This is a genomic window from Bacillus cereus group sp. BfR-BA-01408 (assembly GCF_022663305.1).
Taxonomy (GTDB): domain Bacteria; phylum Bacillota; class Bacilli; order Bacillales; family Bacillaceae_G; genus Bacillus_A; species Bacillus_A pacificus.
In genome coordinates, this window is the sequence record NZ_JAKUFF010000024.1 from 1 (window position 1) to 55,674 (window position 55,674).

The window sequence follows — 55,674 nt, forward strand, 5'->3', positions numbered from 1 at the left end:
ATAGTTTGGATGGCTTGTACCTTCGCTTACGTATTCTACGTAAACTACTTTGTCGTTGCTATCTACTACGAATACTGCACGAGCAAGTAAACGAAGCTCTTTCATTACTAAGCCGTAAGCTTCACCGAATGAAAGGTCGCGGTGGTCAGAAAGTGTAACAACATTTTCTAAACCGTTTGCTGCACACCAGCGTTTTTGAGCAAATGGTAAGTCAACGCTAATTGTTAATACTTTCGCGTTTTCAATACCTGCTGCATCTTGGTTAAAACGACGTGTTTGTGCATCACACACACCTGTGTCGATTGAAGGTACAACACTAATTAATTTCACTTCACCTTTGTATGTTTCTAAACTTACTGGAGATAAGTCATTTGCTAACACTTGGAAGTTTGGCGCTTGATCGCCAACTTTAACTTCTGTTCCAACTAAAGTCATTGGGTTACCTTTAAAAGTTACGTTTGCCACTTGAAAATCCTCCCTTATTTAAACAAAATATGTACAATGTAAATGATAGTTTGTCCCTATCGATAATGCAAATAAAATCGCTTTATTTACAAAAAAATTAAAGAAGCTAATCCATTGATTAGCTTCTTTATTCGTTAAATTTGAAATTCCGGATCGTCTTCTTTTCGTTTATCCATCATTTCTTTCACTTTATCAACAGCTTGTGGCGCTAATTCAATTATTTTATCGATGACGTGTGTTTGCTTATCTAAATGTAACACTTTTACGCCTTCTCCATTTATAACGAGAAAAGCAACAGGATTAATAGAAACTCCTCCACCACTTCCCCCGCCAAATGGATGACGGCCTGAATGTTCTATTTTACCAAATTCACTTCCACCTGCAGCAAATCCGAAGCTAACTTTTGAAACGGTAAGAATTACACTTCCATCTGCCGCTTTAATTGGATCGCCTACAATTGTATTTACATCAGTCATTTGTTTTAAATGCTGCATTGCAGTTGTCATTAAACCTTGAATTGGATGGTCCATTCTATATCCCCCCTTATGCTTGAACAGAGTTTTCAGTCGTACCAGATCTTTGTTTTCTCATAAACGCGATTAATTTAATACCTGTTTTTATAGCACGGAATATACGAAAGGATGCTGTTAATTCACATCTTGACGCAAACCCTTTCCCTTGAAAAACAGGAGTAATTTCAAATTCTGGTACGTCGACAATATGCATATATTGTCCTACAACTCCAGCAGCCATTCCTTTTGTCCCCCATGCATATCCGGTAACAATTCCAGTACTAGCTGCATCACCTGCACCAATTTGCGTGTGCCATCTCCAACCATTGATTTTCACTCGTTTGAGAAAATCTTTAACGATAGTATGAACTTCTTGAAGCTTTTTTATCAGTTCCCCGATGCTATCAAGTTGTGCCATAATTTTATTATCGAGCCCGCCATCCTCTTCAGCTTTTTCGATTTTTTGCCCTGTTTTCTTCTGTTGCTTCTCAATTCTTTCCAACACATCAAATGTATAGCGAATCATCCATATTTTCACTTGAAACAAACATTGCTTTTCCATTTCTGAATATAAAAATGTCACTTTAAGCTTTATTTTCGACAATAGTATAAGCAAAATAAAAAGGAGAAGAATTATTATTCCAATTACGAACCACTTCATACGTATCCTCCTTTCACTCCGTACCCATTATCGACAACTTTATTCATCATTAAACAGAGTTTCATAAGATTGAATATAAAAATTTTTCTAAAAATAAAAAGGTATTTTGACAATTTATATCGAAATATATTATTTGAACATATCATCAGGGAACGGACTCTAATGATATGTAGCACGAAGCATAGAAAATTTAACTGCAGTGGAGGGATACATAATGGCAGATCGTCGCAATTTATTTTTCTTTTATGGTGATGACAAAGCAAAGCTCGTTGAAAAAATGAAACCAATCTATCGTATTTTAGAAGAGAATGGATTTACCATATTAGATCATCCAAAAAATGCAAACGCTATCGTCAGTGTTGGAGATGATGCAACTTTCTTACAAGCCGTTCGTAAAACTGGTTTTAGGGAAGATTGTTTATACGCAGGGATTTCTACGAAAGATGAAATTTCATTCTACTGCGATTTCCATATTGATCACGTTGATATAGCCCTTCAAGAAATTACAAAAAATGAAATTGAAGTGCGAAAATATCCAACAATTGAGGTAGATGTGGATGGCAGCACATCCTTCCATTGTTTAAATGAGTTCTCATTACGTTCTAGCATTATTAAAACGTTCGTTGTAGACGTTCACGTTGATAATTTATATTTCGAAACATTTAGAGGTGACGGTTTAGTTGTTTCTACCCCAACAGGAAGTACAGCTTATAATAAATCGTTACGTGGTGCAGTTGTTGACCCGCTTATCCCTTGCTTCCAAGTAAGTGAATTAGCATCTTTAAATAACAACACATACCGCACGCTCGGTTCACCGTTCATTTTAAATCACGAACGTACATTAACTTTAAAACTAAGACCAGACGGTAACGATTATCCTGTTATCGGTATGGATAATGAAGCGCTTAGCATTAAACAAGTAGAAAAAGCTGTTGTACGCTTAAGCGATAAACAAATTAAAACAGTTAAATTGAAAAACAACTCTTTCTGGGAAAAAGTACAGAGAACGTTTTTATAGTATTAAAATAACCGTAGAATTATGGGCGCCCATAATTCTACGGTTATTTATTTACCTCGATTGGCGCGAACAACAACTTCTCGCTATCCGGCCGTTATTCTTGTCAGTTTTTGTCGGTAAGTCGATATATTTCGAGTTACCGTCGATATATTCCGATAATCGCTCATATATTTTTACGCATCTTTTCTATAGACGACTTTGCCATCTATTACGGTCATCTCTGCTTGTACTTCTTTTATTTCTTCTGCCTCTATTTCAAAAATATTGCGGTCTAATATCGTAAAGTCCGCTTCATATCCTTTTGTAATTTGCCCTCGCTTCTCTTCTTTTCCAATTGCATAGGCACTTCCTGTTGTAAATAAAGAGACAGCCTCATATGCCGTTAACCTTTCCTCTGGCATATAGCACACACCGTCAATAAAACTTCTGCGTGTAACAGCGCTATATATGCCTAGAAACGGATTCACTTGCTCAATTGGAGCATCCGAGCCCCCGTTACAGTGTAATCCCGCTTCCAGTAACGTCTTCCAAGCGTACGCATAACGAAGACGATGCTCGCCTAGTTTTTCAATGACTGATGGAAAATCCGATGAAACAAAGACTGGTTGTATATCAATAATGGCTTGTAAGTTTTTCATTCTCTCAATCAACTCTTCACGAGCTAGCTGACAATGAATAATGCGGTCACGTAATCCTTCTGCTGGCGGATACAATTCAAGCGCATCAATGACATATTCAAGCGATAAGTCACCGATAGTATGAATCGCAACTGGCATATGTAAATCTCGTGCTTTCTTCACTAATTCCGCAAGTTCTTCACGTGAGAAAATCGCAACCCCATTCGTTTCCTTCGCATCTTCATACGGTTCACTTAATAATGCTGTTCTTCCGCCAAAAGAACCGTCAGAAAAAATTTTCATTGCCCCAAATTCAATATAATGCTCATTTTCATATTCCTTTCGTTCCTGTGCTACTTCATGGTGAACGAGTAAATGTGCTTTAAATGGCATTTCCTTTATGACATGAGAAAACGCATTGTGCGTTTTTCTAAAACCACCGTAATAATTCAAATCTTCCGTATGCCCACCAACGAGACCATATTGCCAGCAATCTTTAATCGCTGTTTGCAAAGCGCTTTGTAAATAAGCTTCATCAATTTCAGGCTGCACATGTTTAATTAACTCTTGTCCTTGTTCATATAAAAGCCCTGTTAACATATTTGATGAATCACGGCCAATTTTCCCGCCTTTTGGATCTTCTGCCTTTTCTGTTATATTTGCTTCTTGCAGTATGTATGAATTCACCCATGTAACGTGACGGCAAACTCTCTTTAATAAAATGGGATGTTCTTTCGAAATTTCATCTAAATCACGCGCGTGAACATCTTTCGTATCTGTAAAGTTATTCTCATTCCAACCTTCTCCAATAATCCAAGAACCTTTTGGTGCTTCTTCTACGCGCTTCCGAACGAGAGTCAGCACTTCGCTATACGATGTACAATTTGATAAATCTAGACGAAGTAATCTCTCCCCGTGACCAATAAGATGCATATGGCTATCAACGAGGCCTGGAATCATCGTTTTGTCTTCTAAATCGTACAATGTAACCGCAGCATATCGGTTTTCTAACTCTTCTTTACTTCCAACATCAACGATCATACCGTTTTCAACGTAAATAGCGTCCACTTTTTCATTTTCTTCTCTCATTGTGTAAATGGTGCCACCATACCAAATTTCCCCCATATATTTCATCTCCTTTATTTTTTATTGTATAAAAAAAAGCACCATTTCAAAACATGGTGCTTTTCTAAACATTACTTTTGTTCAGTAGTAGACGTTGTAATTTGCCATTCAATATTAAATTTATCTTTTACTTGTCCGTATGCTGGGCTCCAGAACGTTTCTTGAAGTGGCATAATAACTTCGCCACCCTCTTGTAACTTATTGAATACTTCTTTCGCTTTTTCCGCGTTACTAATTTGAATTGCAATTGTTACTTGAGATCCAATTGCATGCCCTTTACCTGGGAATGTATCAGAAATCATAAGATCCGTATTACCAACTTTTAAAGTAGCGTGTAAAACGCGCTCTTTTGCTTCAGCTGGAACCGGGTATTCTGGATTTTCAGGCATATCACCAAACGTTTGCATGACTTCTACTTTTGCATCTAACGCCTCTTTATAAAACTGTACAGCTTCTTGCCCACTACCATCTAAAACTAAGTACGGATTAATACCTAAAATCATACGGACACCTCATTTTTTAATTTATAAAATCGAACTTACGTTCGTTTTTATAATATCATTGTTTGCCATTTCGTTCAACTATTTCCTTCACTGTTTTCAAATTTATTTTGATGGAATCTCCATCTCTTGTTTTCTAAGCTCAATACGGCGGATTTTTCCAGAAATCGTTTTTGGTAGTTCATCTACAAATTCAATTTTACGAGGGTATTTATATGGTGCAGTAAGTTCTTTGACGTGTTGTTGGAGTATTGGAATTAATGTTTCTTCGTTCTTTTCTATATTCTCTCTTAATACGATAAATGCCTTCACGACACTTCCGCGAATTTCATCAGGGCTTGCGACAACTGCACATTCTCTTACGTAAGGATGTTTTACAAGTGCATCTTCTACTTCAAACGGCCCGATTGTATAACCAGAGCTAATAATAATATCATCACCGCGCCCTTCAAACCAGAAATAGCCGTCTTCATCTTTCTTCGCTTTATCACCAGTAATATAATAATCACCGCGGAATTGCATCGCTGTGCGCTCATCGTCTTTGTAATATTGTTTAAAGAGGGCTGGCGTTTCAATGTGAACTGCAATATCACCAACCTCGCCTACTTTAACCGGAACACCTTCCTCATTTACGATATCAACGTGGTTGCCTGGCGTTGGTTTTCCCATTGATCCTGGTCTAATATCCATCCCTTTCATTACACCAACAAGCAATGTATTTTCCGTTTGCCCATAGCCGTCTCTTACTGTAATATGAAAGTGCTTTTGGAACGTTTCAATGACTTCTCTATTTAACGGCTCACCTGCGGATACAGCGCTATGTAACGCTTCTAAATTGTACTCGCTTAAATTTTCTACCTTTGCCATTAATCTATACTCAGTCGGCGTACAACAAAGCACATTCACCTTATTATCGTCTAATAAATTTAAATACGTTTTCGGTTCAAACTTACCGTGGTATACAAATCCTGTTGCCCCTGAGCCTAGAGTTGCTAAAAACGGGCTCCAAATCCACTTTTGCCAGCCTGGACTAGCCGTCGCCCATACAACATCATTCTCTTCAATTCCGAGCCAATTTGGAGCGCTCGTACGTAAATGAGCGTATGCCCACGCATGCGTATGCACAACACCTTTTGGATTTCCTGTCGTTCCTGACGTGTAAGATAAAAAGACCATATCTTCTTTATCTGTCTTCGCCATTTCTAACATATCACTCTCTTTTTCTAACGCTGTTTTTAAGTTAATCCATCCATCTACTGACTGCTCGCTCAGAACGAATTTTTGAAGAGAATCCATCGCTTCTATATCATCAAACTGTCCAATATAGGGCTCATAACTTACGATTGCTTTTACTTCCCCGTGTCCAATGCGGTATTCGATATCCTTTTTACGTAACATTTCTGAACTCGGAATTACGACAAATCCTGCTTTAATCGCAGCGATATACGTCATGTACGCTTCAATTAAACGAGGCATCATAATGAGGAGCTTGTCCCCTTTTTGCAGACCACTCTTTATAAAAGCGTTTCCAATTTTATTTGCACCTTTCATTAACTCAGCGTATGTAACTTCTCGTCGATTCCCTTTATCATCTTGCCAAATTAAAGCAAGCTTCTCTTTATCACCTGTATATTTCTCTATTTCAGAAACTAAATTATAAGACGGCGGTGCCAACAATTCTTCTCTCTTCATAAACATCCTCCTTTTTCTTTATGCCTCCCTTATATAATAAAGAATTTTCTGTAAATTTTGAACCCTCTTCTTTTGACAAATTTTTCAGTTCTGTCGAATTGGTAAATGAAATTATATCGAGAGTTTTTCAAATACATCGACTTACCGACAAATGGCGACACAACATAAAAAAGAAAGAGCGGGAGAACCCGCTCTTTCTAAGCCATCTTATATGAGATTATTTTTGGAAACCGCCTAATTGTTGCTCAGCTAGTGAAACTAGACGTTTAGTGATTTCACCACCAACAGAACCGTTAGCGCGAGCTGTTGCATCAGCTCCAAGTTGAACACCAAACTCTTGAGCGATTTCGTATTTCATTTGGTCTAATGCTGATTCAGCACCAGGAACCGCTAATTTATTTGTGCTACGTGACATGTTATATCACCTCCTTGTGAGTATAGAGTGTGATAAATAACATGACTTCATACACGGTTTATATATGGTAATTTATGGTTTTAGAAAAGTTCTTCGAATTTTTCTTCTTCCGTCACTACTTCTACCGTTTGCAATACCACTGTTTCTTTGTTTGCTACAGCTTCATCGATTAATGGTGTGAAATCGTATTTCGCTTCAAAACGATTCGCTTTTTCACGCTTCGGCTTCGTCGCTGGGCTTGCTGGTGTAAATACTGTACAGCAATCTTCGTACGGACGAATTGAAATATCATATGTGCCGATTTCTTCAGCGATTTTAATAATCTCTAATTTATCCATCGTAATAAGCGGACGAATAACTGGATAGTTCGTTACTTCGTTAATCGTATGCATACTATCTAATGTTTGACTTGCTACTTGTCCAAGACTTTCACCAGTCGTGATTGCTAGCGCGTTACGCTCCTCTGCGATACGCTCTGTAATACGCATCATCATACGGCGCATAACTGTCATTGAATAGCTAGATGGGATTTCTTTATTAATCGTTTTTTGCACTTCTGTAAATGGAACAAGGTGAAGTGTTACACGTTTACAGTATTTCGTTAACTCTTGTGCTAAATCGATTACTTTCTGTTTCGCGCGCTCACTTGTGAAAGGTGGGCTATGGAAGTGAACTGCTTCCACAGATACGCCGCGTTTCATCGTTAAGTACGCTGCTACCGGGCTATCGATACCACCAGAAAGAAGTACCATTACTTTTCCGCCAACGCCAACTGGTAAACCGCCAGCTCCCATACGCTCATCGCACATAATATAGCTATAACCACTGCGAATTTCTACACGTACATTTACATCTGGATTATGAACATCTACAGTAATATCTTCTGTATTTTCTAGAATGTGTCCACCAATCTCAGGTAATAATTCCATTGTTCTCATTGGGAAATGCTTATAAGAACGGTGTACAGTAATTTTAAATGTTTTCACATCGCCTTTTACTTGTAAGAAAGCTGCTAATGCACCTTTTTTAATATCTTCTAATTCTGATGGTACTTTCATCGCTAAGTTAAACTTATGAATACCAAATACATCTTTTAATCTTTCAGATACCGCTTCATGATCTTCGCCATTTAATTGGATATACATACGGTCATGTGTTGCATCGATTTTAATATTTGGGAATTTTTTCAGTTTAAACTTCACGTTATCTTTTAATGTGCTTACAAATTTAGAACGGTTCTTACCTTTAGTCGTCATCTCTCCATAACGAACTAAAATATATTCATATGTCATCATATTCCTTTACCTCATCACTTCATATAATTTTGGCATCGTCTCTTTCACAATACCTTCAAATTGCTTTACTTCTTCCATCGTGTTTTCTGGCGCCAAACTAATGCGAATAGCACTTGCAGCAGCGGCATGCGGTACTCCCATTGACACTAACACTCTGCTCACTTCATTTGCTTTTGAAGAACAAGCAGATTTCGTTGATACATATACACCGTGCTCTTCTAAAGCATGAACGACCACTTCTGGTTTTAAACCTACAAATGATACATTTAAAATGTGCGGTGCTGCATATGCAAGCGACGTATTAATCGTTACATCTTCCATTTCTTTAAAGAAACGAACAAGCTCTGCTTGTAAACTTTGCAAATGAGCTACCTTTTCTTTCACTTGTTCCATTGTCATGCGAAGTGCTTTCACCATCGCTACAATGCCAGGTAAATTTTCTGTACCAGAGCGATACTTCAGCTCTTGTTGACCACCTGATAAAATTGGATCTAACCTTACGCCATCACGTACATAAAGAAGACCCGTTCCTTTTACACTGTGGAATTTATGTCCAGATATTGAGCAAAGATCAATATGAGAAGCGTATAAATTAAGCGGTACTTTTCCTATCCCTTGTACATGGTCCACATGGAATCTTATTTTCGGATAATTCGATAATAACGTTCCAATTTCAGCAACGGGCTGAATTGCTCCAGTCTCGTTGTTCACGTGAATAATTGACACAAGAATCGTATCTTCACGAAGCGCTCGTTTTACATCCTCTACCGATACAACACCATGCTCATTAACCGGTAAATATGTTACATCAAAACCGAGATCTTCTAATTGTTTATATGCTTCAAACACAGACGCGTGTTCAATATTTGTTGTAATGATATGTTTACCGCGCGAACGATTCCTCATCGCTATTCCTTTAATCGCAAGGTTATTTCCTTCCGTTCCACCTGATGTGAAAATAATTTCAGAAGGTTTAACGTGAAGAAGCTGCGCTGCAATTGTTCTTGATTGTGTTAATAGACGCTCTGCCTCTCCTCCAAGCGAATGAATAGAAGAAGGATTCCCAAAATATTTCCCCGCAACCGTTACGTACGATTGAAGAGCTTCTGGATATGGCTTTGTCGTCGCACTATTATCAAAATAGATCATCGTTCTTCCCCTTTCAGCGCTGTCACATCATATAATCATATCACAAATACGTGTCATTACGCTAAGACTACTCAAAGGTTCCGTTATATTTTAAAACGAATAACCTTACTGTATTCCGCTCTTCATTATAGCAACATCGCCTGCAAAATTACACAAAAAAACAAACCCTTATGAAAGGGTTTGTTCATTGTCTACATATTCAGCTATTTTTTGAACAACGCCAGGCTCAAGTTGCTCTAGTACAGAAGCCGCTTGTTCTAAAGCTGCATCGTATTGATATTCACGGAATAATTTCTCCGCATAATTTAAGCTCTCTGCAAGGTTTTCATCATGACTGCGGTAACGATTACCGTATTGAATTAATTTTTCAACTAAATACGCTTGTCCAATTAACTCTTCTGTCATTTCAGCAACACCATTAACAGTTGTGTAAGCTTCTTCTAAACTGCTATTTACAGCATTCATATTTAACGGCTTCACTTCTAATTGCTCATATACAGCTTGCATTGCCATTTGTCCTCTTTTTAAATCTTCCATAATGCTCTCTGGAAGACCTGGCAAATTCGACTTTTGCATAAAGCGTTTCGTTTCGAAAATAGTATTTCGCATTTCTTGTAACTTCTCACGTGCTTCAAATTCTTCTTTGCGCATCGTTTGCAGCATTTCTTTATATTCTGCATGAAGTACTTTTAATGTTTCACATTGCTCATAAATCTCTTCTAGTTCCTCACGAATAATAGAGAAGGCAATATCTTGTTCCGCAACGCGTAATTGCAGCATTTCAAAACGTTTCATTAAAATGTGCATTTGCTTTTCAATTACTTTTTGAGACTCAATGTCCTTATCTTGCAACTGATAGCTTTGTTTCACAAGCTGTGTTTCTGCTTTTGTTTCAATCGTTTCAGTGCGAATTTCTTCTAAGTCTTCATAAACAGAAAGTGTTTTTTGCTCCACATAATGTCTCGCATGTACTTCTTGTTCTAGTTGATCATAGAAGCTATCTAAACTCGTTTTTAAGTTTTCTACTTTTTCAGCCGCTTCCGTTATGTGAAGCTCCTGTATATCCATTAAACATATTTGTAGTTGTTTCTTCATATCGCGAACTTCTTTAGGGATTTCCAAATACTCTAATACATAACCTTGTCTTACCATGTCATTATGTCCGTGTAATAAATCTTCCAGCTGAACTGGTAACGTCGCTTGACACTCTACCAATAAATCTGGAATTTGGTGAATAATGATTTCTAAATCTGCTAAACCTTCTTCCAAACTAATAACAATTTCTCTCGCTTTTAAATAGTCACCATTATTTGTTGCTTCTTCAAAGGTTTTAAATTTCTCAGATTCAGCGTCTAGCATCTCTTCGATTTTCTGCTCTGCTGCTCCATACATATGTCTATGAGCAAGAACACTCTTCTTCATACTACGATATGTATCACGTAACCCTTCGATTTCCGAGCTATTTTTTTCATGGCTTTCTAACAATTGCTGTAATTCATTTAAAATGTCTGTAATACGATTATCAGCGTCATCTAAACCACTTATGGATTCATTCATCGCATGCTTTGCTTTTCGGAAGGAGAATTGCGAGGCGAATTTTCGCGCTTGCGCTAAATCTTTGTCAGCTTTCGGAATGGTTGTTGATACAATTTCATCCCATTCTTCACGCCATTTACCAAACAGTTCTTCTGTTTGACCCGTCATATTTAAATCTTTCACCCGTTTCAGTTCATCTGCCACAGGTTTATCTTTTATCTCTTGTTTCCACTGCTCAAGTGCTTCAATATCTTTATATGAACGATTTCTTATCACAAGCTCTATCATGAGCAGCACTAGAATAGAGCTTACTACAATGATAACGATCGTCAGGATAGAATCCATGCAAAAAAGCCTCCTAGTTATATCTCTTTTTTTGTCCGTTCCGTTTATGAAATGGAAGGCATTATGTATAAAAAGGGAATTCCCCTATATTTAACAACTAACAATGTACTAATCATACCATGTAATGGTTTGTTTTTGACCTAGTTTTTTTTAAAATTTCATGTTTCTTTCAATGCAATTGTAATCTTTCTCAATATTCTGTTTGGATTACCTCTCATCATCAAATGAATGAACTAAATACCCTTCTTCCATATGAGATGCGAAATATATTTTACGTACAAGTGGCGGTTCAATAGAAATCGCATGCACATTTCCTTGTCTTACCGCTTGCTCTACTAATATTTCTGGAAGTAACGTAATACCAAGTCCAGCACTGACCATCGCAAGCATCGGTTCTGCATAAGAAGTTTCAAATGCAATAATCGGTTTCGCACCTATCCCTTGAAACAGATTCGTAATCATTTTTCTAACATCACAGATTTCTGGGTATACGATTAACTTTTCATTTTGCAAATCTTCCATTCGAATTACTGTTTTCTCTTTATAAAGATGATCACTTGAAACGACACACACAATTTTTTCTTCTCGTATTTCTTTTATACACGTAGCACCTTCTACTACTGAATCGATGAACATCGCTTCAATCTTCCGTTCTTTAAAAAGTCCTATCAGTACTTTCGTATGCTCAATTTTCCATTCTATTTCGAACCCGTCACCTAATGTATCTTTACATTTTGATATGTAATGTGCTGCTAAACTTGGCAATATTCCTATTGAAATGTTCCTCTTCTCTTGAAATTTCTTCATTTCGGCTTTCACTTCATGTATGTGTTCCAAAATCGGTAACATTCTTTTTATAAATAACTCTCCAGCCTCTGTTAACTCCACTCCTTGCGCGGAACGCTTCAGTAAAGTAACTTCTAAATCGGCCTCTAACCTTTGAATTTGTTTACTAAGCGCCGGCTGAGAAATATGTAAAATTTTACTCGCCTTTGATAAACTTCGCGTATTTTTCACTTCAATAAACGATCGTACTGCCTCTAAATCCATCGTACACACCTCTAACAAAAAGTTATAACTGTCATAAAAAATCGATATTTCCTTCTATAAACAATTACTCTTTATACTTATTTCATCAACTTACTATAACGAAATGTAAAGGGGAAAGATACTCTTGAACAAAAAACAAATGCTACTCGGATCCCTCCTATGCTTACTTGCCGTAACGGCTTGGGGATTTATGTTTCCTGTCATGGCAAACGCCTTACAGTTTATCGATCCGTTCTTCTTCACAACGATTCGCTATGGATCAGCAGCTATTATTTTTCTTATTCTGTTATTACTTACCGAAGGGACAAAGTCACTCCGCTTAGAAAAGAAAACACTTTCGTTACTTTTTTACGGAACAGTCGGTTTCGCAGGATATGGTTTTCTCGTTTTCTACGGACAACAACTTGCCGGACCGTCTGGAGCCATCCATGCCGCGATGATTCAGTCTCTTATGCCACTCATCGCTTTATTATTGCAGTGGATAACTAAAAACAAACGCCCACAAAACTACACTTTCCTTTGTATGTTCGTTGCACTTATCGGTGTTATGCTTGTCATTTCAAAAGGAAATATTCACTTATTATTTGGAGCTGCCAGTCACCTCTCAACAAATATACTTATGCTGTGCGGCGTTACTTGCTGGGTCATTTATACAAACGGTGGTGCTAGTTTTCAATCTTGGTCACCACTTAGGTATACGACGTTAACTTGTTTATTTGGCTCAATTTCACTCATCACTATCGTCACTTTTTTAACTTATACAAACGTTGTCACTGTACCTTCACTATCTACAATTATGAACGTTCGTTTTGAACTCTTATATATGTCTATTATTGCAGGCGTTATCGCAGTATTTTGCTGGAACGCAGGAAATCGCTATATTTCATCTATTAACGGCATATTATTTATGAATTTAGTTCCTGTGCTTGCACTTATCGGTTCCATCTTTCAAGGTTATACAGTCGACAAAATTGAAATTGCCGGAGCTTCATTAACAATTATCGCGCTATTATGCAACAATTTATGGCAAAGAAAAGAAAGCACAGAAATCCCCACCTCCGTTCGTTAGGTGGGGATTTCTCACATATGAACAGCTCTTGGCCATTCCTGATACATATTCGTTATACATAATGTTTGTTCCATCCATTGTTCAATTTCTTTCGTGTACATTTCTAAGAAAAAGGTCTCAGATGGAAAAGAATGCAGCACTTCTGATATATATTGCGGATATAAAAACGGCATATTCATCATGCCTTTTAATTGCGTCATAAACATTGTAAAAGATACCTTCTTAAACTCTTGTTTCATTTGTCCTTGTCTAATTACTTGCTCTATATAATATCTTTCTTTAGAAAAATAAACGGTCATCACTTCGCGAATTAATGTCGTATCAAGCGACAGCTCTCGGTAAAAGAAACGTGTCAGCTCCCTATTATCAAATTGATATCGTAAAATCCCGCGCACCATTTGCACCATTACATCTTTAGCCGACAAATACTCCCTCTGTTCAAAGGATGTTTCAATCACATGAATATACCCTTCTAAAAAATTAGTAATAAGCTGCTCTAATAGGCCCTGCTTTCCAGCAAAATAATATGAAATATTCGCTACATTCACATCCGCTCGCTTTGCAATGTCTCGCACCGACGTTCCATCATACCCTTTCGTGTTAAACAACGATATTGCCGCATCGATTACTTTTTGTTTCGTCTGTTTCATGCGCTCACTTCCTCTCACTGAACAGCTATAGTGTAAATTTCTTGACTTTTAAGACAAATTCCTTTAATTTTCTATCGACAAAGTCATGTGAAATACATCGTATTTTGCTAATATTTTACACATCTCGATAAAAAAGGAGCTGTTTCCATGTTTACTAAAGAAAGTTATGCAGGATCTCGCGTGCAGCAATATGAGACAGTAATAAAACAACTGGATGCATTATTAACTGGCGAATCAAACGTAGTCGCAAACTTATCAAATGCGTCCGCATTATTAAACCAATTTTTAGATCGCGTTAATTGGGTTGGCTTTTACGTAACAGAAGGAAATCAGCTTGTTCTTGGACCATTCCAAGGAATGCCTGCTTGCGTGCGCATTCCATTTGGACGAGGCGTTTGCGGCGTTGCAGCTGAAACAAAAACAACGCAGCTTGTAGCAGACGTCCACCAATTCCCAGGGCATATCGCTTGCGACAGTGCTTCAAATTCAGAAATTGTCGTACCGATTATTAAGGATGAGAATGTCATTGGTGTACTTGATATTGATAGTCCTGAAAAAAATCGTTTCGACGAAGTAGATCAGCGCTATTTAGAAAAGTTTGTGGAAACACTCCTAAAACATATGTAACAAAAAAGAGCCAGTTATCGATTAAGTACATGACGTACAAAACCGATAGCTGGCTCTTTTTTTATTGATTACTAACAGTAGATATTTTCTTTAACGCTTGCTCTAAATCAGAAGCGATATCCTCCCACGATTCTAAACCGACAGATAAACGTATTAAATTATCATAAATGCCCATTTCTTGTCTTAACTCAGCTGGAATCGCAGCGTGCGTCATCGTTGCCGGATGCTGAATTAACGTTTCTGTATCTCCTAAACTTACCGCAATTGTAATAAAGTGAAGCTCATTAATAAACGCCTGCGTCTCTTCTTTCCCGCCTTTAATTGAAAAAGATATAACGCCGCCCCCACGTTTCATTTGGCGAGATGCTAACTCCCCTTCTGGATACCAAACACCTTCTACCGCATCATGATTTTTTAGGAACGATACAATTTTTTCCGCATTATCACAATGGCGGTCCATTCTTACCGCTAGTGTCTTTAATCCGCGTAACAATAACCACGCGTCAAACGGTGCCATAATACCGCCCATATCTTTTCGCATCGGGCGGATTTTTTCAGCTAACGCTCTCGTTTTACAAATTGTTACACCCGCCACAACATCACCGTGACCACCAATATATTTTGTCGCACTATGAACAACGGCGTCACAGCCAAGTTCAAGCGGTCTTTGTAAATAAGGTGAACAAAACGTATTATCAACAATGACAAGTAATCCATTTCGCTTCGCAACTCGAATCACTTGTTTTAAATCAATTAATTTCATTGTCGGATTAATCGGTGTTTCAACGAAAACAAGCTTCGTATTTGGACAGATTTTATTTTCAATATCAGTCTCTGTCTCCATATCACAAAACGAATGCGTAATCATAAATTTCTCTTCTAACACTTCTAAAAATCCATACGTGCACCCATATAATCCGTTTGAACAAATAATATGATCTCCAGCTTTTAGAAAGCCAATTAACGTTGCTGAAATAGCTGCCATACCGGATCCGAAAGCAAGTGCTTCTTCTCCTCCTTCTAACACCGCCATACGTTCTTCAAACAACTTTACAGTTGGATTTCCAAGTCTTGAGTAAATATAAGATGGATCCACTCCCGCAAAGCTCGCCTCACCTTGCTGCGCAGTCTCAAATGTAAATGTAGATGTTTGAAATAAAGGCGGTGTTAAACTTCCTTTATGTTCCTCTGATGTATACCCGTGATGAATTAACGCTGTCTCCATATGCTTCTTTTTCATAAAAACATCCCCTTTTATGTTTTTATTGCCGCATATTCACCAACAAAAATTTGATGAACGTTTTTACTACATTTTATGTAAGCGTTTTATTTGTGTTTCTATCTCTTCTTTTATATCGTTTTAAATTCCTTCTTGTTCATTTCCAAAATTTATATGCATAAAACAAAAACGTACTCGCTTGACGAAACTCTGGGTAAAAGATATAATAGCGTTTGTGTAAAATAAAAAGGCAGCCTTGTAATGTGAGTTTATCGTTTGTATTTTGTTCCTCTACGGAGGTGTATCTCGTAACTCCCTGCTGCTGGAGCGAAGGTACATGAAAACAAAATGCCCGTAAATATCGATTACGTCTGTTTTTATTTTACGTAAATAAAAACATTTTTAAAGGAGGAGTCAACTATGGCTCGTTATACAGGTCCAGCTTGGAAACTGTCTCGTCGTCTTGGAATCTCTCTAAGCGGCACAGGAAAAGAATTAGAAAAACGCCCTTACGCACCAGGTCCTCACGGTCCTAACCAACGTAAGAAACTTTCAGAATACGGTTTACAATTACAAGAGAAACAAAAACTTCGTCACATGTACGGCATGACTGAGCGTCAATTCCGTCGCACATTTGACCAAGCAGGTAAAATGCCTGGTAAGCACGGCGAAAACTTCATGATCCTTCTTGAAGCTCGTCTTGACAACTTAGTTTACCGTATGGGCTTAGCTCGCACTCGTCGTGCAGCTCGCCAATTAGTAAACCACGGTCACATCATGGTTGATGGCGCTCGCGTAGATATCCCATCTTACCGTGTAAAACCTGGTCAAACTATCAGCGTTCGCGAAAAATCTAACAACCTTGTTGTTGTTAAAGAAGCGATCGAAGTTAACAACTTCGTACCAGAATACTTAACTTTCGATGCTGACAAATTAGAAGCTACTTACACTCGTCACGCTGAGCGTGCTGAGTTACCAGCTGAAATCAACGAAGCATTAATCGTAGAGTTCTACTCTCGTTAATGACAAAAAGCCAATCCTGTGGATTGGCTTTTTTCGTTTATATATAAGGGATCTTAGGGATAAACTAAGCTTAGGCAAACGCTACTTTCCCTGTACATTTTACATACAAATCTCCAATGAGTCATAAAAAAGCCACGCTATTTAAACGTGACTTTTTATAACTACTAACCGATTTTATCTTTAAGTTTAACTTGGATCATTGAGCCGCAAAACCTTATATAAATCCTCAGAAATAATAATATTATTAAAAATATCTTGTTCCGAATTTTTATTATAAAAATTCCCAGCAACTAAACACATTTTACGACAAAAGTCGATTACTCCTATTCGAATTCTTATATTACAATTATCTTCATTGTTTTCCCAAGACTTGCTATTAATTTTCAAATTCCTCTCATTCATGTAATATATCAACACTTACAATGATCATTATGTCCAATAAAAGATGTTCAAAGTATAGTTACTTAATTCAAAACTCTTATCATTACATACAGCTCCTTTTGCATACTCCTTACTTCTCATATAAAATTCAAACATATTTTTAGAAAGGAAGATTTTTTTTAACTAAAAATAATGTATTAATATAAACAGATTTATAATTTTATGTTTCTTTGCTATAATTCTCTTAGATAGGAGGTGAATAATATGAATAATCCTACATATCCTGTTAAAGTTTATGTACACGCATTGATTGGGCTCTCTTTACCTGCTTTGACCGTTTTTGGGTTTACAGTTCCAACATTCCGCGGAATTTTCTTTCTCTTTGCCGCAATATTACTTTCATATTATGGAATTACTATACGATTTATAATGGCTAAACTGAATTCAACACCAATGATCCCATTTTATCGTTTATTAGCTTTTACGCTGTCACTATTATTTTTTTCCGCTTTTATGGTGATAATATCTCAACAAAAGACTTCTTTTGTATACTTTTTAGCATTAAAGTATATGAAAGAACTATCTTATTTAACAATCTTATATACAGTTTCTATATTCCTATTTTTTTTATTCGAGTTAATATTTCATCTTTATAAACATATTAAAAAACCACAGCGTATTAAGAATAAATTTGAACTATTTGGATTCGGTATACATCTTTTTATAGCTCTCTTTACTACATTAATATTACCTGATATAATTTTCGGGATAATTTATAGTTTTATATTCGGTTTTTATGATAATAAATTATTTGAAACAAGCATTTGGGAATTTTCATACTTTAGTTTCCTCATCCATTTTGCATTACCTATAAATTCAGAGAGCATCCAAAACTACGTGAAATTACTTAATGAACACACATTAGCTAGAGTAATTCAAGTAATTCACATTAATACATGCAAATTTCTTGATTTAACATTTTTAGCTATTTTAATTCAGAACTTTTTAGGATTTATAAGCATGTTCAATATTGAAAATAAAAACAATAAAAATTCATAGATTATTTTCTCAAAAAAAGCATCCATATTGGATGCTTTAACTATATCCCTATTATTCATAATACAAAATAGTACCTTAAACAGTTGCTCTTTTATCAACAGTTTAAGGTACTGACAAGCCACATTTCTTTAGCGTAACTAAATATAAAATTTATCATCTTTTTTAAACATGTTCTGTTGATTTAATTTGTAGCCAATCCGTAATAATTTTTCGTACCCTTAACAATATTTTTCCCTGATTTTGAACAAACTCACATACTGATATATCAATATTTTCTTCAACTAATCCAAATAGAAAAGATATCTCCTTACGAATCATCTTTAAATCATTTTCCCTTATGCCATAGTGGAAAATATTATTTCGTAAGCTAGATGTATATAGTTTATTTATTGAATCAATTATAATAGTGATTTCTTCTTTTCTTTCAACTGCGCCATAATATCTTGAACTTTGTTCATCTGTTCTCATTAATTTCCCCAACGCTTGTACACTTGAATAACAACAGATAGACACTATCCTTTTATAAAGATTTGTTTCTTTGGATAATACTTGTGGTAAAATAGCCAGAACATAATTTATGCCACATAAAATATTAAACAAAATAATATTAATATCATTGTCTACATCATTTCCAAATAACTTCATCCTATCTTCCAAAGAAAATCTATAGTCTTCATCCTTTATATTTATTTCTACCATCGGAATATTTGTTGGAATTGTAAATCCATTCTCTCTCAAATACGTGCAAATAATTTGAGTCATTATTTCACCAAAACCTTTGAGTTCTTCACCATTATCTAATTCTTGAATCAAATTATTTACTATCGTATGTGCCCTAAAGGTATTACTTACATATACATTTTCAAATTTATAGCACCCAAAATTATCTTGTCCAAATACATTGATAAACATATTTTGAAAACTGTTATAATCCTTAGTTAAATAATCATCAAATAATGAAATTGATTCAGATACAGATTCAACTGTTTTATTGACCTTATTTATGACTTTTGTTTCAGCCCTAACCTTCATAATTTTACGAATTTCTTCTGAATGCCACCTTACTTGTTGATCCTCATCAAAGGAATCCAATACTCCAGAAATAATAATGCCTATATACGGAAGGAATTCAAATATTAAACTACCATTATTACCTAACTTTTGGATAGTAATTATAGAATCCATGCAATCTGAAAGTAACAGTCTTTGAGATGCCTCACTATGTTCCATACAAATCCTCCTGTTTATAACGGTTTATTTTTATCAATTTATCAGTTCACATTAATTATACTTGTTTCTTCTATAAACCCTCTATTAAATAGCTCACTTACTAAATTTGAATCCTATGCATACAAAAAAGCTACCGAAGACACCAAAACAGTTACTTCGAGTAGCTTTTATTTATATATATTAAAATTATTTATTTTCCTCTTTCTGAACATATACATAAGCATCTTTCTGCTCTTTATGTACATCCACCTTCGAATTCTCTGCAAGCTGACCCGCATTTAGCAAAGAAAAAATAATGAGCGCTTCTAGTGACATTTCGTTTTACCACTCCTTTCTAGTTGTTATACATTTATCATACCGCTTACATGTGATTTCCGTATGAACTCGAAAAGGAGATTACAACAAAATGGTTACAAGTATATGAATGCACGCTATAATAACCATAAAATAGGAGGTTGATTCATTGTGACGATAAACCAAATGGTTCAGTTAGGCAGTGCATGTATGTTGTTTATTACTTCCGCGCTTATTAATTGGTATCAAGGAAGTAATTTAATAGATGATCCTGATGAATGGAAATATAGCGCTAAGTTTACGAATTACTTCAAAGGCACCGTTTCTAATTACGAAGATATTTATCAAATCGATTTCTTTATATACGCAGCAAAATTTTATCCAACAGCATTTATCGTTATGCTCATTAGCTTACTGTATATGCTCGTATCAATTCTTTATATTCTATTTAAAAGAAAAGATCCGGCGATTTAAATCCATACATAAAAAACCCCGAATCATAAAGTGAAACTTTAATCAGTGGGGGTTTTCTTCATCCCCCACTGATTATTAGTTGAACCAATCGGGCTTTTATGGGCAGTTGATCCCCCACCTAACTTCTTTGCTTTCGCTGCATTTTGAGGTGGGGGTCTTACTGCCCATTAAAGCGGGATAAACTTTTCAGCCTATAATTCGGGGTATTATTTGTTTACATTCGTTTCAGATTAGTAACGAATTAAGAAATATTTCTTTTTACCGCGGCGAATGATTGTGAATTTACCTTCGATGCGGTCTTTTTCTGTTACAACGTAGTCTAATGCTTGTGTGCGCTCACCGTTTACGTAGATTGCACCGTTCGTTACATCTTCACGTGCTTGACGTTTTGATGGAGAGATTTTGCTTTCTACAAGTAAGTCGATTAATACTGTATCTTCTGCAGTACGTTCTACAGATGGTACGTCTTTGAATCCTTGCTCGATTTCGCTTGCAGTTAGTTCTGCTACAGAACCGCTGAATAATGCAGCTGAAATTTTAATCGCTTGCTCTAATGCTTCTTCGCCGTGAACAAGTTTTGTCATTTCCGCACCTAATGCTTTTTGTGCTGCACGTTTTTCTGGTGCTTCAGCTACTTGTTTCTCAAGCTCAAGAATTTCTTCATGAGATAAGAATGTAAAGTATTTTAAGTATTTAACAACATCACGGTCATCTGTGTTAATCCAGAATTGGTAGAACTCGTAAGGAGTTGTTTTCTCTGGGTCTAACCAAATTGCGCCGCCTTCTGTTTTACCAAACTTCGTACCGTCAGATTTCGTAACAAGTGGAATTGTTAGACCGAATGCTTTTGCATCTTCTTCTGATTTACGAATTAATTCAAGACCAGCTGTAATGTTACCCCATTGATCACTACCACCGATTTGTAGGCGGCAATTATGGTGTTGGTATAAGTTTAAGAAGTCGTATGATTGTAAAATCATATAACTAAACTCAGTAAATGAAATACCAGTCTCTAAACGAGATGCTACTGTATCTTTTGCTAACATATAGTTTAAACCGAAGTTTTTACCGATATCGCGTAAGAATGAAATGACATCTAAGTTACCAAGCCAATCATAGTTATTAGCCATTGTTGCTGGGTTGTCCACGTTTTCGAACTCTAAGAAGTTTGAAAGTTGGTTTTTAATGCTTTCTGTGTAGTAAGCAACTGTATCTTTCGTATTTAATGTACGCTCTGCTTTTTTACCACTTGGGTCACCGATCATACCAGTACCACCGCCAACAAGTGCGATTGGTTGGTGACCAGCTAATTGGAAACGACGTAACATTAATACTGGTAACATATGACCGATGTGTAAGCTATCCGCTGTCGGGTCGAAACCACAGTATAATTTAACGCTTTCTTTTTCTAATAATTGCTCAAGGCCCTCAGCGTCTGTTTGCTGATTAATTAGACCGCGAAATTCAAGATCTTGTAAAATACCCATATCCTACATACTCTCCTTTAAGTTCATTACTGGCGTGAAGGTTAAAAACATAAAAAAATCGCCCCTTCAAATAAGGGACGATTTTGATTATCGCGTTACCACCCTAGTTGCAGACAAAAAAAAGCCTACCACCTTATTTACATAACGGCTTAGCACCGTCTCTTCCCTTTTGAATACAATTCAATCGAAAAAAGATGCTCTAGGGGCGTAATTCGCGATCATCTATGTGCTGATTTTCACCGGCCATCAGCTCTCTAAAACAGGGAAATGATCACTACTTCTCCCTTTCCACGCTCAATTATTCATATACTTTTCTTTATATCATTATTTACTAGCATGTGTCAAATTGAAGAAAATACTATATACAAACTACCTTGAAGATTTTTCCCCTCCATAAAACTCTTGCATCTCCTTTTCGGAAACCTTTGTCAGTTTTAATTTATGCGATTTCTTTCCCTCTTCACTCATGTACAACGTTGTATCATCCAATAATTCCAATTTCACTCTTCCATTCCAAGGGTATGACATATTACATATTACTTGATTATCATTATAATCTACTACACTCCCTTTAACTCTTTCTGTTTTCCCTCTCTTTTCATAAAACACTATTTCAATATTTTTATCGTCTATTTCTTGAATCTGAAGGTAAGCCCCTTTACCGCCAGCATACCAATACCCTTTCATCTTATTAAAAGAAGAAGAATGAGTTAAAAAAATATAAATAGTGCTTGCAACGATTATTAAGGCTATTGCACTTACAACTACGAATCGTTTATGGGCTAGAAAACTAGTTTTTTTCTTATTCTCTACATTCCATTCATTGTTCGTTTCTAATATCTCCTCTGAACATTGTTGTTTCTCTAAATTCATACCACAATCCCCACAAAAATTATCATGCTGTCGCACCTGACTTCCACAATTGGAACACTGTCTCATAATTTATCTTCCTCTCAATAATGTATTAATTATATATTTGCATATTAGCACATCATTATTGAATTTGGAATTAATTTCATAATATGTCTAAATATAAAAAGCACATAGCTTTCACTATGCACTTCATTTCTCCTACCCTATTTAAAATCCTATAATTAATATCATAATTATAGAAATAACCGGAAGCCCAACTAATAACGAGACATGAAACACAACTGATAAATCATTCCCAATCGTCGCCTCTACAGGATCTTTCGCTGGAGAACCAAGAAATCCGATTAATCGATCGAAGCGACTTACCGTTTTTGGAAAGTCTGGTATTTCTACATGATCACTATCTAAATGTTGCTTTAACTTATATTCACTCTTAAAGGGATTTTCGCTCAATTTCGTCCACCTCCAGCAATTGTTTCAATTTCTTTATTCCATTATGAAGTCTCGATTTCACCGTTCCAATCGGAATGTTTAATATTTCTGCAATTTCTTTTTGCTGCATATCATGATAATAAGAAAGGATTAGGACCGCTCTTTGCTCTTCTGGAACTTTCAAAATTGCTTCTCTTACTGTCAGCCGATCTTCGTGAGAAAATTCTTTTTCCGGAATCGGCACTAAAAATGGCAAAAGCGTACGCCACTTTTTTCTCCTATTTAATTTATTAATCATAAGACGATAACCGATTTGAAATAAATACGTTTTTATTTTACCTTTTTCAGGTTCATACATATGTTTTTTACGCTCTAGCGTCAAAAACGTATCTTGCACAAGATCGATACTTAATTGTTCATCTCGGTTAAATCGATATAAAAATGTGTATAGCGCTGGTTTGATTAAAATATATAGTCTTTCTCCCGCTTGTTTATCTCCACTTTGATACGCAAGCATGAGCTCCTCCTCAATCCCAATCTGCGCCATGATTTTTGATCTCCTTTATTCCTTTTAACGTTAATGAAATACGGGAAATTAAATATGCAATCGCAATAAAAATCCACAATTGTGATTGATTTGTAAAAAATTGCACATATGGGTTTTGAATCGTAAATCCCATTGCAACTAAAGTATTTAACGCTTGCACACATATGCATGCATACAACGCAAGGCAGACAGAAATCGTATCAAATACATTCCAGCGAAAATACACTTTTGTTTTTGTAAAATCAATTTTATATCCATTTTTCCGTACTATATGTTTTCTATCAAATGGAATAAGAATTGAAAACATAACAATCATCATAACGCCAGCTGTAAGCATTGATACTCTATATCCAATTGGTATCGGTAAGAAAAGACCACAAGAAAATACAACTATAATTCCAATTAAAGCAAAAGCAAGAAGTAATTTATTAGACATACAAAAAGCCTCCCTCATCTATTCTTTCATAAATGTATACAGACGAGGAAGACACTTCGTTCAAATATTATTTTATTTTTTTAACTATAATCTTTTATGTAAACCAATCCTTTTTATATAATACATAATGGTTTTCTAAAAACATTTTATTGTATTTAGGGAATAAGCACTCCACTTGTTTCTCTAATTTAAAGCCTATTTGTTCCATAGACCTGCATGAATTGATATTATTATCCCATGCCTGCGCATGAACCTCATCTACGTCTAAAGTTAAAAATATGTAATTATATATTAAGTTTCTTGCTTCTCGATTGACACCTGTACGCCAAAATTTACGTGCAACCCGCTGAGCCTCTGCCCTCACAATTAACTTTTTATTTTCATCCACCGTTGGCACAGAGATCCAATATGTCCCTACCATTTCCTTTGAGTGTTTCATTATAATTGACCAAGCTATAATATCTCTCAAATTTTTATAAGTATGTAACAGCTCTCTCATTTCATTACTATCTTTCGGGATCGTATTCGCTGTCCAACGATGCATATCAGGATCTTTCATTACCTCATACCACTGTTTGTAATCTTTTTCTGGTTCCACAGAACGTAAGCATACTATGTTTCCTTCTAAAACAGGTATCTTCATCTACATTCCCCCTTTATTATTTACAAAAAGAAAGGTCTGAACGTTGTTTCGTTCAGACCTTTCTCTCTTAATCTTCCATCGTTGATAAGTCACCTGTTGGTAAGTTTAACTCCCACGCTTTTAATACGCGGCGCATAATTTTACCACTTCTCGTTTTCGGTAATTTGTCTCTAAATTCAATTTGTCTTGGCGCTGCATGAGCTGCTAGACCTTTCTTTACAAATTGACGAATTTCTTCTTTTAATTCTTCTGATGGTTCGTACCCTGCTCGAAGCGCGATAAATGCTTTAATGATTTCGCCGCGCACCGGATCAGGAATACCAATTACACCAGCTTCTGCAACAGCAGCATGCTCGATTAATTTGCTTTCTACTTCAAATGGTCCAACGCGCTCACCTGACGTCATAATTACATCGTCAATACGTCCTTGGAACCAGAAGTATCCGTCCTCGTCCATGTAGGCAGAGTCACCTGATACGTACCAATCACCCGGCATGAAGTAAGACTCATATTTTTGCTTGTTATTCCAAATTCCACGCATCATAGCTGGCCAGCCTTTGCCAATTGCTAAGTTACCCATTGTGTATGGAGGCACTTCATTTCCTTCATTATCAACAATCGCTGCTTTCACACCTGGAATTGGTTTACCCATTGAACCTGGACGGATTTCCATACAAGGGTAGTTACAAATAACTTGTCCACCTGTTTCTGTCATCCACCACGTATCATGAATACGAAGTCCAAATGCGTTCATACCCCAGCGAATTACTTCTGGATTTAACGGTTCACCAACGCTTAACACGTGGCGCACTTGTGATAAATCATATTTTTTAATTGCATCTTGTCCAGCACCCATTAACATACGGAAAGCTGTTGGTGCGCTATACCAAACTGTTACACCGTAATCTTGCAGTGCTTCATACCAAGCTTCTGGACTAAATCGTCCGCCTAAAATAACATTTGATGCTCCGACTAACCACGGTGCGAAAATACCGTAAGCTGTTCCAGTTACCCAGCCAGGATCAGCTGTGCACCAATATACATCGTCTTCTTTTAAATCTAATACCCATTTCGCCGTTTGATAGTGTTGAACCATTGCGTTTTGTGCATGAAGCACACCTTTTGGCTTACCAGTAGAACCAGACGTGTAATGTAGAATTAAACCGTCTTCACGGCCTAACCATTCGATATGTAATTCTTTTGAAGCTTGTTCGAATAAAGGATTGAACGCTACCGTTTTACCGCCTTCTTCTACATGATCTCCAACAAGGAAGACTGTTTTTAAAGCTGGTAAATCATTTAATGGTACACGCTCTAACAATTCAGGCGTTGTAATTAACACCTTCGCTTCGCTATCTTCTAAACGATCGCGAACTGCGCCTTCCATAAACGCTTCAAATAACGGACCAACAATTGCCCCTAATTTCACTGCACCTAAAAGTGCAAAATATAACTCTGGGGAACGCGGCATAAAAATAAAAACGCGATCGCCTTTTTCTACATCGCCATAATTTTTCAGGACATTTCCTGCTTTATTAGAAAAATCCTTCATTTCCTTAAATGTATACTTCTCTTTTCGCGATCCATCTTGATAATAAAGGGCTACTTTATTCTTTCGATCGGATTTCGCATGCTTATCAATTGCTTCATACGCCATATTTACTCGGCCTGTTTCATTCCAAGTAAAATTTTTATTAACCTCTTCCCAGTTAAAATTCGCGTATGCCTCATCATAATTCGGCAAATTATTTTCTCCTTTAATGACAGGAAGCGTTTCTACTTTCATACTTTACATCCCCCTCCTATGTATTCTATTATCTATTATAATAACATTATTTAAAATTTTCAGTATATTTGTTGATTTTTAGACAAATTTTTAATGACAAATTTCGATTCACATCGCATATATTATAAAGTACGATATGAATAGATTCACAAACCCTCAAGGTGGTGAGCAATACATTGATTCATAAAAAAATATATAATGCCAGAAACTTAAAAACAGCGAAAGGCACTTTAATTATTGAAGGGCCTGTCTCTACACATAACTTAGAAATGTATGAATTTCATCCAGACTTAATTGCGTTTCGTCCTGCCGAGCAGCAATATAAAGCAATTGTCGAAATTTCTAAATTACCAGAAGCTCGTCTCATTATCGCTAGACATGACCAAACGATTGTTGGATATGTTACATACTTGTATCCTGATCCACTTGAACGATGGTCAGAAGGAAAAATGGAAAACTTAATTGAACTCGGGGCAATTGAAGTTGTCCCAGCCTTCCGTGGTTGCGCTGTCGGAAAAAACTTATTAGAAGTTTCAATGATGGACGATTATATGGAAGATTACATTATATTGACGACTGAATATTATTGGCACTGGGATTTGAAACAAACAGGCTTAAATGTTTGGGAGTACCGCAAAGTAATGGAAAAGATGATGAATGCGGGCGGGTTACAATGGATGGCTACAGATGATCCTGAAATTTGCTCGCATCCCGCTAACTGTTTAATGGTCCGCATCGGCAAACGCGTTGATACGGATTCTATTCAAGCATTTGATCGTCTACGTTTTCACAATCGTTTTATGTATTAATAAAGGGGGCAACTGGAATGATTGTAGAAGAAATTATGAATCAAGATGTAGTGACACTACATCCAAACGATACAATCGAAACAGCAATCCGAACGATACGCACGAAAGGCATTCGGCACATTCCAATTGTCGATCAAAATAATCACGTCGTAGGCATTATTTCTGATCGGGATGTAAGAGATGCAAGTCCGTCTATTTTAGATGAACAAGTTTCACTCGATATGCTGAAGCAACCGCTTGAACTCATTATGAAACATCCTGTTATGACTTGCCATCCTCTCGATTTCGTTGAGGAAATTGCTACTTTATTTTTTGAAAATAAAATTGGCTGTCTTCCTGTTACAAAGGCTGGAAAGTTAGTTGGAATTATTTCTGAATCTACTGTGCTGCACACGTTAGTGAAATTAACAGGAGCACATCAACCAAGTTCACAAATTGAAATTCAAGTAAAAAACGAACCTGGCATTCTCGGAAAAGTCGTTGCTATTTTTAGTGAGTTACAAATCAATATCGTGAGCGTTCTCGTCTACCCAGCAAAAGATGAGAATGATAAAGTACTCGTTTTCCGCATTCAAACGATGAATCCGCTAAAAGTGATTGATGCACTTGAGGCAGAAGGCTACCGTGTATTATGGCCGAACATTATGGGGATGCAAGCATGAGTAGCGCGTTTATTTATTCGGAGGACTTTCGGGGCTATTCGTTTAGCCCTGATCATCCTTTTAACCAACTGCGCGTCACACTTACGTATGATTTATTACAAAAGGGTGGTTTTATCTCTCCTTCCCAAATCATCCCACCACGGATGGCTACAGATGAAGAGATCGCCTACGTTCATACAGAGGAGTACATAAATGCGGTAAAACGTGCTGGAGAAGGTAAATTAGAAAAATCAATCGCGATGACATATGGACTCGGAACAGAAGATACACCGATGTTTCCAAATATGCACGAAGCAAGCGCATTACTCGTTGGCGGTACGTTAACTGCTGTCGATGCTGTTCTTTCCGGGAAAGTAAAACACGCGCTTAATTTAGGCGGCGGCTTACATCACGGCTTCCGCGGCAAAGCATCTGGCTTTTGTATTTATAACGATAGTTCCATCGCAATGAAATATATTCAGAAGAAATACGGTTTACGCGTCTTATATATTGATACAGATGCTCATCACGGTGATGGTGTACAGTGGTCCTTTTATGACGATCCTAACGTATGCACCATTTCACTACATGAAACTGGGCGCTATTTATTCCCTGGAACTGGCGCTGTAAATGAACGCGGACAAGGTAATGGCTATAGTTATTCTTTTAACGTTCCACTCGATGCTTTTACAGAAGACGAATCTTTTTTAGATTCATATCGAACTGTCGTAAAAGAAGTTGCAGCCTACTTTAAACCGGATATTATTTTAACGCAAAACGGTGCTGACGCACATTATTACGACCCACTTACACACCTTTGTGCAACGATGAATATTTACCGTGAAATACCGAAGCTCGCTCGCGAAATCGCTAACGAATATTGCGAAGGTCGCTGGATCGCTGTCGGCGGCGGTGGCTATGATCACTGGCGCGTCGTCCCAAGAGCTTGGGCACTCATTTGGCTCGAAATGAACAACATCCAAAACATCTCAGGTTATCTTCCTCCAGAATGGATTGACGCTTGGAAAGGACAAGCAGAAACAGAACTTCCCCTCACATGGGAAGATCCAGACAACATGTATAAACCTATCCCCCGCAAACCAGAAATTGAAGAAAAGAATGCATTAACTGTAGCGAAATCTCTTGAAATTATTCGGAATAATATGAAAAAATCTTTGTACTAAATGAAAAGGAGGCTCGTTTTTGAATAGCCTCCTTTTACTTATTGTCGGTTTCTGTCGGTAAGTCGATATATTTTGATAATCGCTGATATATTTTATTTCATAATTAAGTGGCCCAACTTTTATGAAAAAAGGTCGTGATATTATGTGGAAGCAAAAAATGATTCACACGAAACGTGGCACATTCGAGCTTTTTACAAAAGGAAATGGCGAACCCCTTTGCATTACACATCACTATTCACAATTTAATGAAACGGGTGATTACTTTGCGAATGTTTTCACTTCTACGCATCGTGTATTCCTCATTAATTTACGAGACGCTGGTAACTCTGTAAAAGCCAATTCAAAAAAAGAATTAAGTATGATTGAAACGATTCACGATTTAGAAGCTATACGAGAAGCTTTACAACTTCCAACATGGCATTTCGCTGGCCACTCAACAGGGGGTATGCTTGGACTTCTATATGCGATTACGTATCCAAATTCTTTACAATCATTAGTCATCGTTGGAGCCGCAGCAAGTAACTATACCAAAACACCATTTTGCATTTATCACCCAGCACACCCAAAGTTTCATTATATGCAAAAACTCATCGAAAACTTAAAAAGCCCTCACCTTACAAGTGAAGAACGAAAAGAACTATCTACTGAGAGAACAAAATTATCACTGCATAAACCCGAAAACTACAACTCTTATTTTTGTAAACCAATCGAAAAAACTATGTCCGCTAGCCGGATGAACGTTTTCGCCAATGAATATCCATCATTTGATTTAAGAGATCATTTACCTTCCATCCAAACAAAGACCCTTATTATATGCGGAATACATGATATACAGTGCCCGATTCAATATTCTATCGAAATGCATAAGGGTATACGTAATTCTATCTTTGTGACATTTGAGGCGAGTAACCATTATCCCTTTTTGGAAGAAGCTGCTCAGTTTACTTCTACTACTCGAACATTTTATAAATCGTTACACTAGTACCGTTATTATTAAGGAAAGCTCACAGTCTCTATAAAACTATGAGCTTTTTTCAAAAGAAGTATTTCAACTAGTAACAATTAAAAGAAGAACACACAAACTCACTAAACCTAAATCAATAAATACTGCCTTCTTATCTCCTTCTTTTAAACTTATTATAAAACTAGAAACTATTTTAATTGCAAAAAAGACCATCATAAATAGCCAACCGAAATGATCATTCGTATAATCTTCATCATAAAACATTTGTATTGCACCGATAATTAATAAAATAAGTACGATATTCGTTCCAATCTTTAAAGCTTTGTTTAATTTATTATTCTTTAATATATCCCCCAAAATGTAGCACGCCCTCTCAAACTATCTTGTGTGTTGGCACAGATGTTTTATCCCCCTTTACATTTTAACATAAATTACCTTATATATACTTTTACTTACAAATTCAGATGTGCACGACAATAATGATGTTCCTTTCATCGCAATATACTCATCACTTTGAAGAGATAGAGCAGATTTTGTTAGAAGTGAATAAGTAAGTAAAAAATCCGAAGCACTCATCACTTCGGATTTTTTAACAACCCTATTTATCCATAACAACAGGAAGCTGGAATGAAACAATCGTTCCTTTTCCAAGTTCACTTTTTATTTCTAATCCAGTTCCGTATAACTGTTTTAATCGTGCATCCGTATTCAATAAACCTATTCCCTGTTTTTGATTCGGTTTTTTCACTAATATTTCTTTTATTTTTTCATCTGACATGCCTATCCCATCATCCGCAATCGAAATGTTTATAAATCCACTCACACTCTCTATTTTTATATGAATGCTTCCACCCTTTGCTTTTTTTAATATACCATGACGCACAGCATTCTCTACTAATGTTTGAATAGAAAACGGTGGTACTACACATTCTATTCCATCTTCGACTTCCAGCACGCTCTGTATTCTCTTTCCAAATCGCTCTCTTTCAATATAAAGATACGATTGAAGTAAATCTAATTCATGCTGTATAGGTACGGTTTCCGCTAACACTTCTTCACCAAAACTGGCTCTTAAATACGTTCCAAACTCAACAATTAATTTCTCCATCCTAACAATATCAATTTCACCTAATGCAGCAATCGTATTTAGTGTATTAAAAAGAAAATGCGGCTGAATTTGCGCCTGAAGCCAAGCACCTTCCATTCTTATTCGCTCATGAATTGATTGCTTTAACTCTGTTAATGCATTAATTCTCACTTTTAATTCCAGTGCATCTATAGGCTTTACAATGTAATCATTCGCCCCAGCAAGAAATCCTGTATAAATATCTTCTGGCTGCGACCTAGCCGTTAACAGTACAATAGGCAACTCTGCAATAGAGTATTGGGTACGAATCATTTTTGTTAATTCATAACCTGACATTTTCGGCATCATCACATCTACTAATATCATATCCCACTCCATATTTAACCGCTCCAAAACCTCTCTTCCGGTTGTTACCGTTTCAAGTTCATATTCATCTTGTGGTAATATACTCTTTAATACTTTTAAATTTATAGGATCATCATCAACAGCAAGAATTCTCTTTCTATTACCGACTCGATTATCCTTCATTTCAACTTGTTTTAATTCCACTACTTTTTCAATTGTTTCTTTTGACACAATTAGCATCTCTTCTCTTTCAGCAAGTGGTAATGTGAATGTAAAAGTAGAGCCTTTATGTAAAACGGATGTAACAGTAAGTGTTCCCCCGTGCATTTCCACTAATTGTTTACAAATACTTAGCCCAAGTCCAAATCCTCCACTTTCACCATATGAATCACTACCTTGTTCATATGGAAGGAAGATTCGCTTTTGCGCTTCTTTATCAATTCCAATACCAGTATCTGTAACCTGAATAGCCGCGTAATTTTTTCGTTTTTCAACATCAATTGTAATAGCCCCTTCATCCGTAAATTTAACTGCATTATGAAGTAGGTTAAATAAAATTTGAATAAGACGATTTTGGTCAGCTAATACAAATGGAAACCGTTCAGGGATATTCGCGATAATTTGTAATTTCTTTTCTTCTCCAATAAACTTTTGCATATCAATCACCATTGTAATAATTGGTTGCAAATCAACCGGTCTCTTATGAATCGGTATCCCTTTCTGCTCCATTCTTGTAACATCTATTAAATCGTTCAACAAATACGACATACGCCTTCCTATTGTCATTAATAGTTTTAGATGTTGTTTACTTTCACCATTTATCGCTTTCTCTTCATCCATTACACTTTGTGCAATATTCATCATCCCATGTAACGGATTTCTAAGTTCGTGCGCTGTATTTGCTAAAAATTGATCTTTCTTATGATGCTCTTCTTTTAATTTTCCAGCCAGTTCACTATTCTCATCACTCGTGCGAAAGAATCGGATAAACCAAAAAGTCGAAAATGATACCATTGCTAAAAAAATATCAAATGGATAAAAATCCGCATCAAATATCCTCGCAAACCCTATGCTATACATGAACGCAAACTCTTTAAAACTCGCACACAATACTCCAGAAGTAGCACTAATCACTGTAAAAAGTAAAAAGATTAAATCATACTTTCCACTTTCCACCACTCGTAAAACAATAATTGCTGTTAAAATGAATGGAATAATAATTGTAAAAAATAATATAAATCCAAAATCTTGCACTAGTCTAGGTGAAGAAAACAATACTACGAAAACATAAATTCCGCATAATACGATGGTAAATAAAATAAATTTATTGTCCCCATAACCTCGTAAAAACCTTTTCATATACAGTAAAATAAATAAAGCGAAACCTACAAACGATATATATATAATTTTCATATATATTGAAAATTCAAATTCATACAAAGAGAACAAAAAACGTTCATCCGTAATTAAAAATATAATACCTGCAAATATACTACCAAGTGAAAAATATAGAATCTCAACATTTTTCGGCTTCATCACAAAAATGATAAATGCATATATACCATGTAAAAACACTATTGTCGTTGCAATAATTTGCATCATAAGATTGTTAAAGCTATCCTGTACAATAGCATTTTCACTGCCAAAACGCACTCCACCTGTAATCCCGCCATGTTTCGATTCTTGTGTCGTTTTCGTAACAGGAATAAGAAGATTAATTACCCCTTGTTCATTCGCTTTTACCTTTATGACAGTTGGTGTAAGTGAAGTTTTATGTACATCATTCGGTTTAAAAATACTTCCTCTTTCCTGTACAAGTTCTCCATTTACATACAAATCGAACTGATTATGAACACGCTGTATTTTTAAGCCGTAATTTTCATTCGAATTCTTCACTTTGATAGATAGCGCATACGTGCCATATTCTTTTTGATGAGTACGATCAACTCTTTCTTTCCAGTTCCCCGGAACATTAATATATTCATAATCTTTATTATTTTCCTTCATTTGATCCGGGGTAAGTAAAACATTCGGATAAAATTTCCATTCACCATTTAACGTAACTAAATTTTTTTCGCCAAATGTTATATCTGATAAATTTACTATCCCTTCTTCAGCATGTGGTTGATTTATATAAAGAGATTGTTTAAACCAAATGGAACGAAAACCGACAATACAAAGGATAAATAAGAATACTACTATCAATATTTTTCTTTTAGACATACTTATTCCCTCTTTATAAAATTACGGAATCTTTTCAAATCTTTACCATAACATATCACACTTTCTTTATCGAGTGAATAATAACTATATTCTAAAAATATTTCCATCACTCGTACTTTAACGTTTTTTCACTTTAAAATAAAGAAACATTCCAATGAAAAATAATAGAACGATTACTATTCCAATCATCCACTTTTCTACTACAAATGGATTCACTTGAGCCACAACTGCTTCCTTTTCTTTCACTTCAAAAGGAACCCGTTCCCCTCGAACTATCAATCTATGTGTATTTACTCCATAAGGTGTGCATGTAACTAACGTAACGTAATCTTTATCTTTCACAACTAATAAATCATTCGTTTCATTTGGTAATACAACTTTTATTTGATCCACCTTATAAGCAAGCACTTTATTTAATGAATGTATGTAAAAAGTATCTCCCTTCTTCACCTTATCCAAGTCCGTAAATAATAAAGCAGAAGGCAAACCACGATGCCCCGTTAAAACAGCATGCGTACTTTCTCCCCCTACTGGCAAAGAAGAAGCATTAATATGTCCTACTCCTCGGCTCAAAACATTTTCAGATGTGCCAGCATAAATTGGAAGCTTTACATCAATTGTAGGAATTTCAATATACCCCATACTCTCACCTACATTTAATACATCTGCATATGAACGTCCACTCTCGTCGCCCCCTTTTTCATTAAATGGATCCGAAAATGACTGTGACGTCGTCTGGACATTTTTATTATATTCATTCGCTTCTTTCTCCCTACGTTCAATTTCTTTTTGCTGTAACTCTTTTACTTTTTTATCATACGAACTAACCGCTGAATAATGAGCTCGTGTTGCTAACCAATTACTAACTGTTGGATATAAGAAAATACAAAGTCCCAATAAAAAAATAGCACCAAATATAATGTTACGTTTCATCATATCCTCCTATAAAGTGAAACTTTAATCAGTGTAGGTTTTGTTCACCCCACTGATTGTTAGCCCTCAAATAACGGGCTAAAATGCCGAAAAAGAGGAAAGGCCTCCCTCTCCTCTTTTCATTACCGTTTAAATCGCTTATTAATTATTTGTTGCTTTTTTTCTAAAGAAAACAAATGCTGCTATTATCATTAATACAAGACCTACTACAGTAAATAAGATTGTACCGATACCACCTGTTGAAGGTAAAATCCATCCACTCTTATTATTTTCTACAGTAAGTGTAACTGTTTTATGATCAGCATCAATCTTTACATGAATTGGCTCTCTTAATTGTTGATAACTACCTGTTGTACCATCTTCTTTTTCATAAGTTGGAGCTTTCGTTTCCACAACTTGATACTCACCGTAAGGTAGCTTATTCCATGTAATTACACCATTTTTATCAGATGTACCTACTACTTTCTTTCCATCGATTTCTACTGGATTTCCTTTTGTATCTTGCAGCGCAAATTCTGCACCTTCTAATTTCTTACCATCCTTCCCATCAACTTTCGTTAATGTAATACCACCAGTCGTTGGAGTAACGATAACTGGTTTTGTTGCCTTCTCACCTGTTACATCATCTTTGTTTTTAAATGTAATTGTTGCCGTATTCGGAATCTCTACTCCTGTTTCTACGCCATCTCTAATTTGTGCTTTAATTTGCAAATGAAACTCTTTTTTGTTATCTAATTTAGAGAAATCTTTTACAGTAGCCGTTACTTTTTGACCGTCTACAACTACTTCTACAACACTTGCATCTACTACTTTACCATCAATTTTTACAACTGGTTGACCTTGAATTTCTAATCGACTATCTAATACATCTGTTACGACATAATGTTTATAATCCTTAATATCTTCTGGAATTAGTGTTTTAATATCATAGTTATAATCCGTCTTCGTATTAATTGGTAAATTGTTTAAATCTCCATTAATCTTCTTATCAATTGTTGGTTCTTCATAGTTTTTCACATCAACTTTAACTACTTCACCAGAAGTAACTGTACCATCTTTATTAATTACACCAGATTCTTTAATGAAGAATTCATATTTTTTCGGATCCAACACATAACCATCTAGCGCTTTCGTTTCTAAAAAGTAATACTTCCCGTACGATAAGTTACCGACACGAATTTTACCATTTCCATCTGTCTCCAAACCTTTTTCTAACTCTGTTCCATCTTCTTTATATAAAGAGAATTGAACACCCTTTAACGCTTTATTTTCCACACCAATTTTTGTTAATTCTACTGCACCACGTTTCGTTTCATTTTTCGGATAAATTTTAACATCATATGTTAATACTTTCCCATCTTCACTTGTCATCGGGATATCAACTTTGTATGTTTTTGTGTCTATATTTACATGTGGTGGTCCAGAAATTTCTTTCACTTCGTAACGACCTAGTGGTAAATCGCCAAAAAATGCAATCCCATCCGCATTCGTTTCAACTTCAATTGGAACTCCATTTACTGGTTTGATGTCTTCTTTAACAATTTTCCCATCGTTTGAAATTGTTCCAAATGATTCAACTTGTTTAATTTGATACACAACTCCTGCTAAAGGCTTCGCATCTTTAGGAATTTCTACTCCTTTAGAGCTACTTTCTTTTAAAGCTGGATTATTAAGTGGCTCTTGTTCAAATTTATGGATTGTTAACGTGCCTTTTTTTTCACTTTTCGATTCCGCTTTTATTAACATACTTGGCAATGAAGCAAATGCTAGCAAAAAGATTAAAAACATACTTAAAAATTTTTTCATTTCTCGTTCTCCTCTTCTACCAATTTAATATTCTAGTAATTACTATTTCTCTTATGGAAAAACAAAAATACAACTACAATCATTAAAAAAGTACCAATTAAATAAAATACATTTGCTCCAGCACCGCCTGTGTTTGGAATTTCCCACTCGCTTTTTTTGTTTTCTACTTTTAACGTTTGTGTAGGTGTCGCTGCCGTTACCTCGACCTCAATTGGATCACGGAGCAACATATATCCATTCGGCGCTTTCACTTCTTTAATCGTATATTTTCCAAACGGTAGTTTCTCTAAGCTAGCCTTGCCATTTTCATCTGTAATTAACTTTCCAACTTCTTTTCCTTCTTGGTTAAAAACTTGAAATTCCGCATGTTGCAACTTAATATTTTCATCAGCTGCATCTACCTTTTCAATTTCGATCTTACCTATAGATGGCGGAATAACAACTACTTTATTCGAACTAATTGGCGTATTATCAAATATGAGCTCTGCTATATTTGGCACGCCGCCATTTGCAATATATTTCGCTAACACCTCTACTGGTGTACCTTCTGCTATTTTGCTTTTAATATGCATCGTGTACTTTAAACCAGCTAAATACGCATATGAACCATCTTTCTTCTCTAACTCAATTGTCACTTTCTTTGTTTGCTTATCAATGTTCGGTGTTACTTTTACAACTTCACCTTTTTCATTCATAAGCTTCACATCTAAAATATCTAGAATATCCTCTAAGTCATCTTGTAAGGTAACCTTCTCTAAATTTGTTGTATCATTACCAAATTGATATGCTACATTCCAAGTAAACTCTTCATTTCTCTCTTGCAATGTACCCTTTTCCACTTCTTTCTCATTTTGAGTAGAAACGGTTTTTGTTACTTTCGGTTTTTCCTTTGGAGGAACCACATACACTTCGTTAGATTTCACTGACTTATTATTTAGTACTAACTCTGCTGTATTTGGGATTCCACCTTTTACTATATAACGTGCTAATTCTGATTGATTTACACCATCAGCAATTTTAGATGTAATTTGCACCGTATATACTTCACCTGTTAAATACACATAACTTCCTTCTTGCTTCGGTACTTCAATCATTACCTGTTTCTTAGCAGTATCAATTTTTGGTTTTATATTTACGACTTCACCTTTTTTATTGATGACCTTCACATCTAATATGTCTAAAACATCTTCTAAATCATCTTGTAATACGATAGAATCGTATCCACTTGGTGAACTTCCAAATTCATACTGCACATTCCAAACAAACTTCTCTTTTACATTGGATAATGTAGCCTTTTCCACGTTCTTTTCATCATCATCCGATACAGTCTTGCGTAATTTCGGTTCTTCAATTGGTGGCTTCACAATGACTTTATTAGAAACAACTGGATTGTTATCTATAATGAGCTTTGCCGTATTCGGAACGCCACCTTTATCTAGGTACCCTTTGATCACATCGATATTTGTACCAATCTTTATCTTCGCTTTAATCGTTAATCGATATTGTCCACCAGCTAAATACGCGTACGAATCATTTTGCTTTGGCAACTTATACGTTACAATTGACTTTTCTTTATCTATAACTGGCGCTATATTTACAACTTCGCCTTTTTCATTTACTAATTTCGTATCTAAAACTTCTAAAATATCTTCCAAATCATCTTGTATAACGATTTCTTGTTTTGACTCCATATCAAATCCAAAGTTGTAATTGACATCATATACAAATTCTTCATGCAATGAATTTAACAATGCCTCATCGACCAGTTTTTGATCTGAATCAGAAACTTTTTTCGTTACCGCCGTATTACACTTAGTAGCATTTTCATTCGGAAGTGCCTTGACGGCTTGAATATCAAACTTTTGATCAAAGAACATAAAATATCCATCCGCAACATTAAATTCTTTCGATTGCGGTGTTTTTTCCTTCACCTTATAAGTGACTTTATAAGTTCCTTCTGGCTGTCCGTCTAAATCCCAAATGATCTGATTCCCTTGTATAACAGGCTTTGTATTAACACCATTTGGACCAGACCCTTGCACACCTGTTACGAGCAAATCATTATTAATATTTAAAATCAACTTATCTTTTTCTTTTTTTGTCACTTTTGTAACGGTTTCAATTAAATTTTTTGTAAACTCTTCAATATCATTTGCCAGTACAAACCATTCCGGTTTTGTTGCCATCTTTTTTAACTCTTGCCTTGCATATGGACCTACTTCTTTATCGTACTTAGTATAATATTGGTCAGATGCTGCTAATATACTTTTATCTTCCCAAAAAGCTGTAACAAGTTTATATCCCGCGTTTTTTATATTTTGAGCCTCTGTAGTTACTTCCTTCAAAGCACCTACATAATCTTGCCCATATTCATTCGACCTATAACCTGTGCCCTGATCCGTTAGTTGATTTGTTAATTTGTAAATATAGCCATCCTTTCGAATGTTAGCAACACCATCTGTAACAAGCAGAAAAACTGTTTCTCGGTCTGGATCATTTTGTCCCTTCGCTTTCTCATACTCAGCTAACGCAAACTGAAGACCACTGGCAGTTGGTGTACCGCTATCTGGAGTTATTTTATTGATGCCATTCTTTGCTGAGGTAAAGTTATTAGTTAATCCTGCTTGCAAGGTTGTTTTAATCCCATTACCTCTACTTTCAAGTACACGCCCGTCACTAGCTTTATATCCCTTATAATCTTGATAACTCGTTACCATAATCCGATCCGTCGCAGGATTTAGTTCATCTACGATATTGCTCAATGCTTTTTTCACATTTGGCATTGTGCCTTTGAAACTTCCACTTGCATCTTGCACAATAACAAAATCAACTTTCTTTTGTTTTGGTGCTGGCCACTTAAAACTTAGCTCCCCTTCATGCTCCCTTAAACACATATTCCCTGTCGATTTAGTTGTTACCTTATGCTGCACCGCTTCCACCGTATTAGCAGCAACCGCTATTATCCCTGGGCTAATCACTTGAAATACGAGTAGAAGCAACATAAATAATGTGACGTTCTTCTTCATCGTTCCATCCTCTCACTTAACATAAATTTATCTCGCCTCATTTCCCCCTTTTTCGCTAAATTACTTTTACGCTCAAAGTATAAATTGGGACACTGAACAAAAACTGAACAAAAAATCAAAAAATAGAAATATTTAAATAACTTATCGTATATAACAATTAATAAGAATCATTTATAATAGTAATTACAAATAATTACCATGGAATATTTATGGTTATTTATGGAGGAATGAAAAATGTCCTATTTTGTCTAAATATTTATTGGTGATATGACTTGAGTTAAATCATTAAACAAGATTGTAAGAAAGAGGTAATGAACTATGAGGGCAATTATTGTTGATGATGAACCATTAATACTCCAAAGACTTGAAAAGATGTTAAAAGAACTTCAAATTTTTAAAGATATCGTTTGCTTTGATGATTGTGAATCTCTTAGTTTTTATAGTAAAGATCATACAATTGATGTCGCATTTCTTGATATTGAGATACCTGAAAAAAATGGCGTTATGTTAGCCCGCGAACTACAATCAAAACATAAAAATATAAAAATAGTTTTCATTACAGGACACGACCGTTATGCGGTTGAAGCATTTGAAATTTATGCATTGGATTACATTATGAAACCTATTACGAGAGAAAGATTGCATAACACTATTCAACGTCTTATGCAAAGCATGACGATTGAAACAACTAATTCCTCTACAATAGAAACTTCGATACTCAATTGCCTTGGTGAGTTATATTATGTAGATCATGAAAAAGACAAAAAAATCCCCCTAGAAAAATGGCGCACAAAAAAAGCGAAAGAACTATTTTTATTTTTAGTTCATAATCGAAATAAAGTTATTAATAGAGATACTTTAATTGAATTACTCTGGTCAAATACTGATTTAGAACAAGCAAGAGTAAATCTACATTCAGCCATATATCAAATTCGAAGAACCATCCATGCTTACGAAATGAATGTAAACATTACTCGAGTGAATGACGGATATAAACTCGATTTACAAAACATTTTGATTGATGTTGATCTATTCGAACAAGCAGCAGCCGCTCTTCCAAAAGAAATATGTAGCGATACATTAGATAAATACATTGCATGCCTCTCTTTATATACTGGAGATTACCTTATTGATATGGACTATTGGTGGAGCGAAGGAGAAAGAACAAGATTACAAAACTTATATTTTCAACACGCCTTTTCCCTTATTCGTTTTTATATAGAAGGCGCGAGTTACACTGAAGCAATTGATATTTGCATGCGTATGCAATCTATGAATCCATTTGAAGAAAATACGTATCACCATTTAATTTCCTTATACGCTAAAACAGGGAATAAAACAGCTAAACAAAATCAAGAAAAAATGCTACACAAATTATTAAGCGATAGCGAACTTACTATGATATAAAGAATCTCTCAATATAGATTCTTCATTTTTGCCATTCTCAGCTATCCTATGCTACATTTATTCCGGCATATAAATATTGAATAATAAGGCGGGGATAAAATGAATATACCTAAAATCGGAATGATTGGTCTTGGAAATATTGCACAGAAAGCCTATCTTCCAACACTAACAAAAGAAACAGATTGGAATTTTGTAGGGGCGTTTACACCTAACGCGGAGAAAAGAAAACAAGTTTGCCAACAATACCGCATTCAAGACTTTCATTCTATTGAAACGTTAGCTTCGGAATGCGATGCAATCTTCGTCCATAGTTCAACTGCATCGCATTATGAAATCGTTTCTGAACTTCTGAAAAAGGGAATCGACGTTTATGTTGATAAGCCACTAGCAGCTACAGTAGAACAAGCTGAGAAACTAGTCGAGTTGAGCGAAAAGCATAAGCGAAAGTTAATGGTCGGATTTAATCGCCGATTCGTTCCTATGTATGTTGCAGCAAAAGAGCAAGCTCATAATATTTCATGGGTTCGAATTGAAAAACACCGCACAAATAAAGTCGGACCATATACGTACGACTTTACGATGTTAGATGATTACTTACATATTGTAGATACCGCTCGCTGGTTAGCTAACGATGAGCTTAACGTCGTTCATAATATGATGCAAATCAATGAAAAGAATGAACTTCTTTACGGACATCATACATATACAACGCCAAGTGGACTGTTACTTTCTACCGCAATGCATCGCCATGCCGGTACAAATTTAGAACAAATTGAACTTGTAACGACAGGAAAAATCATTCGCGTAAAAAACATGAACACATTTGAAGTTGAGGAGGAAAATGCAGTTTCTCAAATTGGTTCCCCATCATGGGATACGACGTTAAAACAACGTGGTTTTGAAGATGCTGTTCATCATTTTATTGAATGTGTACAAGGAGATACAAAACCTGCTGTAGATGGATTAGAAGGATTAAAAACGCAACAACTGTTGCAATCTCTACTAGATAATGTAAACAAAAATTAAAACGGATACATTTTTCAGAATTTACTTTCATTCCCATTCCCTCTTTATTTCTCACGCAAATTTCTATAGAATATGTTGATAGGAATTATAAATTTCATAATGAATCGTGGAAAGGATGGGATTAACACATGTGGAACGAGTTTAAGAAATTCGCGTTCAAAGGGAATGTCGTTGATTTAGCTGTCGGGGTTGTAATCGGTGCTGCATTCGGTAAAATCGTTAGTTCTTTAGTAAAAGATATTATTACACCATTACTTGGTATGGTATTAGGTGGCGTTGACTTTACAAGTTTACACTTTGGATACGGTAAATCTGCTGTTATGTATGGTAACTTCATCCAAACAATTTTTGATTTCTTAATTATTGCAGCTTCTATCTTTATGTTTGTTAAAGTGTTCAACAAACTAACATCTAAAAAAGAAGAAGAAAAAGAGGAAGAAATTCCAGAACCAACAAAAGAAGAAGTTCTTCTTAGCGAAATTCGCGACTTATTAAAACAACAAAACTCTTCTAAAGATAGAGCATAATTGAACGGATAAAAAGGCATGCCCCTTAGGGACATGCCTTTTCTATATGCTATAACGTTTCCGAATTCATATGAATAAATAAAATAATACCAGCAACCATAAGTACCATAATACTACTTGCAAATAGTGTAATACCGATAAACATTAAACTTGTGCTCATATCCACTGATACACTTTCAATAAAAATAGAAATTACATACGTGATAAGGGCAATTCCTGCAAGAATACTTCCTGGAACAAATCGCTTTAAACCATTTTGTTTTAACGTCATATATGCAAAAATAGCAGTCATACAAAGCGTAATTATCCAAAGAACGATCATCTCTTCTCCCCCCTCACAAGCCTTTTCTTTCTATTATACATGACATTGCCCTATAATAGTTAAATTTGCACTTATGTGACATATAACAAGGAATTATACAGTCATATAGAGAAGTCTCCCAAATAAGCTATAGAACTCGGGAGGATTTCAATTGGAAGAAGATATTGTAGGATATTTTAAACAAGTAGAGAAATTTGATTATATTACAATTGACTTAGACAAAAAGTTTTTTTATATCGAAATTGTACAACTAGAAACAAATAGAACTTTGCTAAAAATATCACTTAACTTAGAAAAAGATGAAACTATTATTGCTGGCAATGTGAAACAATATGATCCTTCTAGGTTAGAACAATTCATACAAAGCTTTAAACACACTGCCCAAACATGCCTTGCACATAATTTACGAAGTCCTGAAGAACTTTTTGCATTTTGGAAAAAGAATTAATCTCCCTTTCGTTAAAAAAAATGGTTATTTTTTCTATTAATTGATATAATTATCATATACAAATATTCTTTATAAGGGAGTGTTCATAATGATCTGGATTTCACTAATCGTATTAGCCTATTTCATCATTCTCGTCCCAATACAGTATAACTACATTAAAATACTCAAAGAAAAACAGAAGAAAATGAATATGTCACAAAACGAACTATATGACAACATGTCTTATGAAGAATCCCAAATACATTACCATTATCAAAGTAACGTATTTACAATACCTGCTTCGCTTGTCGCAAGTATTATTTATAAAGTGAAACATGCAGCATAATATGTACGCTGTAAAATTATTGTTTGAATCTGTTCATTCTGGTGAGCCTGATCCTCCAAAAATTGGTGAGGATTATGAAAAAAAAGGATTGTGATACACTTTTTGAAGAAAGTATTATTCTTGTTAAGGCACACAGCTTGGAAGAGGCCCATGCACTAGGTGAACAAATCGCTATACATTCTGAGCATACGTACGATAATATGTACGGTGAGCAAATAACGTGGACGTTTCGAAAAGTATTGCATGTGTTTGAATTAGACGATACACCATTTGAAACGGGAAAAGAATTATACGCAAGATTTTTACAAGTTAAGAAAAATGAAACAGTGGATACAGTCTTACAAAAATACTATCCTGAATACGAATAAAAGCTCACAGCAATCGCTGTGAGCTTTTTTATACTTACTTCGTTGAATCTCTAAATTGGATACGGTGAGGTAAGATAACAGTGTGATCTTCCACTTTTTCTTTGTTCATATACTTTGTTAATAGACGCATTGCTACTGCACCGATATCATACATCGGTTGTACAACTGTTGAAAGTTGTGGACGAACCATTAATGCAAGGCGTGTATTATCGAAACCAAGTACTTCTACATCAGTTGGTACATTTAATCCAGCATCTTGTGCTGCGTGAATTACACCTAGTGCCATTTCGTCAGAAGATACGAAGATCGCTGTTGGCTTTTCATCAAGGCCCCAAAGCTTTTCGAATGCTTCGATACCTGAATCATATGTGTAATCTCCATCGATTACAAGATTTTCATCATATGAAATACCTGCTTCTTCTAAAGCTTTTTTATAACCTTGTAACTTCTTCGCGCTTCCCGCTTTATCAATGAAAGGACCAGAGACGAAACCGATACGCTTATGTCCTTGTTCAATAAAGTGCTTCATTGCGTCGTAAGCCGCTTGTGTATAATCAATGTTTACTGATGGCGTTTCATTTTGCTCATCAAATGACGCTGCTAATACGATTGGTACTGGAGACTTTTTAAATTCTTCAACGTGAATATCTGTAATATCTTCACCCATGAAAACAATTCCGTCCACTTGTTTTCCAAGCATCGTATTTAATAAATGGAACTCTTTCTCTTTGTTTTGGTCAGAGTTACTTAAAATGATGTTATATTTGTACATTGTTGCGATATCTTCAATTCCACGAGCAAGTTCTGCATAAAACGTATTTGAGATATCAGGAATAATAACACCTACTGTAGTTGTCTTTTTACTTGCTAGTCCACGTGCTACCGCATTTGGGCGGTATCCTAAACGATCAATTGCTTCTAATACTTTCTTTCTTGTTGTAGGCTTTACATTTGGATTACCGTTCACAACGCGTGATACGGTAGCCATTGAAACGTTCGCTTCACGCGCTACATCATATATTGTTACGTTCATCTCATCGCACACTCCTTCTATTTTTGTTATCTATTTTTATGTATCGGTTACTTGAATGAAAAAAAGACATCAACTCTATTTGCAGATGCCACCAATCGTCCCGAGTTCTTCCTTTTACTAATGATACGATAAAAACGCAGGCTCATACAATATTTTCCCGCAAAAGTTTCGAAAAAATTCGCTTCTTTTCTCGTATTTTCGTATTTTTTATGAAAAAAAGGGCATTTTTTGTAAAAATATAGATGTTTCATAAGTAGAAACCTTATTTTAAGCAGTACGATAGTACATGAAATTTATATCAGCGATTTTTTAAATATATCGACCGCAACTCGAAATATATCAGCGATTTTCCAAATATATCGACCGCAACTCAAAATATATCAGCGATTTTCCAAATATATCGACTTACCAACAAAAATCGACAATGATAGGCATGTGACGCGCTGGACCTAGAATTACTCCACAATTGGCAATAGAAGATCACATCCCCCTGTAGAATGCGTTACATCGACAATACAAGGGGTAAATAGGTTTCTTTCTTTGAAATCAGTACAGCAGAAATATGAAGCATATTACGCGTCGCTCCGTCCCATCGTCCCCTTTCATTTACAGTAAAAAAAGACAGTTTAAACACTGTCTTTTCTTACAGGAAGGAAACAAACGGTTTATCGCTGTTTTTCTCTTTTATAACAATTGCCTCAATTTTATTCTCGGACTTTATCTGCAATTGTACTTTTGCATCTTTCGGTAATTGGTCTAACATACTTTGAGCGGCGAGTTGAGTAAGAGCCATTAATTCTGTTTTACCGTTATATTTAATAACAATATCCATATTTAATGTATCCATTTGATTTTTCTTATAAGAAACTTTAGCATTTACTGGGATAAAGTCTCCAGGAGAAAAACCTTTCATTGCCTCAGCAAATTTATTTATTTTTGCATTATCTTCTCCATGTGCTTGTGTAAATTCATCAGAAGGATATGAATACGCTCTTTCTTCAATCGTATTCCAATTCCCAAGGTTCGTATCATTCTTTTGAACGGTAGCACTAGCAATATACGTACCATTTTTTAAAGAACTTGTACTTTCTTGCTTAAAGATAGCAAACGTAATTGGGGATTTATTATACTTGTCATTTTTATGAATAGCTTCAATAAGTTGCTTGGCAACTTCAGTCCCCTTAGACATTGCTTCTTCATTGGATACACTTGAAGACATAGCTAACCCAATTACAACGCCAGATAAACTTAATTCATTTGAATTCTGTTTCCCGAAATAGTCTTGTTCTATAATATTTGTCAAAACTGGTGCTTCTACTTTCGCGACTAGCTCATCAATTAACTTCTCAGGAATATACTGATTTAATTGTAGTACATGATTTTCTGTATCAAATTGCTCTTTTGCAATATTCATTAAACCATTTTCATACTCTGCTAAATCTAATTTAGAATTTGTTTTTACATTAGCTGTATTTATAACCTTTTGTTCTTTTAAAGGAATTACAGTTCTATAATAATCTTTAGAAACAGCAGTTCTCGGAATCATACTTTTTTCTTTCGTATCTTTCTGTATAACTTCATCCTTCTTGCTAATCGTATCATTACTACAAGCTCCTAGTAATAAACTTACGACTGCGAAGGATAATGCCATTTTCTTCATTACTTAAAACCTACTTTCAACAATCTAGTTATTTAGTTTGAACTATTAACAGTTTACCATTAAATATATTTCAACAAAAACAAAAAAAAGAAGCAAGCACCTTTCGCTTGCTTCTTTTTACTTAATATTCTCTTCTAAAGCATCTTTTTTTATGTTCCAATGAGACGTATTCCATACTACCATCCCATCTTTTATGTATAACACTTGCGGAGATTCATGTTTCATGCTGTATTGTTCTGCAACACGGTTTGAAACATCTCTCGCATCTTGTACGTATAAGTAATACGCTGGTACCGCTCTTTCTTCACTACAATACGCTTGAAATTCTGTATAGGCACCATGACTAATCGGGCATGTCGTACTATGTTTAAAAAGAACATAAGGCTCGTTTTTTTCTACTAGTACTTCCAGCTCTTCAATTGTTTCAACTTTTGTCATATTCATCAAGATTCACCTCTCATACGAAGTCTAGAGCGCTTCTCTTTCTTTTCAGCTTTTTTCTCGAGTCTTTCTAATTTACGTTCTTCTTTTTCAACCTTTTTCTCTTGTCTTGTCGCACGATAATGATTGTATACTTCAATTGCTGCGCTACTCCACTGTACAACTTGCGCTACTTTATCTGCATTATTTTCAATTTCGTCCGTAACAGACTCTGATACATTACGAAGTTTCGTATTTAAGGAATGGATTGTCGTTCCAATTCCATCTACACCCGATACTACTTTATTTAATGATTGTGACTTCTGTTGAATGTCATCAGCTAACGCATTTGTTTTATGTAATAATTGCTCCGTCTCTACGCTAATTCCTTGCATTTGCTTTTCTAAACCTTCTAACGTGCTTGCAACGTTTCCTAACGTCTTCTGAACCGATAACAACGTTCTGCATACATACACTACTAATACAGCGAAAGCAACCGCGATAATAGCCGCACTTACATATAAAAGAACTTGCATTTCATCACTTCCTTTATCTTTTTCATACTTTCCCCTATTATACAATCATTTTCCGTTTCGTTCTAATCCCTATCTTTTCATTAGAATTTTCATACTTATTCGTTAACTTTAACATAAATGATTCAACAAATTCCACTAAGTAGGTTACAATAGGAGAGGATACATAATTAGTAGGGAGGCTTTACATATGAAAGATCCACGCATTGAAAAGTTAGCATACAATTTAATTAACTACTCTATTCGCTTACAAAAAGGCGAAAAAGTATTAATTGAAAACTTTGGCTTACAAAAAGAACTTGTAACTGCACTTGTAAAAGAAGCATATGCAGCTGGTGGTTTCCCATTCGTTTCTTTAAAAGATCATCAAGTAGATCGCTCTTTATTAATGGGTGCTACTGAAGAACATTTTGAACAAATCGCTGCATATGAAGCAAGCGTAATGAAAGATATGGACGCTTATATCGGTCTTCGTTCTGGCGATAACATTAACGAACAAGCTGACGTACCAAGTGAAAGAATGCAAATTCATGGTCAGACAGTTGGTAAAAAAGTTCATAGAGACATCCGCGTTCCGAAAACGCGCTGGGTTGTTCTTCGCTACCCAAATGCTTCTATGGCGCAGCTTGCTAAAATGAGCACAGAAGCTTTCGAAGACTTCTACTTCGAAGTTTGTAACTTAGACTACGGTAAAATGGATAAGGCGATGGATAGCCTTGTTACATTAATGAATAAAACAGATAAAGTGCGCCTAACTGGACCTGGAACTGACTTAACATTCTCTATTAAAGACATTCCAGCAATTAAATGCTCAGGTCATTTAAACATTCCAGACGGTGAAGTATACTCTGCACCAGTTCGTGATTCTGTTAACGGTACAGTTTCTTACAACACGCCATCTCCTTACAACGGTTATACATTTGAAAATGTACAACTTAAGTTCGAGAACGGCCAAATCGTTGAAGCAACTGCAAACGATACAGAGCGTATTAACAAAATCTTTGATACAGACGAAGGCGCACGCTACGTTGGTGAGTTCGCAATTGGCGTAAACCCATACATCTTACATCCAATGGGAGACATCCTATTCGATGAAAAAATCGATGGCAGCTTCCACTTCACCCCTGGACAAGCTTACGACGATGCATGGAACGGCAACAACTCGAACATTCACTGGGATTTAGTATGCATCCAACGCCCTGAATACGGCGGCGGCGAAATTTACTTCGACGACGTACTAATCCGTAAAGACGGACGCTTCGTTGTACCTGAATTAGAAGCTTTAAACCCAGAGAACTTAAAATAATAATAAAAACGCTCGGGATTTTTCCGAGCGTTTTTTAATACTTTAATAAGTCTTTCACCACATCTTCTGGCACTTTAAAACTCATCTTCTTATTTTTCATTTCAACTTCAACATACGGAACATCTTTATATACTGTCATCGTACCTATTTCATGTAATTCCTTTTTATCTTTACTCGACTCTGATAATTTTGTTGTATCCTCTTGATACATTTTAAATGTTTTCCCTTGCGGAGTATCTAAAGGAGCCGATTGCATTTCCCACTTATCCATTTTCATGACTTCAAACAGCTTTTCAATTTCTTTCTTATCGGTCATTATTTTTTTATCACTTGAATCTGTAAGTGATTCAATTTCAATCTTTTGTGCCTTTTCTAAGTTCATATTAGCCTTTTCCTTCTTCGCACTACACCCTATTAAAAGAACGGATGCGGTTAGCAGAAGCAAAAACAACATACGGACTTTTTTCATCTCTACCCCTCCTACTCTATATAGAGCTACTTTCCTTGCTTTTTGTTTGCTGAAAATGAAAATAATATAAAAGCGCCACTGCGATAGTACCTATTAATATCGGAACATATAAGGGCAGATCCCATTTCATATATACTCTAGTGCAGCCAACAAACACAAACAAAATTTCCAAACAAAACAAAGGTTTTACATATTTCATATCTTACCTACCATTTCTATTTTTACATGTGGATTCTCTTTCTCAATAAGCGTCAAAAATCCATTCATATCTTGCGGCATCGCAACCATATGTACTTTATACGTATTCGTTGTAATTTCAAGATTTTTCCCAACCTGGCGAATGATTCGTATCTCTTTCAATACGATATCGTCATTTAAAATACCGTACTTTAATACACCATTTTCTACTCTATGCTTTTTAATAAATACTTCCCAAACGAGTGGGACATTTACAAGGAAACATAATCCCATTCCAATTAACGCTGACATCCACTGCTCTTTATTTGCGACAATCATGACAAGTGGATATACGAACATAAAAACTAACGTGAGACAAACGAAAATGACTACTGACTTACTTCTTTGAATCGGAATGTTCATACACGCACCACCTCACCTAAATTATACCACTTTTTCCTATTTTAGTTCGTAAAAAAAGGCCATTTCTGAATGACCTTTTACACGATGTACCTATAAAATTTCTTATCTACCTGTAACACTGGAAAGTTTTTCGGCAACTCGTCTATACTCACACTTTGAAAACCATTCTTTTCATAAAAGCGATGCGCCGCTAAAAATTTCACTGTCGTTCCTAAGTAAATATCTTTCAGCTTTTTATTCTCAACCCACGAAATTGCTGTTTGGAGCAACTTATGTGATGCGCCCCACTCTTTTCCGCGAAATTCTTTTTTTACGAACATTTTTCTTAGCGCTACTTGATCGTTCCCAATATCTAATAAAGCTACTGTTCCAACTACTTTATCATCATAAGTGGCTACCCAAAAGTTGCCATGATTCCTTTGATAAAATGTTCCTATTTCAAGCAGGTCTGGCTGCTCTTCTTTCGTAATGGAGACATTGTACTCTTTTTGCTGAATATGAACGATAAGATCTACTACTTCATCTTGAAACGTACTTTCATACGGAATAATGCGTATCTTCTCGTTCATCGAATCTCCTTCCACTCTGAAGCTAGTAAACTATATACAGCGATATCTTGAAAATGATCGTATAGCCATTCATCATCTCTTAAAATACCATCTAACGTAAAACCTAAACGCTCTGGAATAGCCCGGCTTTTCGCATTTTCAACACCGCATCTAATTTCCATTTTATTTAATTTCAAATTCTCAAATGCATAGTGAAGTACAGCCTTCACACTACGCGTCATAATACCTTTCCCGCCAGCATCTTCTGCAAGATAATATCCAAGACTTGCTGCTTTCTTCCCCCAACTTACTGGATGAATGCCTACCATCCCAACGAGCTTTCCTTTGTAACGTATACCACTTTCAAAACCGTCTCCCTCTGCAAACTTCTTTAACCACATCGGACAAATTTCATCATACGCATCAGCAGATTTCGTCCCATCTACCCAAGGAAGCCATCTTCGTAAATGATTACGATTTTGGTCTATTAATTGATATAGTTCCTCCTTATGATGCTTCTCTAATAACTGTAATTCGATTTCATCGTCTACTCGAAGTGTGAACATGTTTTTTAGCTCCCCTTTTTATTTTTCTTATTATTCTAACACTTCTAAATAGAAAATGCCCATCTAATATATCAACGATTTTTAAAATATATCGACGATTCGACAAGGGATATCGACTTACCGACTAAATTCGACAACATTACTACACCCTACAACACAACAAAAAAAGACGCACAGCTAAGCTATGCGTCTTTTTTATTACTTCTCTGCAACTTGAACTTCTTTTACGTAAGCTGCTTCGAATTTTTGGATATCTCCTGCGCCCATGAAAATGAGAACGCCGTTTTTATGTTTCTTTAATACATCCGTTGTTGTATCTGTAATTAGTTCTGCACCGTCAATACGCTTTTGCAGATCTTCGATTGTTAATTCACCTTTGTTTTCGCGCGCTGATCCGAAAATATCACATAAGTATACTTGATCAGCTTTGCTTAGGCTTTCAGCGAACTCATCTAAGAACTTTTCTGTACGTGAGAATGTGTGTGGCTGGAATACAGCGACAATTTCACGCTCTGGATGTTTTTGACGAGCTGCTTCAATCGTTGCATTAATTTCTGTCGGATGGTGTGCATAGTCATCAATAATAACTTGCTCTCCCATTGGCTTTTCATTAAAGCGACGTTTTACGCCTTCAAAAGTTGTTAGCTGATGCTTAACTGCTTCTACATCAACGTTTTCATAATGGCAAAGTGCGATTACTGCTAATGCATTTAATACGCTGTGGTTGCCGTATCCTGTAATTTTGAACGTGTCATAGTACGTATTACGAACGAATACATCGAAAATAGTACCATCTGTTCTCTTTTGAATGTTACGTGCTTGGAAATCATTATCTTCTCCAAATCCATAGAAAATAACAGGTACTTTCGCTTGAATTTTTTGAAGTTCTTCATCATCTCCACATGCAATAATGCCTTTTTTCACTTGCAATGCCATCTCTTGGAATGCACTGAATACATCATTGATATCTGTGAAATAATCCGGATGATCAAAATCAATGTTTGTCATAATCGCATAGTCTGGATTGTAAGACAAGAAATGACGACGATACTCACAAGCTTCAAATACAAAATACTTACTATTTTCTACCCCATGCCCTGTTCCATCTCCAATAAGGTAAGATGTAGGGTGTGCACCTTGCATTACATGGGCTAACAAACCAGTTGTTGATGTTTTTCCATGTGCACCAGTTACAGCAACACTTGTGTATTGATTCATAAGGTCACCTAAGAAGTGATGGTAACGATGTACTGGGATATTTAATTCTTTTGCTGCTACGATTTCTTCATGCGTATCAGGAAATGCATTTCCTGCAATAATCACTTGTCCTTCTTTTACATTACTTTTATCAAAAGGAAGAATCGAGATACTACGCTTTTCCAACGCTGTTTGTGTAAAGAAACGCTTTTCATAATCAGACCCTTGAACAGTATGCTTCATGTCATGAAGAATTTGCGCTAATGAACTCATTCCTGTTCCTTTAATTCCTACAAAATGGTAAACTGTCATCTTAAAGAACCTCCAACATTTCGAACTAATACAACGGCCTATCTATAAGACAGTATATGAATCTTTTCTTATTTTGGTAATCATCATACATTTTTGATGTAGTGAAGTTATTCTTCCCTTCACTTATCAGGATAAACTCGTACGTACTTCTTTTTTATGTCCATAACAAATCCATTATAGCAAAAAAGAAGCCGCTATACTATGATAACAGAAAAACTGATAGGGTCAATCACCTATCAGTTTTTCTCTCTTTTACATATCTTCTCTTTTTTCTAATTGAACACGCTCTAAACGTGGGTTTGGACGATATTTACGACCAGCTTTCGCTTCTGGTTTTCCATTTAATTCTACGTTATCACCAGTAAAGCCAATATTCATTTTTAATAAGCTACTTCCTACTCCGTATATATCAACAGGTACGTTTTGAGCTTCAAATTCACGAATACGCTTCTCATCAAATCCACCAGTTACAACGATGTCTACATGCTGGAATCCTTCTTCATCAAGTGCTTTACGAAGTGCGAATACGAGCGATGGATTTACACCACGTGGATCAAATGTTCCAAGTACTTCTGGGTGGCGAATGAAGTATTGATCAATCATCGTGCGGGACGTATCTACACGTACACCTTTTAATGTTGATCCAAATTCACGCGCTACGCGAAGTGCATCTGTAATAACATCATTGTTGTAATCAATTAATACAACTAATTCGTCTTCTGGGAATTTCTTATGATATGCTTTTGCTGCTTCCACAACATCACCATTAAACATTTGAATTAATGCGTGAGGCATTGTCCCCATACCACTTTTGCCCCACCATTCATTCATCGCATGCGTCGCTTGTGCGCTCATACCTCCGATGTATGCTGCATAACCGTCACCAGCTTGTTGTGTATAATGATCATCACGATCTCCCATGAAAATAACTGGTTTTTCTTTATCTACGCTACGTGCAGCTTGGACAACGTTATATACGTTTGTCGCAACCGATGTACGACGAGCTAAAATCCCATCAATGACACCTTCTAAAAATCCGAAATTTTCATAAGGACCATGAATTGTTAACACTGTTTCAAATGGACTAATTTTATCGCCATCTTTTAAAGAGTTAATTTCAAGTTCCTCAGGATTTTTAGCGAATGTTTGTAGCAATGCAATGACTTCATCCGTTCCGCAAAGAACTGCATTTTCCTTTTGGAAAAATTGCATCGTTACAACACTTTTCGGGCGAAATTCTTCGATGATTTCTCTAGTCTTTAAAAAGTAAACGGCTGAAAACCAACCTTCTCCAACGCGTTCGTCAAATTTAAATGTTTTATTTGTTAGTCTATTTATTTCACCTTTTAATTTTAATTCAATTTCTTTCATGTCGCTTTACTCCCTACTTTACTATCCAACATTTTCTCTTAGTATACAGCAAAACCGTTTACTATACATTTGTTTCCTGCATAGCGGCAAATTCATCCTCAGAAATAAGGACATCTCTTGGCTTCGTTCCTCTACCTTCAGAAATAATTCCTTGCGATTCCATCTCTTCAATGAGACGTGCCGCGCGATTATAACCGATGCGGAATTTTCGCTGTACAGAAGATGTGGACGCTCCCCCTTGTTCTACAACAAATTGACATGCATCAAGGAACAATTCGTCTTCCGACTCAGCCTGTTCTGTTTTCGCTAATAAATCCTCTTGCTTAAATAAGTAATTCGGTTTCATTTGCTTTTTCACATGATCAACTGTCTTTTCAATCTCATCATCCGATACATATACACCTTGTACACGAACTGGCTTAGATGTACCGTTCCCTAAGAATAACATATCACCACGGCCAAGTAATTTCTCCGCGCCCCCAATATCAATAATCGTACGCGAATCAACTTGAGATGATACAGTAAACGCAATACGCGTTGGAATGTTTGACTTAATTAAACCTGTAATAACATCTACAGATGGACGCTGCGTCGCTACTAATAAATGAATACCACAAGCACGTGCTTTTTGCGCAATACGACAAATCGCTTCCTCAACATCACCAGGTGCTACCATCATTAAGTCGGCTAACTCGTCAATGACAATAACGATATAAGGTAATGTCTCTCCCGGAATTTCTCGCTCACTTACAATCGTATTGTAACGAGTTAAATCACGAGCTCCTGCGTGCGCAAATAATTCATAACGGCGCTCCATTTCTTCAACTGCCCATTTTAATGCAGCTGTCGCTGCTTTTACATCCGTAATAACAGGTGCTACAAGATGTGGAACAGAATTGTATGGTGCAAGCTCAACCATCTTCGGATCAATTAACATTAACTTCACTTCATGTGGTTTCGCTTTATATAAAATGCTCGTTAAAATGGCGTTAATACACACACTTTTACCAGAACCTGTTGCACCCGCAATAAGTCCGTGTGGCATTTTTCGAATATCCGTTACAATTGGATCACCTGAAATATCAAGTCCAAGCGCAACTGTAAGCGGTGATTCGCTCTTTGTAAACACAGGACTTCTTAAAATTTCACGAAGAAATACTGGCTTACTTTCTTTATTTGGAACTTCGATTCCAATCGCACTCTTCCCTGGAATCGGTGCTTCAATACGAATATCTTTTGCCGCTAAACTTAGCTTAATATCATCACTTAAGTTTGTAATTTTATTTACTTTCACACCTGGATCTGGCTGTACCTCAAAACGAGTTACTGCTGGACCTTGCGATACATTAATAACATGTGCGCCAACGTGGAAATTATTAAACGTTGTATCTAATAATTCTTTCTGTTCTTCCAACCATTCCGTATTATCTAACGCTGCTTGCTGCGGAATCGATAGCAATGTTAACGACGGAATCGTATACGTCGGTGGTGTTTGCAATACATTTCGCACATCATTCTCTCTTTGATTTACAACATATGCTTTCTCTTCTACTTCCGTACTTGAAATTGGCTTTTGTACTTGTTGAGATTCTACCACCACTTGCTGCA

At 35.9% G+C, this 55,674-nt stretch carries 56 protein-coding genes, 2 pseudogenes and 1 other annotated feature; of the genes and pseudogenes, 17 read left to right on the forward strand and 41 right to left on the reverse strand.

Annotation, left to right across the window (positions count from 1 at the left end):
* From tpx to MR083_RS12560, 3 genes are all read right to left on the reverse strand, one after another.
* Positions 1-465: thiol peroxidase (gene tpx, locus MR083_RS12550; RefSeq protein ID WP_242269400.1), on the reverse strand; the 465-nt coding region annotated here is incomplete at its 3' end.
* A 134-nt stretch (positions 466-599) separates the two neighbouring features.
* Positions 600-995, reverse strand: a complete 396-nt coding sequence (ytfJ, locus tag MR083_RS12555; RefSeq protein ID WP_000350002.1) for a GerW family sporulation protein — start codon at positions 993-995, stop codon at positions 600-602.
* Positions 996-1,008: 13 nt separating this feature from the next.
* Positions 1,009-1,638: a DUF2953 domain-containing protein gene (locus MR083_RS12560; protein ID WP_000870984.1), complete on the reverse strand. Its 630-nt coding sequence runs from the start codon at positions 1,636-1,638 to the stop codon at positions 1,009-1,011.
* Between the two features lie 214 nt (positions 1,639-1,852).
* Here MR083_RS12560 and MR083_RS12565 point away from each other — a divergent pair, with 214 nt between their 5' ends.
* Positions 1,853-2,656: an NAD kinase gene (locus tag MR083_RS12565; RefSeq protein WP_000785165.1), complete on the forward strand. Its 804-nt coding sequence runs from the start codon at positions 1,853-1,855 to the stop codon at positions 2,654-2,656.
* A 173-nt stretch (positions 2,657-2,829) separates the two neighbouring features.
* On the opposite strand, the gene MR083_RS12570 is transcribed toward MR083_RS12565, so the two are convergent.
* The 8 genes from MR083_RS12570 to MR083_RS12605 form a co-directional block, all read right to left on the reverse strand.
* Positions 2,830-4,398 carry an amidohydrolase gene (locus MR083_RS12570; RefSeq protein WP_242269402.1) on the reverse strand — a complete coding sequence of 523 codons (1,569 nt, stop codon included), beginning with the start codon at positions 4,396-4,398 and terminating at the stop codon, positions 2,830-2,832.
* A gap of 71 nt (positions 4,399-4,469) precedes the next feature.
* Entirely contained in the window at positions 4,470-4,901 is a 432-nt protein-coding gene (locus tag MR083_RS12575) for a VOC family protein (protein ID WP_000600360.1), read from the reverse strand.
* 102 nt (positions 4,902-5,003) lie between these two features.
* Positions 5,004-6,590, reverse strand: coding sequence for an acyl-CoA synthetase MbcS (gene mbcS / locus MR083_RS12580; RefSeq protein WP_000817737.1), 1,587 nt, complete (start codon positions 6,588-6,590; stop codon positions 5,004-5,006).
* A 217-nt stretch (positions 6,591-6,807) separates the two neighbouring features.
* On the reverse strand, positions 6,808-7,005 hold the full coding sequence (locus MR083_RS12585; RefSeq protein ID WP_000091639.1) for an alpha/beta-type small acid-soluble spore protein: 198 nt from the start codon (positions 7,003-7,005) through the stop codon (positions 6,808-6,810).
* A gap of 80 nt (positions 7,006-7,085) precedes the next feature.
* A complete protein-coding gene (gene thiI / locus MR083_RS12590; RefSeq protein ID WP_242269406.1) occupies positions 7,086-8,300 on the reverse strand; it encodes a tRNA uracil 4-sulfurtransferase ThiI in 1,215 nt (404 codons plus the stop codon).
* Positions 8,301-8,306: 6 nt separating this feature from the next.
* Positions 8,307-9,449 (reverse strand): cysteine desulfurase family protein, encoded by a 1,143-nt coding sequence (locus MR083_RS12595; RefSeq protein ID WP_000638965.1) that lies wholly within the window; start codon positions 9,447-9,449, stop codon positions 8,307-8,309.
* A 168-nt stretch (positions 9,450-9,617) separates the two neighbouring features.
* Positions 9,618-11,330, reverse strand: coding sequence for a septation ring formation regulator EzrA (gene ezrA / locus MR083_RS12600; RefSeq protein ID WP_000377292.1), 1,713 nt, complete (start codon positions 11,328-11,330; stop codon positions 9,618-9,620).
* 207 nt (positions 11,331-11,537) lie between these two features.
* Positions 11,538-12,380 carry a LysR family transcriptional regulator gene (locus tag MR083_RS12605; protein ID WP_000362544.1) on the reverse strand — a complete coding sequence of 281 codons (843 nt, stop codon included), beginning with the start codon at positions 12,378-12,380 and terminating at the stop codon, positions 11,538-11,540.
* 124 nt (positions 12,381-12,504) lie between these two features.
* On the opposite strand from MR083_RS12605, the gene MR083_RS12610 reads away from it, so the two are divergent.
* Positions 12,505-13,449, forward strand: coding sequence for a DMT family transporter (locus MR083_RS12610; protein WP_016718671.1), 945 nt, complete (start codon positions 12,505-12,507; stop codon positions 13,447-13,449).
* Between the two features lie 11 nt (positions 13,450-13,460).
* On the opposite strand, the gene refZ is transcribed toward MR083_RS12610, so the two are convergent.
* Complete coding sequence (gene refZ / locus MR083_RS12615; RefSeq protein ID WP_000814933.1) at positions 13,461-14,099, reverse strand: forespore capture DNA-binding protein RefZ; 639 nt, start codon at positions 14,097-14,099, stop codon at positions 13,461-13,463.
* 147 nt (positions 14,100-14,246) lie between these two features.
* Between refZ and MR083_RS12620 the strand changes: the two genes are divergently transcribed.
* Positions 14,247-14,726 carry a GAF domain-containing protein gene (locus MR083_RS12620; RefSeq protein WP_242269408.1) on the forward strand — a complete coding sequence of 160 codons (480 nt, stop codon included), beginning with the start codon at positions 14,247-14,249 and terminating at the stop codon, positions 14,724-14,726.
* A gap of 61 nt (positions 14,727-14,787) precedes the next feature.
* Here MR083_RS12620 and megL read toward each other — a convergent pair whose 3' ends face one another.
* Positions 14,788-15,966, reverse strand: a complete 1,179-nt coding sequence (megL, locus tag MR083_RS12625) for a methionine gamma-lyase (protein WP_242269410.1) — start codon at positions 15,964-15,966, stop codon at positions 14,788-14,790.
* Between the two features lie 399 nt (positions 15,967-16,365).
* Here megL and rpsD point away from each other — a divergent pair, with 399 nt between their 5' ends.
* A complete protein-coding gene (rpsD, locus tag MR083_RS12630) occupies positions 16,366-16,968 on the forward strand; it encodes a 30S ribosomal protein S4 (RefSeq protein WP_000135311.1) in 603 nt (200 codons plus the stop codon).
* 186 nt (positions 16,969-17,154) lie between these two features.
* Here the strand turns inward: rpsD and MR083_RS28015 are convergent.
* Positions 17,155-17,343 (reverse strand): annotated as a pseudogene (locus MR083_RS28015) (hypothetical protein); the annotation flags it as partial.
* Positions 17,344-17,613: 270 nt separating this feature from the next.
* On the opposite strand from MR083_RS28015, the gene MR083_RS12635 reads away from it, so the two are divergent.
* Entirely contained in the window at positions 17,614-18,408 is a 795-nt protein-coding gene (locus tag MR083_RS12635) for a hypothetical protein (RefSeq protein ID WP_014893475.1), read from the forward strand.
* Between the two features lie 162 nt (positions 18,409-18,570).
* Here MR083_RS12635 and MR083_RS12640 read toward each other — a convergent pair whose 3' ends face one another.
* Together MR083_RS12640 and MR083_RS12645 are read right to left on the reverse strand one after the other, a co-directional pair.
* A complete protein-coding gene (locus tag MR083_RS12640; protein WP_242269412.1) occupies positions 18,571-19,638 on the reverse strand; it encodes a hypothetical protein in 1,068 nt (355 codons plus the stop codon).
* A 186-nt stretch (positions 19,639-19,824) separates the two neighbouring features.
* Positions 19,825-19,953 (reverse strand): hypothetical protein, encoded by a 129-nt coding sequence (locus tag MR083_RS12645; RefSeq protein WP_000050944.1) that lies wholly within the window; start codon positions 19,951-19,953, stop codon positions 19,825-19,827.
* Positions 19,954-20,103: 150 nt separating this feature from the next.
* On the opposite strand from MR083_RS12645, the gene MR083_RS12650 reads away from it, so the two are divergent.
* Positions 20,104-20,406 carry a YjdJ family protein gene (locus tag MR083_RS12650; RefSeq protein ID WP_014893474.1) on the forward strand — a complete coding sequence of 101 codons (303 nt, stop codon included), beginning with the start codon at positions 20,104-20,106 and terminating at the stop codon, positions 20,404-20,406.
* Positions 20,407-20,636: 230 nt separating this feature from the next.
* Here the strand turns inward: MR083_RS12650 and tyrS are convergent, their stop codons facing one another.
* The 7 genes from tyrS to acsA form a co-directional block, all read right to left on the reverse strand.
* On the reverse strand, positions 20,637-21,893 hold the full coding sequence (tyrS, locus tag MR083_RS12655; protein ID WP_000512078.1) for a tyrosine--tRNA ligase: 1,257 nt from the start codon (positions 21,891-21,893) through the stop codon (positions 20,637-20,639).
* 70 nt (positions 21,894-21,963) lie between these two features.
* Positions 21,964-22,193, reverse strand: a binding site (T-box leader).
* A 69-nt stretch (positions 22,194-22,262) separates the two neighbouring features.
* Entirely contained in the window at positions 22,263-22,832 is a 570-nt protein-coding gene (locus MR083_RS12660; protein WP_222127656.1) for a zinc ribbon domain-containing protein, read from the reverse strand.
* Positions 22,833-22,973: 141 nt separating this feature from the next.
* Positions 22,974-23,219 carry a hypothetical protein gene (locus MR083_RS12665; protein WP_001293780.1) on the reverse strand — a complete coding sequence of 82 codons (246 nt, stop codon included), beginning with the start codon at positions 23,217-23,219 and terminating at the stop codon, positions 22,974-22,976.
* Positions 23,200-23,745, reverse strand: coding sequence for an RNA polymerase sigma factor (locus MR083_RS12670; RefSeq protein ID WP_043935393.1), 546 nt, complete (start codon positions 23,743-23,745; stop codon positions 23,200-23,202). Before MR083_RS12670 ends, MR083_RS12665 begins: the two co-directional genes overlap by 20 nt.
* The gene (locus MR083_RS12675; protein ID WP_242269414.1) at positions 23,726-24,181 is read right to left on the reverse strand and encodes a hypothetical protein; all 456 of its coding nucleotides are present in this window, start codon (positions 24,179-24,181) and stop codon (positions 23,726-23,728) included. Before MR083_RS12675 ends, MR083_RS12670 begins: the two co-directional genes overlap by 20 nt.
* Positions 24,182-24,275: 94 nt before the next feature.
* The gene (locus tag MR083_RS12680) at positions 24,276-24,824 is read right to left on the reverse strand and encodes a GNAT family N-acetyltransferase (RefSeq protein ID WP_242269415.1); all 549 of its coding nucleotides are present in this window, start codon (positions 24,822-24,824) and stop codon (positions 24,276-24,278) included.
* Between the two features lie 67 nt (positions 24,825-24,891).
* Positions 24,892-26,610 (reverse strand): acetate--CoA ligase, encoded by a 1,719-nt coding sequence (gene acsA / locus MR083_RS12685; RefSeq protein WP_000862042.1) that lies wholly within the window; start codon positions 26,608-26,610, stop codon positions 24,892-24,894.
* Between the two features lie 176 nt (positions 26,611-26,786).
* On the opposite strand from acsA, the gene acuA reads away from it, so the two are divergent.
* From acuA to MR083_RS12705, 4 genes are all read left to right on the forward strand, one after another.
* Complete coding sequence (gene acuA / locus MR083_RS12690; RefSeq protein ID WP_000581384.1) at positions 26,787-27,419, forward strand: acetoin utilization protein acetyltransferase AcuA; 633 nt, start codon at positions 26,787-26,789, stop codon at positions 27,417-27,419.
* A 17-nt stretch (positions 27,420-27,436) separates the two neighbouring features.
* Complete coding sequence (locus MR083_RS12695; RefSeq protein ID WP_000634568.1) at positions 27,437-28,081, forward strand: acetoin utilization AcuB family protein; 645 nt, start codon at positions 27,437-27,439, stop codon at positions 28,079-28,081.
* Complete coding sequence (acuC, locus tag MR083_RS12700) at positions 28,078-29,244, forward strand: acetoin utilization protein AcuC (RefSeq protein ID WP_242269417.1); 1,167 nt, start codon at positions 28,078-28,080, stop codon at positions 29,242-29,244. Before MR083_RS12695 ends, acuC begins: the two co-directional genes overlap by 4 nt.
* A gap of 121 nt (positions 29,245-29,365) precedes the next feature.
* Positions 29,366-30,226, forward strand: coding sequence for an alpha/beta fold hydrolase (locus MR083_RS12705; protein WP_242269419.1), 861 nt, complete (start codon positions 29,366-29,368; stop codon positions 30,224-30,226).
* A 66-nt stretch (positions 30,227-30,292) separates the two neighbouring features.
* Here the strand turns inward: MR083_RS12705 and MR083_RS12710 are convergent, their stop codons facing one another.
* From MR083_RS12710 to MR083_RS12730, 5 genes are all read right to left on the reverse strand, one after another.
* Entirely contained in the window at positions 30,293-30,565 is a 273-nt protein-coding gene (locus MR083_RS12710; RefSeq protein WP_242269420.1) for a hypothetical protein, read from the reverse strand.
* Positions 30,566-30,806: 241 nt separating this feature from the next.
* Positions 30,807-33,863: a hybrid sensor histidine kinase/response regulator gene (locus MR083_RS12715; RefSeq protein WP_242269423.1), complete on the reverse strand. Its 3,057-nt coding sequence runs from the start codon at positions 33,861-33,863 to the stop codon at positions 30,807-30,809.
* A gap of 117 nt (positions 33,864-33,980) precedes the next feature.
* Positions 33,981-34,796 (reverse strand): class C sortase, encoded by an 816-nt coding sequence (locus MR083_RS12720; protein ID WP_001971043.1) that lies wholly within the window; start codon positions 34,794-34,796, stop codon positions 33,981-33,983.
* 141 nt (positions 34,797-34,937) lie between these two features.
* Positions 34,938-36,602 carry a SpaH/EbpB family LPXTG-anchored major pilin gene (locus tag MR083_RS12725; RefSeq protein ID WP_242269425.1) on the reverse strand — a complete coding sequence of 555 codons (1,665 nt, stop codon included), beginning with the start codon at positions 36,600-36,602 and terminating at the stop codon, positions 34,938-34,940.
* A 32-nt stretch (positions 36,603-36,634) separates the two neighbouring features.
* Positions 36,635-39,628: an isopeptide-forming domain-containing fimbrial protein gene (locus MR083_RS12730; RefSeq protein ID WP_242269427.1), complete on the reverse strand. Its 2,994-nt coding sequence runs from the start codon at positions 39,626-39,628 to the stop codon at positions 36,635-36,637.
* A gap of 318 nt (positions 39,629-39,946) precedes the next feature.
* Between MR083_RS12730 and MR083_RS12735 the strand changes: the two genes are divergently transcribed.
* From MR083_RS12735 to mscL, 3 genes are all read left to right on the forward strand, one after another.
* Positions 39,947-41,035, forward strand: a complete 1,089-nt coding sequence (locus tag MR083_RS12735; RefSeq protein WP_001201607.1) for a response regulator — start codon at positions 39,947-39,949, stop codon at positions 41,033-41,035.
* Between the two features lie 99 nt (positions 41,036-41,134).
* A complete protein-coding gene (locus MR083_RS12740) occupies positions 41,135-42,061 on the forward strand; it encodes a Gfo/Idh/MocA family protein (protein WP_242269429.1) in 927 nt (308 codons plus the stop codon).
* Positions 42,062-42,189: 128 nt separating this feature from the next.
* Positions 42,190-42,588 (forward strand): large conductance mechanosensitive channel protein MscL, encoded by a 399-nt coding sequence (gene mscL, locus MR083_RS12745; protein WP_000267012.1) that lies wholly within the window; start codon positions 42,190-42,192, stop codon positions 42,586-42,588.
* Positions 42,589-42,637: 49 nt separating this feature from the next.
* Here mscL and MR083_RS12750 read toward each other — a convergent pair whose 3' ends face one another.
* On the reverse strand, positions 42,638-42,910 hold the full coding sequence (locus MR083_RS12750; protein WP_000636591.1) for a DUF3917 domain-containing protein: 273 nt from the start codon (positions 42,908-42,910) through the stop codon (positions 42,638-42,640).
* 151 nt (positions 42,911-43,061) lie between these two features.
* Between MR083_RS12750 and dhp61 the strand changes: the two genes are divergently transcribed.
* From dhp61 to MR083_RS12765, 3 genes and pseudogenes are all read left to right on the forward strand, one after another.
* A complete protein-coding gene (dhp61, locus tag MR083_RS12755) occupies positions 43,062-43,358 on the forward strand; it encodes a protein Dhp61 (protein WP_242269431.1) in 297 nt (98 codons plus the stop codon).
* A gap of 88 nt (positions 43,359-43,446) precedes the next feature.
* A complete protein-coding gene (locus MR083_RS12760; protein ID WP_000637879.1) occupies positions 43,447-43,683 on the forward strand; it encodes a DUF3949 domain-containing protein in 237 nt (78 codons plus the stop codon).
* Position 43,684: 1 nt separating this feature from the next.
* Positions 43,685-44,051: pseudogene (locus MR083_RS12765) on the forward strand (DUF4288 domain-containing protein).
* Between the two features lie 34 nt (positions 44,052-44,085).
* On the opposite strand, the gene ccpA reads toward MR083_RS12765, so the two are convergent.
* From ccpA to MR083_RS12785, 4 genes are all read right to left on the reverse strand, one after another.
* Positions 44,086-45,084: a catabolite control protein A gene (gene ccpA, locus MR083_RS12770; RefSeq protein WP_001103311.1), complete on the reverse strand. Its 999-nt coding sequence runs from the start codon at positions 45,082-45,084 to the stop codon at positions 44,086-44,088.
* 643 nt (positions 45,085-45,727) lie between these two features.
* Positions 45,728-46,744, reverse strand: coding sequence for a CamS family sex pheromone protein (locus MR083_RS12775; RefSeq protein ID WP_242269433.1), 1,017 nt, complete (start codon positions 46,742-46,744; stop codon positions 45,728-45,730).
* A gap of 117 nt (positions 46,745-46,861) precedes the next feature.
* The gene (gene ytxJ / locus MR083_RS12780) at positions 46,862-47,188 is read right to left on the reverse strand and encodes a bacillithiol system redox-active protein YtxJ (protein ID WP_063222461.1); all 327 of its coding nucleotides are present in this window, start codon (positions 47,186-47,188) and stop codon (positions 46,862-46,864) included.
* A complete protein-coding gene (locus tag MR083_RS12785) occupies positions 47,188-47,700 on the reverse strand; it encodes a DUF948 domain-containing protein (RefSeq protein ID WP_242269435.1) in 513 nt (170 codons plus the stop codon). Before MR083_RS12785 ends, ytxJ begins: the two co-directional genes overlap by 1 nt.
* 187 nt (positions 47,701-47,887) lie before the next feature.
* Here MR083_RS12785 and MR083_RS12790 point away from each other — a divergent pair, with 187 nt between their 5' ends.
* Positions 47,888-49,003, forward strand: a complete 1,116-nt coding sequence (locus MR083_RS12790; RefSeq protein ID WP_000654739.1) for an aminopeptidase — start codon at positions 47,888-47,890, stop codon at positions 49,001-49,003.
* A 34-nt stretch (positions 49,004-49,037) separates the two neighbouring features.
* Here MR083_RS12790 and MR083_RS12795 read toward each other — a convergent pair whose 3' ends face one another.
* From MR083_RS12795 to MR083_RS12830, 8 genes are all read right to left on the reverse strand, one after another.
* On the reverse strand, positions 49,038-49,472 hold the full coding sequence (locus MR083_RS12795) for a hypothetical protein (RefSeq protein WP_242269436.1): 435 nt from the start codon (positions 49,470-49,472) through the stop codon (positions 49,038-49,040).
* 16 nt (positions 49,473-49,488) lie between these two features.
* A complete protein-coding gene (locus MR083_RS12800; RefSeq protein WP_033691359.1) occupies positions 49,489-49,671 on the reverse strand; it encodes a hypothetical protein in 183 nt (60 codons plus the stop codon).
* On the reverse strand, positions 49,668-50,072 hold the full coding sequence (locus MR083_RS12805; protein WP_242269438.1) for a PH domain-containing protein: 405 nt from the start codon (positions 50,070-50,072) through the stop codon (positions 49,668-49,670). Before MR083_RS12805 ends, MR083_RS12800 begins: the two co-directional genes overlap by 4 nt.
* Positions 50,073-50,149: 77 nt before the next feature.
* Positions 50,150-50,641, reverse strand: coding sequence for a GNAT family N-acetyltransferase (locus tag MR083_RS12810; RefSeq protein WP_242269440.1), 492 nt, complete (start codon positions 50,639-50,641; stop codon positions 50,150-50,152).
* Positions 50,638-51,186: a GNAT family N-acetyltransferase gene (locus MR083_RS12815; protein ID WP_242269443.1), complete on the reverse strand. Its 549-nt coding sequence runs from the start codon at positions 51,184-51,186 to the stop codon at positions 50,638-50,640. Before MR083_RS12815 ends, MR083_RS12810 begins: the two co-directional genes overlap by 4 nt.
* 198 nt (positions 51,187-51,384) lie before the next feature.
* Positions 51,385-52,695 carry a UDP-N-acetylmuramate--L-alanine ligase gene (gene murC / locus MR083_RS12820; RefSeq protein WP_000219470.1) on the reverse strand — a complete coding sequence of 437 codons (1,311 nt, stop codon included), beginning with the start codon at positions 52,693-52,695 and terminating at the stop codon, positions 51,385-51,387.
* 252 nt (positions 52,696-52,947) lie between these two features.
* Positions 52,948-54,066, reverse strand: a complete 1,119-nt coding sequence (locus tag MR083_RS12825) for a nicotinate phosphoribosyltransferase (protein WP_000658369.1) — start codon at positions 54,064-54,066, stop codon at positions 52,948-52,950.
* Between the two features lie 61 nt (positions 54,067-54,127).
* A partial coding sequence (locus MR083_RS12830; RefSeq protein ID WP_242269445.1) for a DNA translocase FtsK occupies positions 54,128-55,674 on the reverse strand: 1,547 nt, incomplete at its 5' end.

Coding starts and splice junctions, on each gene's coding strand:
- ytfJ (WP_000350002.1), bottom strand. CDS start 995: ATGGACCATCCAATTCAAGGTTTAATGACAACTGCAATGCAGCATTTA.
- MR083_RS12560 (WP_000870984.1), bottom strand. CDS start 1,638: ATGAAGTGGTTCGTAATTGGAATAATAATTCTTCTCCTTTTTATTTTG.
- MR083_RS12565 (WP_000785165.1), top strand. CDS start 1,853: ATGGCAGATCGTCGCAATTTATTTTTCTTTTATGGTGATGACAAAGCA.
- MR083_RS12570 (WP_242269402.1), bottom strand. CDS start 4,398: ATGGGGGAAATTTGGTATGGTGGCACCATTTACACAATGAGAGAAGAA.
- MR083_RS12575 (WP_000600360.1), bottom strand. CDS start 4,901: ATGATTTTAGGTATTAATCCGTACTTAGTTTTAGATGGTAGTGGGCAA.
- mbcS (WP_000817737.1), bottom strand. CDS start 6,590: ATGAAGAGAGAAGAATTGTTGGCACCGCCGTCTTATAATTTAGTTTCT.
- MR083_RS12585 (WP_000091639.1), bottom strand. CDS start 7,005: ATGTCACGTAGCACAAATAAATTAGCGGTTCCTGGTGCTGAATCAGCA.
- thiI (WP_242269406.1), bottom strand. CDS start 8,300: ATGATGACATATGAATATATTTTAGTTCGTTATGGAGAGATGACGACT.
- MR083_RS12595 (WP_000638965.1), bottom strand. CDS start 9,449: ATGATCTATTTTGATAATAGTGCGACGACAAAGCCATATCCAGAAGCT.
- ezrA (WP_000377292.1), bottom strand. CDS start 11,330: ATGGATTCTATCCTGACGATCGTTATCATTGTAGTAAGCTCTATTCTA.
- MR083_RS12605 (WP_000362544.1), bottom strand. CDS start 12,380: ATGGATTTAGAGGCAGTACGATCGTTTATTGAAGTGAAAAATACGCGA.
- refZ (WP_000814933.1), bottom strand. CDS start 14,099: ATGAAACAGACGAAACAAAAAGTAATCGATGCGGCAATATCGTTGTTT.
- MR083_RS12620 (WP_242269408.1), top strand. CDS start 14,247: ATGTTTACTAAAGAAAGTTATGCAGGATCTCGCGTGCAGCAATATGAG.
- megL (WP_242269410.1), bottom strand. CDS start 15,966: ATGAAAAAGAAGCATATGGAGACAGCGTTAATTCATCACGGGTATACA.
- rpsD (WP_000135311.1), top strand. CDS start 16,366: ATGGCTCGTTATACAGGTCCAGCTTGGAAACTGTCTCGTCGTCTTGGA.
- MR083_RS12635 (WP_014893475.1), top strand. CDS start 17,614: ATGAATAATCCTACATATCCTGTTAAAGTTTATGTACACGCATTGATT.
- MR083_RS12640 (WP_242269412.1), bottom strand. CDS start 19,638: ATGGAACATAGTGAGGCATCTCAAAGACTGTTACTTTCAGATTGCATG.
- MR083_RS12645 (WP_000050944.1), bottom strand. CDS start 19,953: ATGTCACTAGAAGCGCTCATTATTTTTTCTTTGCTAAATGCGGGTCAG.
- tyrS (WP_000512078.1), bottom strand. CDS start 21,893: ATGGGTATTTTACAAGATCTTGAATTTCGCGGTCTAATTAATCAGCAA.
- MR083_RS12660 (WP_222127656.1), bottom strand. CDS start 22,832: ATGAGACAGTGTTCCAATTGTGGAAGTCAGGTGCGACAGCATGATAAT.
- MR083_RS12670 (WP_043935393.1), bottom strand. CDS start 23,745: ATGGCGCAGATTGGGATTGAGGAGGAGCTCATGCTTGCGTATCAAAGT.
- MR083_RS12675 (WP_242269414.1), bottom strand. CDS start 24,181: ATGTCTAATAAATTACTTCTTGCTTTTGCTTTAATTGGAATTATAGTT.
- MR083_RS12680 (WP_242269415.1), bottom strand. CDS start 24,824: ATGAAGATACCTGTTTTAGAAGGAAACATAGTATGCTTACGTTCTGTG.
- acsA (WP_000862042.1), bottom strand. CDS start 26,610: ATGAAAGTAGAAACGCTTCCTGTCATTAAAGGAGAAAATAATTTGCCG.
- MR083_RS12695 (WP_000634568.1), top strand. CDS start 27,437: ATGATTGTAGAAGAAATTATGAATCAAGATGTAGTGACACTACATCCA.
- acuC (WP_242269417.1), top strand. CDS start 28,078: ATGAGTAGCGCGTTTATTTATTCGGAGGACTTTCGGGGCTATTCGTTT.
- MR083_RS12705 (WP_242269419.1), top strand. CDS start 29,366: ATGAAAAAAGGTCGTGATATTATGTGGAAGCAAAAAATGATTCACACG.
- MR083_RS12715 (WP_242269423.1), bottom strand. CDS start 33,863: ATGTCTAAAAGAAAAATATTGATAGTAGTATTCTTATTTATCCTTTGT.
- MR083_RS12720 (WP_001971043.1), bottom strand. CDS start 34,796: ATGAAACGTAACATTATATTTGGTGCTATTTTTTTATTGGGACTTTGT.
- MR083_RS12725 (WP_242269425.1), bottom strand. CDS start 36,602: ATGAAAAAATTTTTAAGTATGTTTTTAATCTTTTTGCTAGCATTTGCT.
- MR083_RS12730 (WP_242269427.1), bottom strand. CDS start 39,628: ATGAAGAAGAACGTCACATTATTTATGTTGCTTCTACTCGTATTTCAA.
- MR083_RS12735 (WP_001201607.1), top strand. CDS start 39,947: ATGAGGGCAATTATTGTTGATGATGAACCATTAATACTCCAAAGACTT.
- MR083_RS12740 (WP_242269429.1), top strand. CDS start 41,135: ATGAATATACCTAAAATCGGAATGATTGGTCTTGGAAATATTGCACAG.
- mscL (WP_000267012.1), top strand. CDS start 42,190: ATGTGGAACGAGTTTAAGAAATTCGCGTTCAAAGGGAATGTCGTTGAT.
- MR083_RS12750 (WP_000636591.1), bottom strand. CDS start 42,910: ATGATCGTTCTTTGGATAATTACGCTTTGTATGACTGCTATTTTTGCA.
- MR083_RS12760 (WP_000637879.1), top strand. CDS start 43,447: ATGATCTGGATTTCACTAATCGTATTAGCCTATTTCATCATTCTCGTC.
- ccpA (WP_001103311.1), bottom strand. CDS start 45,084: ATGAACGTAACAATATATGATGTAGCGCGTGAAGCGAACGTTTCAATG.
- MR083_RS12775 (WP_242269433.1), bottom strand. CDS start 46,744: ATGAAGAAAATGGCATTATCCTTCGCAGTCGTAAGTTTATTACTAGGA.
- ytxJ (WP_063222461.1), bottom strand. CDS start 47,188: ATGAATATGACAAAAGTTGAAACAATTGAAGAGCTGGAAGTACTAGTA.
- MR083_RS12785 (WP_242269435.1), bottom strand. CDS start 47,700: ATGCAAGTTCTTTTATATGTAAGTGCGGCTATTATCGCGGTTGCTTTC.
- MR083_RS12790 (WP_000654739.1), top strand. CDS start 47,888: ATGAAAGATCCACGCATTGAAAAGTTAGCATACAATTTAATTAACTAC.
- MR083_RS12795 (WP_242269436.1), bottom strand. CDS start 49,472: ATGAAAAAAGTCCGTATGTTGTTTTTGCTTCTGCTAACCGCATCCGTT.
- MR083_RS12800 (WP_033691359.1), bottom strand. CDS start 49,671: ATGAAATATGTAAAACCTTTGTTTTGTTTGGAAATTTTGTTTGTGTTT.
- MR083_RS12805 (WP_242269438.1), bottom strand. CDS start 50,072: ATGAACATTCCGATTCAAAGAAGTAAGTCAGTAGTCATTTTCGTTTGT.
- MR083_RS12810 (WP_242269440.1), bottom strand. CDS start 50,641: ATGAACGAGAAGATACGCATTATTCCGTATGAAAGTACGTTTCAAGAT.
- MR083_RS12815 (WP_242269443.1), bottom strand. CDS start 51,186: ATGTTCACACTTCGAGTAGACGATGAAATCGAATTACAGTTATTAGAG.
- murC (WP_000219470.1), bottom strand. CDS start 52,695: ATGACAGTTTACCATTTTGTAGGAATTAAAGGAACAGGAATGAGTTCA.
- MR083_RS12825 (WP_000658369.1), bottom strand. CDS start 54,066: ATGAAAGAAATTGAATTAAAATTAAAAGGTGAAATAAATAGACTAACA.